General features: G+C 70.6%; 58 protein-coding genes and 1 pseudogene (2 of these 59 running past the window's edge). 11 read left to right on the forward strand and 48 right to left on the reverse strand.

Features of this window, described 5'->3' with window-relative positions; genetic code table 11:
* Positions 1 to 1,366: the 3' portion of a BglG family transcription antiterminator gene (locus tag ACVFI9_RS15705; RefSeq protein WP_474763131.1), read on the forward strand. 506 nt of this gene lie to the left of the window's left edge; only the last 1,366 of its 1,872 coding nucleotides appear in the window; the start codon falls outside the window, past its left edge; the stop codon is at positions 1,364 to 1,366.
* Between the two features lie 33 nt (positions 1,367 to 1,399).
* Here the strand turns inward: ACVFI9_RS15705 and map are convergent, their stop codons facing one another.
* From map to rpsJ, 23 genes are all read right to left on the reverse strand, one after another.
* The gene (gene map, locus ACVFI9_RS15710) at positions 1,400 to 2,230 is read right to left on the reverse strand and encodes a type I methionyl aminopeptidase (protein WP_474766289.1); all 831 of its coding nucleotides are present in this window, start codon (positions 2,228 to 2,230) and stop codon (positions 1,400 to 1,402) included.
* A gap of 50 nt (positions 2,231 to 2,280) precedes the next feature.
* Positions 2,281 to 2,907 carry an adenylate kinase gene (locus ACVFI9_RS15715; RefSeq protein WP_474763132.1) on the reverse strand — a complete coding sequence of 209 codons (627 nt, stop codon included), beginning with the start codon at positions 2,905 to 2,907 and terminating at the stop codon, positions 2,281 to 2,283.
* Entirely contained in the window at positions 2,904 to 4,223 is a 1,320-nt protein-coding gene (gene secY / locus ACVFI9_RS15720) for a preprotein translocase subunit SecY (protein ID WP_474763133.1), read from the reverse strand. The genes ACVFI9_RS15715 and secY overlap by 4 nt, the downstream gene beginning before the upstream one ends.
* Before the next feature lie 136 nt (positions 4,224 to 4,359).
* On the reverse strand, positions 4,360 to 5,025 hold the full coding sequence (gene rplO, locus ACVFI9_RS15725; protein ID WP_474763134.1) for a 50S ribosomal protein L15: 666 nt from the start codon (positions 5,023 to 5,025) through the stop codon (positions 4,360 to 4,362).
* Positions 5,025 to 5,210, reverse strand: a complete 186-nt coding sequence (gene rpmD / locus ACVFI9_RS15730; protein WP_148733823.1) for a 50S ribosomal protein L30 — start codon at positions 5,208 to 5,210, stop codon at positions 5,025 to 5,027. Before rpmD ends, rplO begins: the two co-directional genes overlap by 1 nt.
* Positions 5,210 to 5,911: a 30S ribosomal protein S5 gene (gene rpsE, locus ACVFI9_RS15735; RefSeq protein ID WP_474763135.1), complete on the reverse strand. Its 702-nt coding sequence runs from the start codon at positions 5,909 to 5,911 to the stop codon at positions 5,210 to 5,212. The genes rpmD and rpsE overlap by 1 nt, the downstream gene beginning before the upstream one ends.
* Positions 5,908 to 6,267, reverse strand: coding sequence for a 50S ribosomal protein L18 (rplR, locus tag ACVFI9_RS15740; protein ID WP_474763136.1), 360 nt, complete (start codon positions 6,265 to 6,267; stop codon positions 5,908 to 5,910). Before rplR ends, rpsE begins: the two co-directional genes overlap by 4 nt.
* Before the next feature lie 2 nt (positions 6,268 to 6,269).
* A complete protein-coding gene (gene rplF / locus ACVFI9_RS15745; protein ID WP_474763137.1) occupies positions 6,270 to 6,806 on the reverse strand; it encodes a 50S ribosomal protein L6 in 537 nt (178 codons plus the stop codon).
* Positions 6,807 to 6,810: 4 nt separating this feature from the next.
* Positions 6,811 to 7,209 carry a 30S ribosomal protein S8 gene (rpsH, locus tag ACVFI9_RS15750; protein WP_474763138.1) on the reverse strand — a complete coding sequence of 133 codons (399 nt, stop codon included), beginning with the start codon at positions 7,207 to 7,209 and terminating at the stop codon, positions 6,811 to 6,813.
* A 145-nt stretch (positions 7,210 to 7,354) separates the two neighbouring features.
* A complete protein-coding gene (gene rplE / locus ACVFI9_RS15755) occupies positions 7,355 to 7,942 on the reverse strand; it encodes a 50S ribosomal protein L5 (protein ID WP_474763139.1) in 588 nt (195 codons plus the stop codon).
* Positions 7,942 to 8,301 carry a 50S ribosomal protein L24 gene (gene rplX, locus ACVFI9_RS15760; protein ID WP_448005856.1) on the reverse strand — a complete coding sequence of 120 codons (360 nt, stop codon included), beginning with the start codon at positions 8,299 to 8,301 and terminating at the stop codon, positions 7,942 to 7,944. Before rplX ends, rplE begins: the two co-directional genes overlap by 1 nt.
* 3 nt (positions 8,302 to 8,304) lie before the next feature.
* A complete protein-coding gene (gene rplN, locus ACVFI9_RS15765) occupies positions 8,305 to 8,673 on the reverse strand; it encodes a 50S ribosomal protein L14 (RefSeq protein WP_448005857.1) in 369 nt (122 codons plus the stop codon).
* Between the two features lie 32 nt (positions 8,674 to 8,705).
* Positions 8,706 to 9,005: a 30S ribosomal protein S17 gene (gene rpsQ / locus ACVFI9_RS15770; protein WP_360516526.1), complete on the reverse strand. Its 300-nt coding sequence runs from the start codon at positions 9,003 to 9,005 to the stop codon at positions 8,706 to 8,708.
* Between the two features lie 2 nt (positions 9,006 to 9,007).
* Positions 9,008 to 9,331, reverse strand: a complete 324-nt coding sequence (gene rpmC / locus ACVFI9_RS15775) for a 50S ribosomal protein L29 (RefSeq protein ID WP_474763140.1) — start codon at positions 9,329 to 9,331, stop codon at positions 9,008 to 9,010.
* A complete protein-coding gene (gene rplP / locus ACVFI9_RS15780) occupies positions 9,331 to 9,750 on the reverse strand; it encodes a 50S ribosomal protein L16 (RefSeq protein ID WP_056010870.1) in 420 nt (139 codons plus the stop codon). Before rplP ends, rpmC begins: the two co-directional genes overlap by 1 nt.
* 2 nt (positions 9,751 to 9,752) lie before the next feature.
* Positions 9,753 to 10,505 (reverse strand): 30S ribosomal protein S3, encoded by a 753-nt coding sequence (gene rpsC, locus ACVFI9_RS15785; RefSeq protein WP_130353515.1) that lies wholly within the window; start codon positions 10,503 to 10,505, stop codon positions 9,753 to 9,755.
* Positions 10,505 to 10,870 (reverse strand): 50S ribosomal protein L22, encoded by a 366-nt coding sequence (rplV, locus tag ACVFI9_RS15790; RefSeq protein WP_129520961.1) that lies wholly within the window; start codon positions 10,868 to 10,870, stop codon positions 10,505 to 10,507. The genes rpsC and rplV overlap by 1 nt, the downstream gene beginning before the upstream one ends.
* Before the next feature lie 26 nt (positions 10,871 to 10,896).
* On the reverse strand, positions 10,897 to 11,178 hold the full coding sequence (gene rpsS / locus ACVFI9_RS15795; protein WP_136708473.1) for a 30S ribosomal protein S19: 282 nt from the start codon (positions 11,176 to 11,178) through the stop codon (positions 10,897 to 10,899).
* A 12-nt stretch (positions 11,179 to 11,190) separates the two neighbouring features.
* The gene (rplB, locus tag ACVFI9_RS15800) at positions 11,191 to 12,030 is read right to left on the reverse strand and encodes a 50S ribosomal protein L2 (RefSeq protein ID WP_474763141.1); all 840 of its coding nucleotides are present in this window, start codon (positions 12,028 to 12,030) and stop codon (positions 11,191 to 11,193) included.
* A gap of 19 nt (positions 12,031 to 12,049) precedes the next feature.
* Entirely contained in the window at positions 12,050 to 12,352 is a 303-nt protein-coding gene (rplW, locus tag ACVFI9_RS15805; RefSeq protein WP_474763142.1) for a 50S ribosomal protein L23, read from the reverse strand.
* The gene (gene rplD / locus ACVFI9_RS15810; RefSeq protein ID WP_474763143.1) at positions 12,349 to 13,011 is read right to left on the reverse strand and encodes a 50S ribosomal protein L4; all 663 of its coding nucleotides are present in this window, start codon (positions 13,009 to 13,011) and stop codon (positions 12,349 to 12,351) included. The genes rplW and rplD overlap by 4 nt, the downstream gene beginning before the upstream one ends.
* Before the next feature lie 3 nt (positions 13,012 to 13,014).
* Complete coding sequence (gene rplC / locus ACVFI9_RS15815) at positions 13,015 to 13,671, reverse strand: 50S ribosomal protein L3 (protein ID WP_474763144.1); 657 nt, start codon at positions 13,669 to 13,671, stop codon at positions 13,015 to 13,017.
* Between the two features lie 8 nt (positions 13,672 to 13,679).
* Positions 13,680 to 13,988: a 30S ribosomal protein S10 gene (gene rpsJ, locus ACVFI9_RS15820; protein WP_017201594.1), complete on the reverse strand. Its 309-nt coding sequence runs from the start codon at positions 13,986 to 13,988 to the stop codon at positions 13,680 to 13,682.
* A gap of 512 nt (positions 13,989 to 14,500) precedes the next feature.
* On the opposite strand from rpsJ, the gene ACVFI9_RS15825 reads away from it, so the two are divergent.
* Positions 14,501 to 14,992 carry an OsmC family protein gene (locus ACVFI9_RS15825; protein WP_474763145.1) on the forward strand — a complete coding sequence of 164 codons (492 nt, stop codon included), beginning with the start codon at positions 14,501 to 14,503 and terminating at the stop codon, positions 14,990 to 14,992.
* Position 14,993: 1 nt separating this feature from the next.
* Here the strand turns inward: ACVFI9_RS15825 and ACVFI9_RS15830 are convergent, their stop codons facing one another.
* From ACVFI9_RS15830 to rpoB, 18 genes are all read right to left on the reverse strand, one after another.
* Positions 14,994 to 16,235, reverse strand: coding sequence for an acyltransferase family protein (locus ACVFI9_RS15830; protein WP_474763146.1), 1,242 nt, complete (start codon positions 16,233 to 16,235; stop codon positions 14,994 to 14,996).
* A gap of 249 nt (positions 16,236 to 16,484) precedes the next feature.
* Positions 16,485 to 17,678 carry an elongation factor Tu gene (gene tuf / locus ACVFI9_RS15835; protein WP_474763147.1) on the reverse strand — a complete coding sequence of 398 codons (1,194 nt, stop codon included), beginning with the start codon at positions 17,676 to 17,678 and terminating at the stop codon, positions 16,485 to 16,487.
* A 112-nt stretch (positions 17,679 to 17,790) separates the two neighbouring features.
* Complete coding sequence (gene fusA / locus ACVFI9_RS15840) at positions 17,791 to 19,905, reverse strand: elongation factor G (RefSeq protein WP_474763148.1); 2,115 nt, start codon at positions 19,903 to 19,905, stop codon at positions 17,791 to 17,793.
* Between the two features lie 144 nt (positions 19,906 to 20,049).
* Positions 20,050 to 20,520 carry a 30S ribosomal protein S7 gene (rpsG, locus tag ACVFI9_RS15845; RefSeq protein WP_056734916.1) on the reverse strand — a complete coding sequence of 157 codons (471 nt, stop codon included), beginning with the start codon at positions 20,518 to 20,520 and terminating at the stop codon, positions 20,050 to 20,052.
* On the reverse strand, positions 20,520 to 20,894 hold the full coding sequence (rpsL, locus tag ACVFI9_RS15850) for a 30S ribosomal protein S12 (RefSeq protein ID WP_022889720.1): 375 nt from the start codon (positions 20,892 to 20,894) through the stop codon (positions 20,520 to 20,522). The genes rpsG and rpsL overlap by 1 nt, the downstream gene beginning before the upstream one ends.
* Before the next feature lie 325 nt (positions 20,895 to 21,219).
* Entirely contained in the window at positions 21,220 to 21,924 is a 705-nt protein-coding gene (locus ACVFI9_RS15855; RefSeq protein WP_474763149.1) for a spermidine/putrescine ABC transporter substrate-binding protein, read from the reverse strand.
* A gap of 6 nt (positions 21,925 to 21,930) precedes the next feature.
* Positions 21,931 to 22,404: a DUF6121 family protein gene (locus ACVFI9_RS15860; protein ID WP_474763150.1), complete on the reverse strand. Its 474-nt coding sequence runs from the start codon at positions 22,402 to 22,404 to the stop codon at positions 21,931 to 21,933.
* 32 nt (positions 22,405 to 22,436) lie between these two features.
* Positions 22,437 to 23,363, reverse strand: coding sequence for a hypothetical protein (locus ACVFI9_RS15865; RefSeq protein ID WP_474763151.1), 927 nt, complete (start codon positions 23,361 to 23,363; stop codon positions 22,437 to 22,439).
* Positions 23,360 to 23,923: a hypothetical protein gene (locus ACVFI9_RS15870; protein WP_474763152.1), complete on the reverse strand. Its 564-nt coding sequence runs from the start codon at positions 23,921 to 23,923 to the stop codon at positions 23,360 to 23,362. The genes ACVFI9_RS15865 and ACVFI9_RS15870 overlap by 4 nt, the downstream gene beginning before the upstream one ends.
* On the reverse strand, positions 23,920 to 24,522 hold the full coding sequence (locus tag ACVFI9_RS15875) for a hypothetical protein (protein ID WP_474763153.1): 603 nt from the start codon (positions 24,520 to 24,522) through the stop codon (positions 23,920 to 23,922). Before ACVFI9_RS15875 ends, ACVFI9_RS15870 begins: the two co-directional genes overlap by 4 nt.
* A gap of 37 nt (positions 24,523 to 24,559) precedes the next feature.
* Positions 24,560 to 25,909, reverse strand: coding sequence for a hypothetical protein (locus ACVFI9_RS15880; protein ID WP_474763154.1), 1,350 nt, complete (start codon positions 25,907 to 25,909; stop codon positions 24,560 to 24,562).
* Positions 25,910 to 25,922: 13 nt separating this feature from the next.
* The gene (locus ACVFI9_RS15885) at positions 25,923 to 26,249 is read right to left on the reverse strand and encodes a hypothetical protein (protein ID WP_474763155.1); all 327 of its coding nucleotides are present in this window, start codon (positions 26,247 to 26,249) and stop codon (positions 25,923 to 25,925) included.
* A gap of 96 nt (positions 26,250 to 26,345) precedes the next feature.
* Positions 26,346 to 26,633 (reverse strand): WXG100 family type VII secretion target, encoded by a 288-nt coding sequence (locus ACVFI9_RS15890; RefSeq protein ID WP_474763156.1) that lies wholly within the window; start codon positions 26,631 to 26,633, stop codon positions 26,346 to 26,348.
* A 134-nt stretch (positions 26,634 to 26,767) separates the two neighbouring features.
* Positions 26,768 to 31,255: an FtsK/SpoIIIE domain-containing protein gene (locus ACVFI9_RS15895; protein WP_474763157.1), complete on the reverse strand. Its 4,488-nt coding sequence runs from the start codon at positions 31,253 to 31,255 to the stop codon at positions 26,768 to 26,770.
* The gene (locus ACVFI9_RS15900) at positions 31,252 to 32,481 is read right to left on the reverse strand and encodes an RDD family protein (protein ID WP_474763158.1); all 1,230 of its coding nucleotides are present in this window, start codon (positions 32,479 to 32,481) and stop codon (positions 31,252 to 31,254) included. The genes ACVFI9_RS15895 and ACVFI9_RS15900 overlap by 4 nt, the downstream gene beginning before the upstream one ends.
* Positions 32,482 to 32,718: 237 nt before the next feature.
* On the reverse strand, positions 32,719 to 33,816 hold the full coding sequence (locus ACVFI9_RS15905) for a hypothetical protein (RefSeq protein ID WP_474763159.1): 1,098 nt from the start codon (positions 33,814 to 33,816) through the stop codon (positions 32,719 to 32,721).
* A 253-nt stretch (positions 33,817 to 34,069) separates the two neighbouring features.
* Positions 34,070 to 37,966: a DNA-directed RNA polymerase subunit beta' gene (gene rpoC, locus ACVFI9_RS15910; protein WP_474763160.1), complete on the reverse strand. Its 3,897-nt coding sequence runs from the start codon at positions 37,964 to 37,966 to the stop codon at positions 34,070 to 34,072.
* 41 nt (positions 37,967 to 38,007) lie between these two features.
* Entirely contained in the window at positions 38,008 to 41,499 is a 3,492-nt protein-coding gene (rpoB, locus tag ACVFI9_RS15915; protein WP_474763161.1) for a DNA-directed RNA polymerase subunit beta, read from the reverse strand.
* 404 nt (positions 41,500 to 41,903) lie between these two features.
* On the opposite strand from rpoB, the gene ACVFI9_RS15920 reads away from it, so the two are divergent.
* Complete coding sequence (locus ACVFI9_RS15920) at positions 41,904 to 42,221, forward strand: LuxR C-terminal-related transcriptional regulator (RefSeq protein ID WP_474763162.1); 318 nt, start codon at positions 41,904 to 41,906, stop codon at positions 42,219 to 42,221.
* Positions 42,222 to 42,356: 135 nt separating this feature from the next.
* On the opposite strand, the pseudogene ACVFI9_RS15925 reads toward ACVFI9_RS15920, so the two are convergent.
* Positions 42,357 to 42,620, reverse strand: a pseudogene (locus ACVFI9_RS15925) (group I truncated hemoglobin); the annotation flags it as partial.
* Positions 42,621 to 42,716: 96 nt separating this feature from the next.
* Here ACVFI9_RS15925 and ACVFI9_RS15930 point away from each other — a divergent pair.
* A complete protein-coding gene (locus tag ACVFI9_RS15930) occupies positions 42,717 to 43,487 on the forward strand; it encodes a spermidine synthase (RefSeq protein ID WP_474763163.1) in 771 nt (256 codons plus the stop codon).
* 84 nt (positions 43,488 to 43,571) lie between these two features.
* Positions 43,572 to 44,450 carry a spermidine synthase gene (locus ACVFI9_RS15935; RefSeq protein WP_474763164.1) on the forward strand — a complete coding sequence of 293 codons (879 nt, stop codon included), beginning with the start codon at positions 43,572 to 43,574 and terminating at the stop codon, positions 44,448 to 44,450.
* Between the two features lie 52 nt (positions 44,451 to 44,502).
* On the opposite strand, the gene ACVFI9_RS15940 is transcribed toward ACVFI9_RS15935, so the two are convergent.
* Genes ACVFI9_RS15940 through ACVFI9_RS15950 form a run of 3 tightly spaced genes read right to left on the reverse strand, consistent with a single transcriptional unit; the run spans position 44,503 to position 46,765 of the window.
* Positions 44,503 to 45,363: a 5-oxoprolinase subunit C family protein gene (locus ACVFI9_RS15940; RefSeq protein WP_474763165.1), complete on the reverse strand. Its 861-nt coding sequence runs from the start codon at positions 45,361 to 45,363 to the stop codon at positions 44,503 to 44,505.
* Positions 45,360 to 46,007, reverse strand: a complete 648-nt coding sequence (locus ACVFI9_RS15945; protein ID WP_474763166.1) for a 5-oxoprolinase subunit B family protein — start codon at positions 46,005 to 46,007, stop codon at positions 45,360 to 45,362. The genes ACVFI9_RS15940 and ACVFI9_RS15945 overlap by 4 nt, the downstream gene beginning before the upstream one ends.
* Positions 46,004 to 46,765 carry a LamB/YcsF family protein gene (locus tag ACVFI9_RS15950; RefSeq protein ID WP_474763167.1) on the reverse strand — a complete coding sequence of 254 codons (762 nt, stop codon included), beginning with the start codon at positions 46,763 to 46,765 and terminating at the stop codon, positions 46,004 to 46,006. The genes ACVFI9_RS15945 and ACVFI9_RS15950 overlap by 4 nt, the downstream gene beginning before the upstream one ends.
* A gap of 48 nt (positions 46,766 to 46,813) precedes the next feature.
* Here ACVFI9_RS15950 and ACVFI9_RS15955 point away from each other — a divergent pair, with 48 nt between their 5' ends.
* The 3 genes from ACVFI9_RS15955 to ACVFI9_RS15965 all read left to right on the forward strand — a co-directional run bounded on the left by ACVFI9_RS15955 (position 46,814) and on the right by ACVFI9_RS15965 (position 49,339).
* A complete protein-coding gene (locus tag ACVFI9_RS15955; RefSeq protein ID WP_474763168.1) occupies positions 46,814 to 48,010 on the forward strand; it encodes a PQQ-dependent sugar dehydrogenase in 1,197 nt (398 codons plus the stop codon).
* A 120-nt stretch (positions 48,011 to 48,130) separates the two neighbouring features.
* Entirely contained in the window at positions 48,131 to 48,628 is a 498-nt protein-coding gene (locus tag ACVFI9_RS15960) for a SprT-like domain-containing protein (RefSeq protein WP_474763169.1), read from the forward strand.
* 93 nt (positions 48,629 to 48,721) lie between these two features.
* Positions 48,722 to 49,339 carry a CGNR zinc finger domain-containing protein gene (locus tag ACVFI9_RS15965; RefSeq protein ID WP_474763170.1) on the forward strand — a complete coding sequence of 206 codons (618 nt, stop codon included), beginning with the start codon at positions 48,722 to 48,724 and terminating at the stop codon, positions 49,337 to 49,339.
* A gap of 27 nt (positions 49,340 to 49,366) precedes the next feature.
* Here ACVFI9_RS15965 and ACVFI9_RS15970 read toward each other — a convergent pair whose 3' ends face one another.
* Both ACVFI9_RS15970 and ACVFI9_RS15975 read right to left on the reverse strand, forming a co-directional pair.
* Entirely contained in the window at positions 49,367 to 49,999 is a 633-nt protein-coding gene (locus ACVFI9_RS15970) for a 2-phosphosulfolactate phosphatase (RefSeq protein WP_474763171.1), read from the reverse strand.
* 116 nt (positions 50,000 to 50,115) lie between these two features.
* Positions 50,116 to 51,381: a coiled-coil domain-containing protein gene (locus ACVFI9_RS15975; protein ID WP_474763172.1), complete on the reverse strand. Its 1,266-nt coding sequence runs from the start codon at positions 51,379 to 51,381 to the stop codon at positions 50,116 to 50,118.
* 128 nt (positions 51,382 to 51,509) lie between these two features.
* On the opposite strand from ACVFI9_RS15975, the gene ACVFI9_RS15980 reads away from it, so the two are divergent.
* The 3 genes from ACVFI9_RS15980 to ACVFI9_RS15990 all read left to right on the forward strand — a co-directional run bounded on the left by ACVFI9_RS15980 (position 51,510) and on the right by ACVFI9_RS15990 (position 54,463).
* Positions 51,510 to 52,037: a hypothetical protein gene (locus tag ACVFI9_RS15980; protein WP_474763173.1), complete on the forward strand. Its 528-nt coding sequence runs from the start codon at positions 51,510 to 51,512 to the stop codon at positions 52,035 to 52,037.
* Positions 52,034 to 52,663, forward strand: a complete 630-nt coding sequence (locus ACVFI9_RS15985; RefSeq protein ID WP_474763174.1) for a DUF1684 domain-containing protein — start codon at positions 52,034 to 52,036, stop codon at positions 52,661 to 52,663. Before ACVFI9_RS15980 ends, ACVFI9_RS15985 begins: the two co-directional genes overlap by 4 nt.
* A gap of 273 nt (positions 52,664 to 52,936) precedes the next feature.
* Complete coding sequence (locus ACVFI9_RS15990; protein ID WP_474763175.1) at positions 52,937 to 54,463, forward strand: DEAD/DEAH box helicase; 1,527 nt, start codon at positions 52,937 to 52,939, stop codon at positions 54,461 to 54,463.
* A 102-nt stretch (positions 54,464 to 54,565) separates the two neighbouring features.
* Here ACVFI9_RS15990 and ACVFI9_RS15995 read toward each other — a convergent pair whose 3' ends face one another.
* A protein-coding gene (locus tag ACVFI9_RS15995; protein ID WP_474763176.1) for a S1C family serine protease crosses the window boundary here: on the reverse strand, positions 54,566 to 55,367 show its 3' portion. 701 nt of this gene lie beyond the right edge of the window; 802 of the gene's 1,503 nt are visible here — the last part of the coding sequence; its start codon lies off the right edge, out of view — the gene reads right to left on this strand; the stop codon is at positions 54,566 to 54,568.

Here is a 55,367-nt window from a genome sequence, read left to right on the forward strand (position 1 = left end):
GTTCCCTGCGATCCCGGCGTTCCGGGCGGCACTCGTCGAGGGTCTCGCCGAGGCCGGCTACGCGCCCAACGAGTACGCCCTCGACGACGTGCTGCTGCACACGGCCATCGCGCTCGACCGGGTGGCCCGTGACCATCCGCTGGAGGCACCGCATGCGGCCGGGCGCGAGCCGCTGGCGGAACTGCTCGAGCGCCTCATCGCCGACCACTTCGGCACCGCGATCGGACCGGCCGACCTCGGACACCTCGCGCGACTCCTCGAGACGCGTGCGGCGACCCGCACGCGCGAATCCGCCAGCCGGCAGGCGGATGAGCGGGCCGTCTCGTCGCGCGTGCCGCTCGTGCGCCGCGTGGTCGCGAGCGCCTCGTCGGCGTACCTCGTCGACCTCGACGACGACGACTTCATCGATCGCCTCGCCCTGCACGTCGACAACCTCGTCGCGAGGGCGAGCGAGTCGAGCTTCTCGCGCAACCCGCTCACCGCGACGATCAAGGCCGCCTATCCGCTCATCTACGAGCTCGCCGTCTACATCGCGAGCGAGCTCGCCCGCTCCGAGGGCATCGCGGTGAACGACGACGAGATCGCGTACATCGCGATGCACGTGGGCGCCCACCTCGATCGTCGCCGCGCCCACGCCGAGTACGTGCGCGTGGCCGTCTCGGCGCCCGCGTACCACGATGTGCACACCGCACTCGCCGAACGGGTGCGGGCCGCCGTCGACGACGACGTGGACGTCGTCATGGCGAACGCCGAGGTGGGTTCCGCGGACCTCGTCGTCTCGGTGATGGCGACCGGGGCGCCCGCGGGCCGGCTCGTCGTGGTCCCGCCGTTCCCGGCGGACGCGGACCTCGAGCGCGTGCGCACGGAGGTCGCGAACGTGCGTCGCGCACGGCGGCGCATGCGGCTGGCCGCATCCCTTGCGAGGTACATCGCGCCCGAGCTGTTCGTGCGCGGCATGCGCGGCCTCGACCGCGAGGGCGTCATCCGCCATCTCGGCGACCTCATGATCTCGTCGGGCGTCATCGACCAGGCCTACGTCGAGGGCGCACTGGAACGCGAGCGGCTCTCCTCGACGGCGTTCACCGAGCAGCTCGCCGTGCCCCACGCGATGACGATGTCGGCCGAGCGCACGGCCATCGCCATCGCGATCGATGACACCCCCGTCGACTGGGGCGGCGCGCACGTGCAGGTCGTGGCGCTCATCGCCTTCGCCGAGAGCGGGCGAGCCGAGTTCCAGGAGGTCTTCGACCAGTTCGTCGAGGCGTTCTCTGAGCGCGAGAACGTGCAGCGACTCGTGCAGGGCGCCGAGGACTATCCGGGGCTGCTCGCCGAGCTCGCCCGGCTCATGGAGCCGCACGGCGGCTGACTCGCGGATGCTGCGGGCCGGCCCCCTCGCGACCTACGGGATCGGCACGGGCTCCACGCCGAACGGCGCGAGCGCGGCGGCGCCGCCGTCGGGGGCCGTGATCACCCAGATGCCGCCGTCGTGCACCGCGACCGAGTGCTCCCAATGCGCGGCATCCGCACCGTCGACCGTGGTGACCGTCCACTCGTCGTCGCGCACGAAGGTGTCGACGGCGCCCGCGACGATCATGGGTTCGATCGCGACGACGAGCCCTGGCCGAACGGCCGCGCCCCGGCGGTCGACGCGGTAGTTGAAGACCGGCGGCTCCTCGTGCATCTCGCGTCCGATGCCATGGCCCACGTAGTCGGTGAGGATGCCGTACCGGTGACCTGAGTCCGCGCCGCCCTGAGCCTGCCGAAGGGTCGAGGGGTCGCCCTCGCCGAGCACGTAGTCCTCGAGGGCCGCGCCGACCTCGTTGAGGTGGCGGGCGCCCGCCAGGGCGGCGATGCCATGCCAGAGCGCCTGCTCGGTGACCCGGGAGAGCCGCTCCCGCGCGGTCACGACCTCGGGTCGCTCGGGGTCAGGGAGCACGACCGTGAACGCCGCGTCGCCGTTCCAGCCGCCGACGTCGGCGCCGCCGTCGACCGACACGATGTCGCCGGCTCGGAACGGCCGGTCGCCCGGGATGCCGTGCACGACGTCATCGTCGACCGAGACGCACAGGGTGTGCCGGTAGCCCGGCACGAGCTGGAAGTTCGGGCGGCCGCCGAGGTCGCGGATCACGCGTTCAGCGGCGGCGTCGAGCTCGAGCGGGGTGACGCCCGGCGCGATCAGGCGACGCGCCTCGGCGAGGGCCGCAGCGGTCGCGGCGCCCGCCGGCAGCATGGCGCGGAGCTCGGCGGGCGACTTGTACCGCGACCTGCGGAACACCCGCGTCAGGCCGCGGCGCCGTTGCCGCCGTGCCCCGCCGCGTGCAGGCCGCGCTTCGCCAGGGCGGCGAAGATGCGCTCGGTGACCTCGTCGAGGGTGCCGACGCCGTCGATCTCGTCGACGATGCCGCGTTCGCGGAACACGTCGAGGATGGGGGCGGTCTCGCGCTCGTAGATCGCGAGCCGGTTGGCGATCACCTCTTCGGTGTCGTCGGTGCGTCCCTGCTCCTCGGCGCGCTGCGTGATGCGAGCGATGCTCTCCTCACGCGGCACCACGAGCTCGATGACGGCGTCGAGGCCCTCGCCGCGGGGTTCGAGGAAGGCGTCGAGGTCGCCGACCTGCTTGCGGTTGCGGGGGTACCCGTCGAGGAGGAATCCGTGCGCCGCGTCGGGCTGCCGGAGCCGGTCGCGCACCAGCTCGCTCGTGAGCTCGTCGGGCACGAGGTCGCCGGCCTCGATGACGGCCTGCACCTGCTTGCCGAGCTCCGTGCCGCCCGACACGTTCTCGCGGAAGATGTCGCCAGTGGCCACCTGCGGCACGCCGAAGGCCTCCGCGACCCGCACGCCCTGCGTCCCCTTGCCGGAGCCCTGCGGGCCGACGATGAGGAGACGTGCTGAGGCGGATGCGGTCATCGGAGGAGCCCTTCGTAGTGTCGCTGCTGGAGCTGCGCGTCGATCTGCTTCACCGTCTCGAGGCCGACGCCGACGATGATGAGGATCGACGCGCCGCCGAACGGGAAGTTCGCGTTCGCGCCCACGAGGCCGAGCGCGATCAGCGGGATCAGTGCCACGAGGCCCAGGTAGAGCGAGCCCGGCAGCGTCACGCGGGTGAGCACGTAGTCGAGGTACTCGGCCGTGGGACGTCCCGCGCGGATGCCGGGGATGAAGCCGCCGTACTTCTTCATGTTCTCGGCGACCTCGTCGGGGTTGAACGTGATCGCCACGTAGAAGTACGTGAAGCCGACGATGAGGAGGAAGTACACGAGCATGTAGAGCGGGTGGTCGCCCTGCGTGAGGTAGTTCGTGATCCACACGACCCAGGGCTGCGGCTCCTCGCCCGCCTGCGGCTGGTTGAACTGCGCGATGAGCGCGGGCAGGTAGAGCAGCGACGACGCGAAGATCACGGGGATGACGCCCGCCATGTTGACCTTGATCGGGATGTACGTGTTGTTGCCGCCGTAGGTGCGGCGACCCACCATCCGCTTGGCGTACTGCACCGGGATGCGCCGCTGGGACTGCTCGACGAACACGACCGCGACGACGATGAGGAGGCCGACGGCGAGCACCAGCGCGAAGACGTCCCAGCCGCGGGCCAGGCCGATGGCCCAGAGCGAGCCGGGGAACGTCGCGGCGATCGACGTGAAGATGAGCAGCGACATGCCGTTGCCGATGCCGCGCTCGGTGATGAGCTCGCCGAGCCACATGATGAGGCCGGTGCCGGCGGTCATGGTGACGACCATGAGCAGGATCGCGTACCAGGCGTCGTTCGTGATCAGCTGCGCGCACGCGGGATCGCTCGACGGGAACAGCGCACCCGACCGGGCCACCGTGATGAGCGTCGTCGACTGCAGCACGCCCAGCGCGATCGTGAGGTAGCGCGTGTACTGCGTGAGCTGGCTCTGGCCGGCCTGGCCCTCCTTGTAGAGCGCCTCGAAGTGCGGGATGACGACGCGCAGCAGCTGCACGATGATCGACGCCGTGATGTAGGGCATGATGCCGAGCGCGAAGATCGAGAGCTGGAGGAGCGCGCCGCCCGAGAAGAGGTTGACGAGTTCGTAGAGCCCGGATGCCCCCTGGCTCGCCGCGAGGCAGGCCTGCACGTTCCCGAAGTCCACGAACGGCGCCGGGATGAACGACCCGAGCCGGAACAGGGCCACGATGCCCAGCGTGAACCCGATCTTGCGGCGAAGATCCGGCGTGCGGAAGATCCGCCCGATGGCGTTGAACACTCGTCCTCCTGTTACTCCGTGTGGGAGCGTGTTGGGCTGCTGCCGTCTGGGTCCAGATGCGGCTCGAGCCTGTCGAGACCCCCGTGAATCATACGCGAGGTCCCGACAGGCTCGGGCTTTCCGATGAGGTTCGGCCTTACTTGACCGAGCCGCCGGCGGCGACGATCTTCTGCTCGGCGGAGCCGGAGACCTTGTCGACCGCGACGTTGAGCTTCACCTGGATGTCGCCGTTGCCGAGCACCTTGACGCGCTCGTTCTTGCGGACGGCACCCTTGTCGACGAGGTCGGCGACGGTGACGTCGCCGCCCTTCGGGTAGAGCTCGGCGAGCTTCTCCAGGTTGACCACCTGGTACTCGACGCGGAACGGGTTCTTGAAGCCGCGCAGCTTCGGCGCACGCATGTGGTACGGAAGCTGGCCGCCCTCGAAGCCGGGGCGGATGTTGTTGCGGGCCTTCGAACCCTTGGTGCCGCGGCCGGCGGTCTTGCCCTTCGAACCCTCACCGCGTCCGACGCGGGTCTTGTCCTTCTTGGCACCGGGCGCCGGGCGCAGGTGGTGCACCTTCAGCACGGGCTCGCGCACGACGTCGGCATCCTTCTTCGCAGGAGCCTTCTTCGCGGGCGCCTTCTTCGCGGGAGCCTTCTCGGCCTTCGCGTCGTCGGCCTTCGCGGCGGCGGCCTTGGCCGGCGCCTTCTTCGCGGGAGCCTTCTCGGCGGCCTTCTTCGCCGGAGCCTTCTCGGCGGCCTTCTTCGCCGGAGCCTTCTTGGGCTCAGCCGCCTCGGCGGCCTTCTCGTTCTCTGCCATTAGTCGATCTCCTCAACCTTCACGAGGTGGGCGACGGTCTTGACGTACCCGCGGTTCTGCGGGGTGTCGTCGCGAACGACCGAGTCGCCGATGCGCTTCAGTCCGAGGCTGCGCAGCGTGTCGCGCTGGTTCTGCTTCTCGCTCACCTTGGACTTGATCTGGGTCACCTTGAGCTGCTTGGCCATCAGGCACCTGCCTTCGCTGCCGCGGCGGCCTCGGCCGCCTGGGCCTCGGCACGCACCAGGCGGGCCGGGGCGACCTCGTCGTAGTCGAGGCCACGACGCGCGGCGACCGCGCGGGGCTCCTCGAGCTCCTTGAGGGCCTGGACCGTGGCGTGCACGATGTTGATGGTGTTCGACGAACCGAGCGACTTGCTGAGGACGTCGTGGATGCCGGCGCACTCGAGCACGGCACGCACCGGACCGCCGGCGATGACGCCGGTACCGGCGGAGGCCGGGCGGAGCAGGACGACGCCTGCGGCCGCCTCGCCCTGGACGGGGTGCGGGATGGTCATGCCGACGCGCGGGACGCGGAAGAAGTTCTTCTTCGCCTCCTCGACGCCCTTCGAGATCGCCGTCGGGACCTCGCGTGCCTTGCCGTAGCCGACGCCGACGAGACCGTTGCCGTCACCCACGACGACGAGCGCCGTGAAGCTGAAGCGACGGCCGCCCTTGACGACCTTGGACACGCGGTTGATGGTCACGACGCGCTCGAGGAACTGGCTCTTCTCGGCGTCACGTCCACCGCGGTCGCGGCTCGGGCCACGGTCGCGGCTGCCACGACGGGCCTCGCGCGGCTCGTTCTGGGGAGCCTCGCTCGCAGCGGCGGTCTCCACGGGTGCCTCTGCCACTGCAGCCACCTCGTTCTCCTTCTTGTTGTCGGTCACAGGCTCAGCCCCGCCTCTCGCGCACCATCGGCGATGGCGGCGACTCGACCGGCGTACTTGTTGCCTCCGCGGTCGAACACCACGGACTCGATGCCGGCCTGCTTCGCGCGCTCGGCGACGAGCTCGCCGACCTTCTTGGCCTTGGCGGTCTTGTCACCGTCGAAGGCGCGGAGGTCGGCCTCCATGGTCGACGCGGAGGCCACGGTGCGGCCCTTGCTGTCGTCGACGACCTGCACGAACACGTGCCGGGCCGAGCGCGTCACGACGAGACGCGGGCGCTGCTCGGTGCCGACGATCTTCTTGCGAAGGCGGGTGTGACGGCGCGTGCGCGCGGCCGACTTGGTCTTCACAGCCATGATTACTTACCTGACTTTCCGGCCTTGCGACGAACGACCTCGCCGGCGTAGCGGATGCCCTTGCCCTTGTACGGCTCGGGCTTCTTGATCTTGCGGATGTTGGCGGCGGTCTCGCCGACGGCCTGCTTGTCGATGCCGGCGACCGTGAGCTTGTTGTTGCCCTCGACCGTCAACGTGATGCCGGCCGGGGGCTCGACGGTCACGGGGTGCGAGAAGCCGAGCGCGAACTCGACCGACGAGCCCTTCTGGGCGACGCGGTAACCGGTGCCGACGATCTCGAGGCCCTTGGTGTACCCCTGCGTGACGCCGATGATCTGGTTCGCGATGAGCGTGCGGGTGAGGCCGTGCAGCGAGCGCGACTCGCGCTCGTCGTCGGGCCGCGTGACGAGGACCTGGTTGTCCTCGATCTTCACCTCGATGGGGGACGCGACGGTGAGCGCCAGCTCGCCCTTCGGGCCCTTGACGGTGACGGCCGCGCCGTCGACCGTGACGTCGACACCGGCGGGGATGTCGATGGGAAGTCGTCCGATTCGTGACATGGAACTACCACACGTAGGCGAGGACTTCCCCACCCACACCCTTCTTCTCGGCCTGGCGGTCGGTGAGCAGACCGCTGGAGGTGGACAGGATCGCGACGCCGAGGCCGCCGAGCACCTTGGGCAGCTCGGTGGACTTCGCGTACACGCGCAGGCCGGGCTTCGACACCCGCTTGATGCCGGCGATCGAGCGCTCGCGGTTCGGGCCGAACTTGAGCTGCAGCGTGAGCGTCTTGCCCACGCGCGCGTCGGTGACCTCGAAGCCGGCGATGTAGCCCTCGCTCTTGAGGATCTCGGCGATGTGGGCCTTGAGCTTCGAGTGCGGCATCGACACGGTGTCGTGGTGCGCCGAGTTCGCGTTGCGCAGGCGGGTCAGCATGTCAGCGACCGGGTCGGTCATCGTCATGACGAATGGTTCCTTACGTTTCACCAGGTTTCAGCACCCGTTACACGAGTGATGACCTGTGGTGGCTGGCCCGAGCGGATGCCCGGACCGGGTCGGATGCCGCGCCCTTCGAGCGTCTCAGGGACCCGGACGCGGCATCCGGGGTTCAGCTGGCGGAGGCGTTCGACCGGAACGGGAAGCCGAGCTGCTTGAGCAGCGCGCGGCCCTCGTCGTCGTTCTTGGCGGTGGTCACCACGGTGATGTCCATGCCGCGGACGCGGTCGATCTTGTCCTGGTCGATCTCATGGAACACGGACTGCTCCACGAGGCCGAAGGTGTAGTTGCCGTTGCCGTCGAACTGCTGGTCCGACAGGCCGCGGAAGTCGCGGATGCGGGGCAGTGCGAGCGAGAGCAGGCGGTCGAGGAACTCCCACATGCGGTCGCCGCGCAGCGTGACGTGCGCGCCGATCGGCTGCCCCTCGCGCAGCTTGAACTGCGCGATGGACTTGCGGGCCTTGGTGACCTGCGGCTTCTGCCCGGTGATCTTGGTCAGGTCGGCGATCGCACCGTCGATGATCTTGCCATCGCGGGCAGCCTCGCCGACGCCCATGTTCACGACGATCTTCACGAGGCCCGGGACCTGGTGCACGTTGGTGTAGCCGTGCTCCTCGGCGAGGGCCTTCGAGATCTCGGTCCGGTACTTGGTCTTCAGTCGCGGCTGGATTTTGCCAGCCTGCGTAGCCGTATCGGTCATTACAGGTCCTTACCTGACTTCTTGGCGTAGCGGACGCGGACGGTCTTCTCGACGCCGTCCTTCGTCACGGTCTCGGTGCGGAAGCCGACGCGGGTCGGCTTCTTCGTCTCGGGGTCGACGAGTGCGACGTTCGACACGTGGATCGGCGCCTCGTGCGTCTCGATGCCACCCGTCTTCGAGCCGCGCTGCGTCTGGCCGACGCGGACGTGCTTCGTGACGAAGTTGACGCCCTCGACGACGACGCGGTTCTCGGCGACGAGGACCTCGATGACCTTGCCCTGCTTGCCGCGGTCTCCACCGCGAGCCTGGCTGCGGCCCGAGATCACCTGGACGAGGTCGCCCTTCTTGATGTTGGCCATGGTTTACAGCACCTCCGGTGCCAGCGAGATGATCTTCATGAACTTGCGGTCGCGGAGCTCGCGGCCGACCGGTCCGAAGATGCGGGTGCCGCGGGGGTCGCCATCGTTCTTGAGGATGACCGCCGCGTTCTCGTCGAACTTGATGTACGAGCCGTCGGGACGACGCGTCTCCTTGACGGTGCGGACGATGACGGCCTTGACGACGTCGCCCTTCTTGACGTTGCCGCCGGGGATCGCGTCCTTGACGGTCGCGACGATGGTGTCACCGAGGCCGGCGTACCGGCGCTTGGAACCCCCCAGGACGCGGATCGTGAGCAGCTCCTTGGCGCCGGTGTTGTCGGCGACCTTGAGTCGTGATTCCTGCTGAAGCACTTCGAACTCCTTCTCTCAAGCAAGCGCGAGGCTTACTTGGCCTTCTCGACGATCTCGACGAGGCGCCAGCGCTTGGTGGCGCTGAGGGGGCGGGTCTCGCTGATGACGACGAGGTCGCCGATGCCCGCGGTGTTCTGCTCGTCGTGGGCCTTCACCTTCGAGGTGCGGCGCATGACCTTGCCGTACAGCGGGTGCTTCACGCGGTCCTCGACCTCGACGACGATGGTCTTCTGCATCTTGTCGCTCACGACGTAGCCGCGACGCACCTTGCGGTACGGGCGGTGCGAGGCCGTCTCGGCGACCTCGGCCGCGGCCTTCTCGGTCTCAGCCATGATCAGGCCTCCTTGGTCTCTGCCTCGGCTGCGGCATCCGCCTCGGCCTTGGCCTTCTTGGTCTTCTTCTTCTCGGGCGCGGCCTTGGCCTCGACCGGTGCGGGCGTGGCCCGGATGCCGAGCTCGCGCTCACGGATCACCGTGTAGATGCGCGCGATGTCACGCTTGACGGCGCGGAGGCGGCCGTGGCTCTCGAGCTGCCCGGTGGCGGCCTGGAAGCGCAGGTTGAACAGCTCCTCCTTGGCCTTCTTCAGCTCGTCGACGAGTCGCTCGTCTTCAAAGGTGTCGAGCTCGTTGGGAGCGAGCTCCTTCGTTCCGACGGCCATTACGCGTCGCCCTCCTCGCGCTTGATGATGCGTGCCTTGAGGGGCAGCTTGTGGATGGCACGGGTCATGGCCTCGCGAGCGAGTTCCTCGGAGACGCCCGAGACCTCGAAGAGGACGCGACCCGGCTTGACGTTGGCGACCCACCACTCGGGCGAGCCCTTACCGGAACCCATGCGGGTCTCAGCCGGCTTCTTGGTGAGCGGACGGTCGGGGTAGATGTTGATCCACACCTTGCCGCCACGCTTGATGTGACGGGTCATCGCGATACGAGCGGACTCGATCTGGCGGTTCGTCACGTAGGCGGGGGTCAGCGCCTGGATGCCGAACTCGCCGAAGGTGACCTTCGTGCCGCCGGTGGCGTGGCCCGAACGGCCCGGGTGGTGCTGCTTGCGGTACTTGACTCGACGGGGAATCAACATGGTTATGCCTCAACTCCTGCTGCCACCGGCTCCTGCGCCTTGGGCGCACGGCGGGGACGGTCATTGCGGTCGCCGCGGGAGGGCTTCTGCGAAGCCTGCTCGCGGGCGAGCTCCTTGTTGGTGATGTCGCCCTTGTAGATCCAGACCTTCACGCCGATGCGGCCGAAGGTGGTCTTCGCCTCGTAGAAGCCGTAGTCGATGTTCGCGCGGAGCGTGTGCAGCGGCACACGGCCTTCGCGGTAGAACTCCGAGCGGCTCATCTCGGCGCCGCCGAGGCGGCCGGAGACCTGGATGCGGACGCCCTTGGCGCCGGCGCGCTGGGCGCCCTGCAGGCCCTTGCGCATCGCGCGGCGGAACGCCACGCGAGCGGAGAGCTGCTCGGCGATGCCCTGGGCGACGAGCTGGGCGTCGGCCTCGGGGTTCTTCACCTCGAGGATGTTGAGCTGGATCTGCTTGCCGGTGAGCTTCTCGAGGTCGGCGCGGATGCGCTCGGCCTCGGCGCCGCGGCGGCCGATCACGATGCCGGGACGCGCCGTGTGGATGTCCACGCGGACGCGGTCGCGGGTGCGCTCGATCTCGATGCGCGAGACACCCGCGCGATCGAGCGACGTCTGGAGCAGGCGACGGATCTTGACATCCTCGGCGAGGTAGTCGGCGTAGCGCTGTCCGGGCTTCGTCGAGTCGGAGAACCACCGCGACACGTGGTCGGTGGTGATGCCGAGACGGAAGCCGTACGGGTTGACCTTCTGACCCATTACTTCGTACCCTCCTCGGGCGTGGCGAGCACGACGGTGATGTGGCTCGTGCGCTTGTTGATGCGGAAGGCACGACCCTGCGCGCGCGGCTGGAATCGCTTGAGGGTGGTGCCCTCGTCGACGAATGCGCGGCTGATGTAGAGGTCCTGCTCGTCCAGGTAGGTGTTCGAGGCATCGGCCTTGACGCGAGCGTTCGCGATGGCCGAGGCGACGAGCTTGTACACCGGCTCGCTCGCACCCTGGGGCGCGAACTTCAGGATGGCGAGGGCCTCCTGTGCCTGCTTGCCGCGGATCAGGTTGACGACGCGACGAGCCTTCTGGGGGGTGACGCGGATGTGTCGCACACGTGCGATCGACTCCACCATTTCTTCTCCTCCTTCACGTCACCGCGTCAGCGGCGACGGCCCTTCTTGTCGTCCTTCACGTGTCCACGGAAGGTGCGGGTGGGCGCGAACTCGCCGAGCTTGTGACCCACCATGGTCTCGGTGACGAACACCGGGATGTGCTTGCGACCGTCGTGCACGGCGATCGTGTGACCCAGCATCGCGGGGACGATCATCGATCGACGCGACCAGGTCTTGATGACGTTCTTGGAACCGGCTTCGTTCTGCGTGACGACCTTGCGAAGCAGGTGGTCATCGACGAAGGGGCCCTTCTTGAGACTGCGCGGCATCTTCTACAACTCCTACTTGCGCTTCTTGCCGACGGTACGACGGCGAACGATGAGCTTGTCGCTTTCCTTGTTGGGGCGACGGGTACGGCCTTCGGGCTGACCCCACGGGCTGACCGGGTGGCGACCACCGGAGGTCTTGCCCTCACCACCACCGTGCGGGTGGTCGATCGGGTTCATCGCGACGCCGCGGACGGTCGGGCGGACGCCCTTCCAGCGCTTGCGGCCGGCCTTGCCCCAGTTGATGTTCGACTGCTCGGCGTTGCCGACCTCGCCGACGGTGGCGCGGCAGCGCGCGTCGACGTTGCGGATCTCGCCCGAGGGGAGGCGGAGCTGGGCGTAGGGGCCGTCCTTCGCCACGAGGCGGACGGACGCACCGGCCGAGCGGGCCAGCTTCGCGCCGCCGCCGGGGCGGAGCTCGATGGCGTGCACCACGGTACCGGTGGGGATGTTGCGCAGCGGCAGGTTGTTGCCGGGCTTGATGTCGGCGCCGGGGCCCGACTCGATCGGGTCGCCCTGCTGCAGCTTGTTCGGCGCCAGGATGTAGCGCTTGGTGCCGTCCACGAAGTGGAGCAGCGCGATGCGAGCCGTGCGGTTGGGGTCGTACTCGATGTGCGCGACCTTGGCGGGCACGCCGTCCTTGTCGTTGCGACGGAAGTCGATGACGCGGTACTGGCGCTTGTGGCCACCACCGATGTGACGCGTCGTGATGCGGCCCTGGTTGTTGCGGCCACCCGACTTCGAGAGCGGGCGGAGCAGCGACTTCTCGGGCGTCGAGCGCGTGATCTCAGCGAAGTCGGCGACCGACGAACCGCGACGACCGGGGGTCGTGGGCTTGTACTTGCGAATAGCCATAGTGAGTTACCTCTGCTCCCTAGCCGACAGCCGTGAAGATGTCGATCGAGCCGGACTTGAGGGTGACGATCGCGCGCTTCGTGTCCTTGCGCTTGCCGATCCCGAAACGCGTGCGACGGGTCTTGCCCTGGCGGTTCAGGGTGTTGATCGACGCCACCTGGACGTTGAAGATCTTCTCGATCGCGAGCTTGATCTCGGTCTTGTTCGAGCGGGGGTCCACGATGAACGTGTACTTGCCCTCGTCGATCAGGCCGTAGCTCTTCTCCGAGACGACGGGCGCGATGATGATGTCGCGCGGGTCCTTGTTGTGGACGGCGCTCATGCGGAGACCTCTTCCTTCTTCGCCGTCTTCGCGGCGATGAACGCCTCGAGCGCGGCCGTGCTGAAGACGATGTCGTCGGAGACGAGCACGTCGTAGGCGTTCAGCTGGTCGACCGGCAGCACGTGCACGGTCGGGATGTTGCGCACTGCACGCTCCGAGAGCTCCTCGTCGCGGGTGAGCACGACGAGCTGGTGCTTCGACGGCGAGATGCCGGCGAGGAGCGCGACGGCGTCCTTCGTCTTGGCGACGTCGCCGCTCGCGAACGAGCTGACCGCGTGGATGCGGCCGCCGCGGGCGCGGTCGGAGAGCGCGCCGAGCAGGGCTGCGGCGATCATCTTCTTGGGGGTGCGCTGCGAGTAGTCACGCGGCTGCGGGCCGTGCACGACGCCGCCGCCGGTCATCTGCGGCGCGCGGATCGAGCCCTGGCGGGCGCGGCCCGTGCCCTTCTGCTTGAAGGGCTTGCGGCCGGCGCCGGAGACCTCGCCGCGGGTCTTGGTCTTGTGGGTGCCCTGGCGCGCGGCGGCGAGCTGGGCGACGACGACCTGGTGGATCAGCGGCACGTTGGTCTGCACGTCGAAGAGCTCGGCGGGGAGCTCGATCGTGCCCGACTTCTTGCCGGTGACGTCGAGGGTGTCGATGGTGTTGGTCGCGGTAGCCATGGACTACGCCCCCTTCACTGCGTTGCGGACGAAAACGAGACGGCCGCGCGCACCGGGAACCGCGCCCTTGACGAGCAGGAGGCCCTTCTCGGCGTCGACGGCGTGCACGCGGAGGTTGAGCACGGTCACGCGCTCGCCACCCATGCGACCGGCCATGCGCATGCCCTTGAAGACACGGCTGGGCGTCGACGACGCACCGATCGAACCGGGCTTGCGGTGGTTGCGGTGAGCACCGTGCGAAGCGGAGACGCCCTTGAAGTTGTGGCGCTTCATGACACCGGCGAAGCCCTTGCCCTTCGAGGTGCCGACGACGTCGACCAGCTGGCCGGCCTCGAAGGTGCCGTCGACGGTGAGCTCCTGGCCGAGCGTGTAGTCGGCCGCGTCGGCCGTGCGCACCTCGGCGAGGTGTCGACGCGGGGTCACGCCGGCGGCCTTGAAGTGGCCGGACGCGGGCTGGTTGACCTTGCGCGGGTCGATCGCGCCCGCGGCGATCTGGATGGCCGTGTAGCCGTCCTTCTCGGGGGTGCGCAGCTGGGTCACGACGTTCGGCGCGATCTCGATGACGGTGACGGGGACGAGCTTGTTGTTCTCATCCCACACCTGGGTCATGCCGAGCTTGGTGCCGAGCAGACCCTTCACGTTCTTGGTAGCGGTGGACATGGGTTACCTCAGAGCTTGATCTCGATGTTGACGTCGGCGGGGAGGTCGAGGCGCATGAGCGAGTCGACGGCCTTGGGCGTCGGGTCCACGATGTCGATCAGGCGCTTGTGGGTGCGCATCTCGAAGTGCTCGCGGCTGTCCTTGTACTTGTGGGGCGAGCGGATGACGCACACCACGTTCTTCTCGGTCGGAAGCGGCACGGGGCCGACGACCGTGGCGCCCGCGCGGGTCACCGTGTCGACGATCTTGCGCGCCGAGGTGTCGATGACCTCGTGGTCATACGACTTCAGTCGAATGCGGATCTTCTGTCCCGCCATCTCGAACTCTCTCTCTGTCAAGGCGTCTTACCCCTTCCGAGGGCATCGGACGCCTGGGTGTAGGAATCACACCGTGCTACTCCGTGTGAAGCACCACTGTTCTTCTGTCAAAGGCCGTGATCGAGCCTGTCGAAGCCACCCCGCTGACGCGGTGGCCTCGGCACGCTCGACCCGAGAGCCTCACCGACCCCCGCGCTCGGGCGTGTCGCCCTCGCGAAACGGGCATGGTAGACCCATGCTCGAAGTGGTGGTCGGTTGTGCGTTCTGCTGCCTGCGGCCTAGCCTGACCCGTGGGGCTCCCCGACCATGCAGGTGAGGGCTTCCGGTGGCTATGCACTGCCTGGCAGTGATTCGAACGGCACGCAGCAGGGCACGCCGTTCGAAATGTTGAACTCAACGAGTTTGCCACAGACGAGGGTTCCATGCAACCCGGGCGTGTCGCGCCCGCCCCGGCTCTCGGCAACGTCACAGCAGCGGACTCGCCGGGGCATCCGTCGTGATGGAATCGAGGCGTGACGACCACAGGAGAAGCCATGCCCGACGAGCCGCAGCCCCAGTTCGCGCACCGTGTCAGCGAACGCATCGGTCCGGGCAGCGTCTCGGTCGTGCGCACCGACGCACGCACCTACGAGGGCCTGAACGAGCGTGGCACCACGGTGCGCATCGGGCCGGCCGACGTCGACGGATGCTTCACGCCGGGCGAGCTGCTGAAGCTCGCGCTCATCGGCTGCGCCGGCATGAGCGCCGACCGCGTGGCGGCCCGCCGCCTCGGCGACGACTTCGAGATGACCATCTGGGCGCACGGCCGGTCGGATCGCGACGAGAACCGCTATCGCCGCGTCGACGAGGAGATCCTGGTCGACCTCTCGGCCCTCGAGGCCGACGAACGGGCGACCCTCATCGACCTCATGGACAAGGCGATCCGCCGGGGATGCACCGTGGCCCGCAGCGTTGAGGGCGCCATCGAGCTCGACACACGTATCGACGGCGTCGAGGTGGTGTGACTCACCTCCCGCGGTCGTGCCGGCAGAGGTCGCGGCGAGGCTCCTCCGTGGCGTATCCGGCCACGCCCGAGGTCAGCAGCACGAGCGCCGCGACCGACGCGGCCGAGGTGACGACGATCCGCCGCATCCGGATGCCCCGGCCCACCGTCTCGGAGATCGTGACCTGCGCCCGACGACGGAACGGATCCTCGATCCATCGCTTCGAGGCATCCGCCACGGCGATGGAGAGCAGGAGCAGCAGCACCATCACCCACGCCGGGCTGGGCCGTCCCGTGAGGTAGGGCGTGAACATGATGATCGGCCAGTGCCACAGGTACAGCGAGTAGGAGATGTCGCCGAACCACTGCACGGGTCGCCAGCCGGCGATGGGTGCCGGCGACAGCGCCGCCCGGGGCGTCCCGGCCCAGATGACCGCCGCCGTGCCGAGCACCGGCAGGAGCGCGATCGTGCCGGGGAACCGGTCGGCGTCGGTGAAGGCGAGCCCTGCGTACGCGATGGCGGCGAGGCCCGCCCAGCTCGCGAGGGCCCTGGTGCGACGGAGCCGCTCGCCCTCGATGCGCGGCAGGAGCGCGAGAAGGCCGCCGACGCCGAACTCCCAGCCGCGCGCGAGGGTCGAGAAGTACGCCAGGTTGTGGTCCTCCAGCGTGAGCAGCGACCCGTGCACGAAGGACGCCACCGTCGTCACGACCAGCACGGCCGCGACGAGCTGCGTGCGGTTCCGGCCCGATCGCGCTGCGATCCACAGCGCCCCGATGATCAGGAGCGGCCAGACCAGGTAGAACTGCTCCTCGACCGAGAGCGACCAGAAGTGCTGGACCGGTGTGGACTCGAGGTCGGCGAGGGCCGGGACCTGCGAGTCACGGGCGAGATGCCAGTTCTCGACGTAGAGCGCGCTCGAGAGGATCTGCTGCAGGAACGGGCGCCACTCCGCCCTCGGCACGAAGAGGAGGGTCGCCACGGCGCTGACGGTGAGCACCACCATGGCGGCCGGCAGGATGCGGCGGATGCGACGGACGTAGAAGTCCTTGAGGCGCACCCGACCGTGGCGCTCCGCGTCGCGGAGGAGCAGCCCCGTGATCAGGAAGCCCGAGACGACGAAGAAGACATCGACGCCGACGAAACCCGACGGGAGGGCCGCCGGCCAGAAGTGGTACAGGAGCACGCAGCCGATGGCGACGGCACGCAGGGCCTGGATCTCCGGACGCACGGAGGACCGCTGCGCGGCCGCGGAAGCTGAGGACATCTCCTCGAGCGTAGGCAAGACCCCGGATCGAGGGGAGGACTTGACAGGGAATTGCAAGGGGCCGACGCGGGCCGACGCGGCCTCCGGCTCCGGTTCCGCGCCACGTGCGCGGCCTCTGCGCCGGCCGAAGTGGCGCGGTCCGCGTGCAGCTGGCGCGGCGGGCGCGGGCCCGGAACGACGAAGGGGCCGGGCCCGAAGGCCCGACCCCTTGTCGATATCCGAACCGGACGGATCCGGTGCGGACGGGTGCTACTTGATGATCTTCGTGACCGTGCCGGCGCCCACGGTGCGGCCACCCTCGCGGATGGCGAAGCCGAGGCCCTCCTCCATGGCGATCGGCTGGATGAGCTCGACCGTCATGTCGGTGGTGTCGCCGGGCATGACCATCTCGGTGCCGTCGGGCAGCGTGATGACGCCGGTGACGTCGGTGGTGCGGAAGTAGAACTGCGGGCGGTAGTTCGCGTAGAACGGGTTGTGACGCCCGCCCTCCTCCTTGGAGAGGATGTACGCGGTGCCCTCGAAGTTCGTGTGCGGCGTGACCGAGCCGGGGGCCACGACGACCTGGCCGCGCTCGACGTCCTCGCGCTTGGTGCCGCGGAGCAGGAGACCGCAGTTCTCGCCGGCCCAGGCCTCGTCGAGCTGCTTGTGGAACATCTCGATGCCCGTGACCGTGGTCTTCTGCGTCGGGCGGATGCCGACGATCTCGACCTCGGAGTTGATCTTCAGCGTGCCGCGCTCGGCGCGACCCGTGACGACCGTGCCACGACCGGTGATGGTGAAGACGTCCTCGATCGGCATGAGGAACGGCTTGTCCTTGTCACGCACGGGGTCGGGGATCGACTCGTCGACGGCGTCCATCAGGTCGAGGACCGACTGGACCCACTTCTCGTCGCCCTCGAGCGCCTTGAGGCCCGAGACACGCACGACCGGCGCGTTGTCGCCGTCGAAGCCCTGGCTCGAGAGGAGCTCGCGGACCTCGAGCTCGACGAGCTCCAGGATCTCCTCGTCGTCGACCATGTCGGCCTTGTTCAGCGCGACGAGCAGGTAGGGCACGCCGACCTGCTTGGCGAGCAGCACGTGCTCACGCGTCTGGGCCATCGGGCCGTCGGTCGCCGCGACCACGAGGATCGCGCCGTCCATCTGCGCGGCACCCGTGATCATGTTCTTGATGTAGTCGGCGTGACCGGGGGCGTCGACGTGCGCGTAGTGGCGCTTCGGCGTCTCGTACTCGACGTGCGAGATGTTGATCGTGATGCCGCGCTGGCGCTCCTCGGGAGCCGAGTCGATCGATGCGAAGTCGCGCTGCACGTTGGTGGCCGACGGGTACTTGTCTGCCAGGACCTTGGAGATCGCCGCGGTGAGCGTCGTCTTGCCGTGGTCGACGTGACCGATCGTACCGATGTTGACGTGCGGCTTGGTCCGCTCGAACTTGGCCTTAGCCACTGTGGGTCCTCCTCAGGACTCGTGTAGGAACCCCGGGCGCTGGATTGCGACCGGTGTGCTACGGGGTTGTGTTGATATGTTACGCGAACCGGTTGGCTCGTGCGTCGGAGGGCTACTCGCCCTTGTTCTTCTGGACGATCTCGTCGGCGACCGCCTTCGGGACCTCCGCGTAGCTCTCGAACTCCATCGAGTACACCGCACGGCCCGAGGTCTTCGACCGCAGGTCGCCGATGTAGCCGAACATCTCCGAGAGCGGGACGTGCGCACGCACGACCTTCACGCCGGCGGCGTCCTCCATCGACTGGATCTGACCGCGACGCGAGTTCAGGTCGCCGATGACGTCACCCATGTATTCCTCAGGGGTGCGCACCTCGACGGACATGAGCGGCTCGAGCAGAACCGGGTTCGCCTTCCGAGCGGCCTCCTTGAAGCCCATCGAGCCGGCGATCTTGAACGCCATCTCCGAGGAGTCGACGTCGTGGGCTGCGCCATCGAGCAGGATGCCCTTGACGCCGACCATCGGGTAGCCGGCCAGGATGCCGTACTGCATGGCGTCCTGGAATCCGGCGTCGACCGAGGGGATGTACTCGCGCGGAACGCGGCCACCCGTGACCTTGTTCTCGAACTCGTACGTCTTGTCGGCCGTGATCTCGAGGGGCTCGAGCGCGAACTGGATCTTCGCGAACTGGCCCGAGCCACCCGTCTGCTTCTTGTGGGTGTAGTCGTGCTTCTCGACCGCGCGCTTGATCGTCTCGCGGTAGGCGACCTGCGGCTTGCCGACGTTCGCCTCGACCTTGAACTCCCGCTTCATGCGGTCGACGAGGATGTCGAGGTGCAGCTCGCCCATGCCCTTGATGACGGTCTGGCCGGTCTCCTGGTTGAGCTCGGTGCGGAACGTCGGGTCTTCCTCGGCGAGCTTCTGGATCGCGGTGCCGAGCTTCTCCTGGTCGGCCTTCGTCTTCGGCTCGATCGCGACCTCGATGACCGGGGCCGGGAACGTCATGGACTCGAGCACGACCTGGTTGTCGGGGTCGCACAGCGTGTCGCCCGTGGTCGTGTCCTTCAGGCCGATGACGGCGTAGATGTTGCCCGCGGTGACCGAGTCGACCGGGTTCTCCTTGTTGGCGTGCATCTGGAAGATCTTCCCGATGCGCTCCTTCTTGCCCTTGGTCGAGTTGATGACCTGGCCGCCCGAGTCGAGGTGGCCCGAGTACACGCGGATGTAGGTGAGGCGACCGAAGAACGGGTGCACCGCGACCTTGAACGCGAGCGCGGCGAACGGGTCGTTGGCGTCGGGGTGACGCTCGATGATCTCGTCCTCGTTGCGGGGGTTGCGCCCCTCGACCGCCGGCACGTCGAGCGGCGACGGCAGGAAGTCGATGACCGCGTCGAGCATGGGCTGCACGCCGCGGTTCTTGAACGCCGAACCGCAGAGGACCGGGTAGATCTCGGAGTTGACGGTGAGCTTGCGGATCGCGCCCTTGATCTCGGCGACCGTGAGCTCCTCGCCCCCGAAGTACTTCTCGAGCAGCGCGTCGTCGGTCTCGGCGACGGTCTCGAGCAGCGTGTGGCGGTACTCCTCGGCCTTCTCCTTGAGGTCGGCGGGGATCTCCTGCACCTCGTACTTGGCACCCATCGTCACGTCGCCCTTGGCGTCGCCGGGCCACACGAGGGCCCGCATCTCGATGAGGTCGACGACGCCGACGAAATCGCTCTCCGAACCGATCGGCAGCTGCAGCACGAGCGGCTTCGCGCCGAGGCGCTTGATGATCGTGTCGACCGTGAAGTAGAAGTCCGCACCGAGCTTGTCCATCTTGTTGACGAAGCAGATGCGCGGCACGTTGTACTTGTCGGCCTGGCGCCACACGGTCTCGGACTGGGGCTCCACGCCCTCCTTGCCGTCGAAGACGGCGACCGCGCCGTCGAGCACGCGGAGCGAGCGCTCGACCTCGACCGTGAAGTCGACGTGGCCGGGGGTGTCGATGATGTTGATCTGGTTCTTGTTCCAGAAGCAGGTCACAGCGGCAGACGTGATCGTGATGCCGCGCTCCTTCTCCTGCTCCATCCAGTCGGTCGTCGAGGCGCCGTCGTGCGTCTCGCCGATCTTGTGGTTCACGCCCGTGTAGAACAGGATGCGCTCGGTGGTGGTGGTCTTGCCGGCATCGATGTGCGCCATGATGCCGATGTTGCGGACCTTGCTCAGGTCGGTGAGCACGTCTTGTGCCACGGGGGTTCCTCCGGGGAAGTCAGGAGCGAAAGGGGAAGTGAGCGGATGCCGCCCTTCGACGGGCTCAGGGACCGCCTTCGACGGGCTCAGAGACCGCCTGCGACGGGCTCAGAGACCGCCCGGTCGGCGGCATCCGCTCATCGACTACCAGCGGTAGTGGGCGAAGGCGCGGTTCGACTCGGCCATCTTGTGCGTGTCCTCGCGGCGCTTGACCGCGGCACCGAGGCCGTTCGACGCGTCGAGGATCTCGTTGGTGAGACGCTCGGTCATCGTCTTCTCGCGGCGGGCCTTGGCGTAGCTGGTGAGCCAGCGCAGCGCCAGGGTGTTCGCACGGTGCGGCTTGACCTCGACGGGGACCTGGTAGGTCGAACCGCCGACGCGGCGCGAACGCACCTCGAGGGTGGGGCGCACGTTGTCGAGCGCCTTCTTGAGGGTGGCGACGGCGTCCTGGCCGGACTTCGTGGCGACGTTCTCGAGCGCCTCGTAGACGATGCGCTGCGCGAGGTCCTTCTTGCCGTCGATCAGGATCTTGTTGACGAGCTGGCTGACGACGGGCGAACCGTAGACCGGGTCGGCGACGACGGGGCGCTTCGGAGCGGGTCCCTTGCGAGGCATTACTTCTTCTCCATCTTCGCGCCGTAGCGGCTACGGGCCTGCTTGCGGTTCTTCACGGCCTGCGTGTCGAGCGCGCCGCGGATGATCTTGTAGCGCACGCCGGGGAGGTCCTTCACACGACCGCCGCGGACGAGCACCATCGAGTGCTCCTGGAGGTTGTGGCCCTCACCGGGGATGTAGGCCGTGACCTCGGTGCCGTTGGAGAGCTTCACGCGGGCGACCTTGCGGAGTGCCGAGTTGGGCTTCTTCGGGGTGGTGGTGTACACACGCGTGCACACGCCGCGCTGCTGGGGGTTGGCCTTCAGGGCGGGAGCCTTGGTCTTGGTGACCTTGGGCGAGCGACCCTTGCGGACCAACTGCTGAATGGTTGGCACTGCTTCTCCTTGTTGGTGCTGCACGGTGACAGCGTTGATGGATTTCACATCACGACCCACCGGCACTGCAGAACTGCAGCGCCTGTTGCGTGGTGGGTATGCCGTGGGGGCGACCGATGAGGTGCCCTGCGAATGTGCGTCTGCTGCGAGCCCGAGGCGTGACCTGCCGGGGCTCATCTGGGATGATTCCTGCAGGCACGATTCAAGCGCGCGTCAACGCGCACACCCGGTCAATAGTAATGCGGCGTAACCTCTCGGTCAAATGGCGACGGATGCCCCGAGCCGGCGTTCTCCCAAGGCGGAACGCCGCACCGGACCACCGGGCCTACCCGGGCCACCCCGGCGAGTCGAGCTCGCGGTCGAGGTCGGCGAGGAGCTCCTCGACCTGCGGCTCCACGTAGGCGACCACGGCCCCGCCGATGCGCTCACGGTGCCGGGCGAGCTCGACGCAGATGCGCCGGCCGAGCTGCTTGGCGAACTCGTCCGCGAGGCGCACCTCCTCGCGGAGCGCCTCCTTCTCCTCGAAGGTGAACGGGCGCGGCGCCGGCTCGTTCGCCTCGGCCGCGGCATCCGCCTCCAGTCCGGTGAGCGTGAAGAGGAACGGCTGGTCGGGCGCCGGCTCGGGGTCGAGGTCGAGGCCGAGGAACTCGGGATCGAGCCCCTCCCCGGCGCGGTACGGGCGGCGCGACTTGCGCTCCTCCGCGAGGCGGATCTCGGTGTGCAGCATGGGCAGGTTGCGCTCGGTGTAGTCGTCGACGGCGGCGTCGATGATGCCCTTCATGCGCATCGAGAAGGCATGCTGCACCGGATGCGGCACGTCGACGTCGAGTCCGGCCGCGGCGAGGATCGGTGAGCCGAAGCAGCGGGTGCAGAGCCGCACGCGGGCGCGATGCGTGCCCGGCCGCCACCTCGGCAGCCAGCCCAGCCATCGGTCGACCTCGTGGCTGACCCGCGCCTCGATCGATCCCTCCACGCGTTCACGATACTGCGCGGGGCGCCGGCCGTCGCCGACCACGCTGCCGGCTGGCACGCCGGGTCACTCCTCGTCGCGCTCCCACGGCCAGCGCGGGCGTTCGATGCCGCCCGACTGCGCGCCGGCGACGAGGAGCGCGAGCCACGCGACGATCGCGCCCAGCAGCGGGATGAGCAGGCCGAACCAGCCGAGGCCGAACCCGAGGCCGAAGCCGAGGCTGGCGAGCACGGTGCCGGTCGCGATGGCGTAGCCGATGATCGCCACGACCACTGCGGCGCACCACGTGAAGGCGGCCGCGAGCAGGGTGGGGGCGAGCACGCGCTGCGGCGTCCGCAACGCGCGACCGAGATGCAGCAGCAGCGCGAGCGCGGAGGCCCCGATGATCGCCGGCCCGACGAGCCGGCCGGCGTCGGCGCTCGAGATCACCTCGGTGTCGGTGAGCAGGCTGACGAAGCCGTAGGCGGCGACGATCAGCGCCAGGTAGAGTGCCGCGGCGAACCCGGCGACCACCCAGGCTCTGCGCGCGTTCTCCTCCATGCTCCGAGCGTACGCCGCCGTCGACGGTCAGGTCAGAGCCCGACCCGATAGCGCAGCTGTCCGGGCTCGGCGGCTCGGAGCTCCCGCAGGACCGCCGGTTCGAGCAGTTGACGGCGGCCGAGGGCGGCCACCGCCGCCGTGATCGCGCCCCGAAGCTGCGTCCGCCGATCGGCGTCGAGCACGCCGAGCAACGTTCGCGCCTCGGCCTGGGCCGATTCGATGGCCGCGTCGAGCTCGACCTCGAGGTCGGCACGACGCCCGCGCTCGGCGTCGCGGGCGAGGGCGCGCACGCGCGCCTCGGCGCGGGCCTCCCGTGACGCCCGCGCGAACAGCACGACGCAAGCACCGGCGGCGACCACGGCGAGCGCGATGGGCGCGACGACCCCGGCGTCGACGGCGCCGGGGTCGACGGCAGCGGCCCCGGATGCCCCGCCGGCGAGGACGGCGCGCCAGCCCACGAGCGCGGCCACCGCCAGCGACACGAGCGCCGTCAGGAGCACGAGGTGACGCGAGGAGGCGACGCTCGATCCGTCGCGGCGGGCTCGCCGCGCGCCCACGACGTGCATCGCCGCGGCGCCGACGACCAGGAGCGTCGCGATCCAGGCCCCCACGGGGGCGGGAAGCGCCGGGCCGGCGCCTGGCGCACCGGCGAGCAGGAGTGGCACCGCGACGAGCGCGAGCAGGAAGCCGAGGGCGTCCCAGCCCCACGCGGGGCGCCGCACAGGCTCCTCCTCGGCGTGCTCCTGGCGCCGGGCGAGCTCCTGGCGGAGCCGGCTCACGGTGCGATCGAACCGCCGGTCGAGGTCGACGAGGCGGCGGGCGGCCTCCGCGTCGATGCGGGGAAGCGCCGCATCCTCGAGCGCGCGGATGACCGCCGCGGGCGGGTCGATCGGAGTGAGCGGCATCGTGCGCGCCCGCTCCGACGCAGCCGCAGCGGCATCCGTCAGCGCGCTCGTCATGCCGCCTCGACGCGGATGCCGCGCACGAGCTCGTCGAGGAACGGGGCCATGAACCCGGCGTCGCGAGCGCTGTCGGCCGTGCCGTTCACCGCGACGACCGCGCCGCCGACGTCGAACACGTAGTTGAGCCGCCCCGCCGCGATGCCGGCATCGCTCGAGGGCAGCACGATCGCGGCACGCCGCCCGGTTCCGAGGTGCTCCGACGGGAAGTCGATGACGGTGGGCGGCAGGATGGCCCGCTCGTCGTCGGCGGTCTCGTGGTCGAGGTCGAGGCGTTGTTCGCCGTGCTCGCCGATGAAGACCTGCACGACTCCGAGCGCGGGCACGCTCCGGGGGCAGAAGAGCAGGCACTCGGTCGCCAGCGGAGTGCGCTGTGCGCGGGCCATGACGGCGAACTCTCGCACCGCCATGCGGGCATCCTCGGTGAGCGGACCGAGGTCCGCCTCGAACTCGTCGACCAGCGCTCCGGCCCAGGCCTCCTCGGCGGGCCAGCGGCCCGCCGGGAACGCCTCGGGTGCCGGGAACCAGATGCCGGCGTCGTACGGGATCTCGTACCTCACGCGTCCACCGCCTGCCACGCGAACGTGCTCACGATGGTGTCGCTCAGCAGGCACAGCTCTTCGACGAACCGATCGCGGAAGCCGTCGTCCTCGTCGGTCGGGTACGGGATCGTCGTCGTGAACACGAGCGCCCTGCGCCGGCCCGTGCCGGGCACCGCGATGAGGTAGTTCAGCACGCGTGCCGCGGTGCCCTCCAGGTCGCCGCGGGACCTGGTGTCGGCCTGCCAGCGCACGATGCCGTGATCGTCGCGGAGGAACTCGGCGTCGTGCTCGCGGAAGAGGTCGGTCACCTGACGATCGAGCGTGCCGCCCAGCTGCCCGTCGGCCACGGCCGCCGTCATCGAGAGCGGCAGCACCTGCTCGGACGGGACCTCCGTCTGGAGGTACAGCGCGAAGACCCGGCCCTGCTTCAGTTTGCGTGCGGCCGTGTGCATGAGGCGACGGAACTCGGCGTCGAGGTCGGGTCGATGCTGCGACTTGAACACCGCGCCCGAGCGCTCCACGAGGAGGCGGACGGATGCCTCGTCGGCCGGGAGCTCCTCCCAGCCGGCGGGGAGCATGAGCTGGAACGGTGGCACGGGGGAGGTCTCGTTCGGCATCGCCTTCACCATATCGACCGCCGCTGAGGGACCGGCATCATGCCGCCAGTTGGACGCGCCATGCGTCGACCGGGCTGGTCGCCGTCTGCGACTGCACCTCGCCGATGCGGCCGTCGACCATCCGCGTGCGCTTGACGCCGAACTCGATGACGTTCGCGATCGCCTCGCTGGTCGCGACCGGCTTGGCACCACCGCTGATGACGTCGGCCAGCGCGCCCAGGTGCGGCGTGACGACGCGCTGGTGGTGCGCCGACAGGCTCGCGAAGTTCTCGGCGAGCGCCATCGAGTAGCCGCGGCTCGATCCGCCGACGATGCGGTTCAGGATGTTGCGGGGCCCGGCGCCCTGGAAGGCGGAGAAGTCGCGGCCGAGGCGCGATGCCAGGCCGCCGGCGGCCCGCTGGCCGAGCCCGCCGCCCGCACGGAGGTTCGCCGGGTTCGTGAGGCCCCGGAGCGCGGTCATGCGGCGCAGCGGCGTGGCGATCTCGAGGTAGGGGCCGCCGAGGAACTCCTTCAGCCCGGTCAGTCGCTTCCCCGACTGGAACAGCTTGCCGAGCTTGCCGAACGGCAGCACGCCGACGATCGCCCAGCCGACGTCGGCGAGGCCTCTGCGGCCCTTCGCCCACAGGAACACCGTGCCGATGAGCGCGATGACGCCGGCGATGGCGGCGATCAGGGCGATGAACGGGCCGCCGATGATGAGCGCGGCGATCGCGAGCACCACGCCCGCCCAGGCGAGGACCTCGAGCACCACCTCGACCACGCCGGCGAGGTTGTCGGTCCAGTCGTCGCTGACGTTGCCCTCGGTCGCGTCGTTGACGCCCCGCAGTGCGGTCTCATAGGCCTCGTCCCATACCTCCCACTGGGAGTCGAACAGCGCGTACTGCGCGTCGAGGTCGTCTTCGGCGTTGCCGACCGCCGTCTGGGCATCGGCGGCGGTCTCGCGCAACTGCCGATTCCGCTCGACCGCGGTGGGATCCGTGGGATCGGCGTCGGGTGCGTCGTCGGCCGCGGATGCCGCGGTCGCCGCGGCGGCGCGCTTCTGGTCGAGGGCGGCCTTGGCGTCGGCGGCCTCCCGCACGATCGTGCGCATCGCGGCCTGCACGTCGGCGAGCTTCTCGCCGTAGGTCTTCATCACGCCACCGGTGGGCTTGTAGCGCTCGCCCGCCTTGCGGAGCTCCTCGTGCGCGTCGCCCACCTCCGAGCGGATGCGCTCGATGGAGCGGCCCCGCTCCTCGGTGGCGCCGTCGCCGACCTCGCGGAGGATGTCGGCCGCGCCGATCATCTGCTCGCCGAGGTCCTCGATCTCGCGGCCCCGGGCGACGATGCCGGCGGCATCGCCCTCGAGCACCTCGACGCGGTGCCCGTTGCGGGTGCGAAGTTCTGTCATCTCCTGGCCCCGTTCATCGTGTCGGCAGGTTGGCGCCGTCGTGCTCCTGCAGCTTCAGGCTGTCGGCGGCCTCGAGGTCGAAGTCCTGCCAGCCCTGGCACGTGCTCTCCACGGCCGCCTGGATGCCCGTCAGCTTCTGGATGAGCGCGTTGCGCCGGTCGTCCCAGCCGCCCTCGAACTCGTGCGTCCGGTCGCGGAGGCTGCTGCGCCCGTCGGGGCGTCCGATCATGTCCTGGAGCGCGTCGGTGCGCTTCGCGGCATCGTGGAACTCCACGAGGATCTGCTTGAGGGAGCCGTTCAGCCTGTTGAGGTGATCGACCTTCACGTACACGTCGGGCATGGCGATTCCTGTTCACCGTGGGTTGTGTGGCGGCATCCGGCGTCCGGCCGTCGACGGGGAGGGTGCCCGCGGCACCCTCCCCGGAGCGACGTCGGACTACTGGCCGGCGAGTGCGGCGTCGGTGTCCTTGATGGCCTGCATCATCTTGCGGAGCGATTCGCCCATGTCGCGGATGCCGTCGATGGCCGTCTCGAGGCCGGTGGTGAGCTCGGTGTAGCCCTCGCCGAACTTGCCGGAGGCGTGCTCGGTCTTGAAGTCGTCGCCCAGCAGCGTGTCGACGCCCTGCTTGAGCTGGCGGAGGATGTCGGCGATGTCCTCGCGGCCCTGCTCGAGCCTGCCCGCCATCGATTCCATCTCACCGTACGAAGCCTTGAAGTCAGCCATGCCGGCCATTCCTTTCCGTTTCGGCCCCCTTCGGACCTCTCGTGCTCTACGGTAGGGATCCCCTGAACGGGTGCCAATGGGGAGGGGTCCCCACCCGGGCCGCACCCGCCGCGGTGCGGCGCCCTCGTCGGCCCTCACGCCTCCACGAGCGGCAACTGCACCGTGACGGCGCGGCCGTTCTCGACGAACAGCCCGCGGCCCTCGGGGAACTCGTGGCGCTGCACGCGCGGGAACGGCACCTTGAACAGGGAGTCGCCGTCGTAGGTGTCGGGCTTCAACACGATGCCGCGCCGCCCGCCCTTGAAGTCGCCGATGAAGCCGTATCCCGAGCCGAGCTGGCTCACGTCACCGTCGCCCATCAGGAAGTGGTCGCTGCGGTTGATCGCCTGGAAGAGCTCCTTGAGCGGGCGCTCGGCGTCGGAGTCCGCGAACTCGGTGACGTTCTCGATGACCACCACGAGACGACCGGGGATCGTCTCGTCGCCGACGATGCCCGTGAGCTCCTTCGCGAGCGCGCGTGCGTCGTCGACGCCGAGGGCCGTGCCCGTCCACGACCGGAACTCGCGCAGCACGGCCCGGCGTCCGCCGAAGTGGAAGAACCTCGCGTCGGGGTCGAATCTCGACATCGAGGTCATCAGCGCCCGCAACGCGTTGGACTTGCCGCTCCGCGGCGGGCCGGCGACGACGAACGTGCCGACCGGTTCGAATCCCTTCGGCCCGAGCAGGTCCTCCGAGATGCCGATGACGGGCAGGCCGTCGATCGCTGCCGGCAGGTGGTCGACGCGCAGCTCGGTGGGCAGCGACCCGATCTCGCCGACCTCGACGGCACCACGAGCGCGCAGCGCCGCGGCGAACGACTGGAGCTCCGACGTCTGGCTCGCCACGTTTGCCGTTCCGCCCATGACGGCGAGCTGCGTCTCGAGGCCGTCCACGATCGCTCGCCCCGGGGCGCTGCGCTCGTTCAGCACGTCCTTCGGCGCGCCGAGGATCGAGTACGCTCCCTCGTCCGACATCCGGAGCACGATGCGGCGGCTCACGTTGGCGCTCACCGCCGTCGGCACGGCGCCGTAGCGGTCGGCGGTCGCGACGGCATGGATGCCGAGCGGACGCCCCTCGCCGAGGACCCGCATGAAGACGTTGTAGAACGGCGACCGGGCCGACGTCGCCTCCCACTCCTGCTTGAACGTGCCGAAGCCGTCGATGAGCAGGAGGATGCGCGGTTCGTGCGGTCGGGCCGCGAGCGCACGGTACTCCGTGAGGGTCGCGGCGTTCACCTCGGAGAACCGCCTGGCACGGTCGTCGAGCAGGGCCCGCACGGTGCGGAGCAGGCGCTGGATGCGTTCGACGTCGTCGCCCGGCACGATCGAGCCGACGTGCGGCAGCACCTCGATGGAGCGCAGCGAACCGGTGCCGAAGTCGAGGCCGTAGACCTCAGCGCCGCCCAGGTCGGGACGCGCCCCGACGGCCGTCGCGATCGTGCGCAGCGCCGCGGTCTTGCCCGCACCGCTCGTGCCGTAGACGAGCAGGTGCCCATCGGTGTCGGGCTCGAAGTACACGGGCTCCTGGGCCTGCCGCTCGGGGATGTCGGCGATGCCGAGCGGGATCCTCGCGTCGCCCTCGAGCGGCAGGGTGCGCAGGTCGACCGTGGAGGTGAGGTCGTCGAGCCACGGGCGCCGCGGCGCCGGGATGCCGGCACTCCTGGCGGCCTCGACGAGGTTCGCCACCATGCGACGCTGGTCGTTCGGGCCGAGGTCGGTCTCGTGCCCGTCGGCGTCGTCCCCGGACTCGGGCTCCCAGACCACCGTGGAGCCGAACCGGAGCTCGGCCACCCGCACCTGCGCGACGTCGGGCGCGTCGGTCGTCCATCCGCCGGCGTACCCCGACTGGAACGGCACCAGCCGGCCCGGGCCGGTCTTGGCGATCCCCCGCCCGGGGATCGACGGGTCGAACGTGCCCGCGACGGGGTCGCCGACGACGTCGTTCGAGTCCGAGACATCCGCCATTCGCAAGGCGACCCGGAGGTTCGTGTTGGCTCGGAGGTTGTCCTTGATGACGCCGGCGGGCCGCTGCGTCGCCATGATGAGGTGGATGCCGAGCGAGCGGCCTCGCTGGGCGATGTCCACCACGCCGTCGACGAACTCGGGGACCTCCCCCGCGAGCGCCGCGAACTCGTCGATGACGAGCACGAGCGCGGGCGGCGTCTCGGGGTCCTGGCGCTTCTCGAGCTCGAGGAGGTCCTTCGCCTTCTTCCGGTTGAACAGGTGCTCGCGATGGTGCAGCTCGGCGCGCAGGCTCGTGAGCGCCCGGCGCACGAGGTGGGGGCTGAGGTCGGTCACCAGCCCCACGCAGTGCGGCAGGTCGACGCAGTCCGCGAACGCGGAGCCGCCCTTGTAGTCGACGAAGAGGAAGGTGACCCGATCGGGGCTGTACTCGGCGGCCATGCCGAGCACCCAGGCCTGCAGGAACTCCGACTTGCCCGAGCCCGTGGTGCCGCCGACGAGCGCGTGCGGACCCTGCGTGCGCAGGTCGAGCGACATCGCGTCGGGACTGCCCTGGCCGATGAACGCCTTGAGCGTGCCCGCACGCTTCGAACGTGGGCGCGGGCCGCGGGAGCGGTCGAGGATCGAGCTGTTCTGACGCCACCGCTCGATCGCCGCGGTCGGCTGCGCCGCGATGTCGGTTCCGAGGAGCGTCAGCAGCGAGACGCTCGTCGGGAGGTCGCTCGAATCGGCCGCGACCGAGCTCGAATCGGCCACCGGGGCGAGCCGCTTCGCGAAGACCTCGGCGTACTGGTTCGACACGCCCTCGACGCCGACCGCCTCGAACTGCTCCCCCGCCCGCACGAAGCCGACCATGGCGCGATCGAGCCCGTCGGTCGCATCGATGTAGGTGCGGCACGCCGCGGGCAGCGACTCCACGGTCGGTGCCAGGAAGATGGTGAAGATCCCGGCGTCGGCGCCCCGCTCGATGACCTGGGTCAGTCGCGGCCGGTCCACCGGCGCGTCGTTCGAGGCGATGAGCACGAGGGCCAGGTCGCCCTCGAGGGCACCGGCGCCGCCGACCGCCTCGCCGACCCTCGCACCGAGCGCCATCGTCGTGTCGACGTCGCGCAGCGGACCGCGCCGGCTCGGCGTGCCCGACAGGCGGCCGAGGATCGTCTCCTCGAGTCCGTTGAGGAGCACGGTGCCGGCCGACTGGCTGTCGGCGAGCGCCAGGTCGGCGAACGGCGACCGGGGACTCGTCGTGTGCGGCAGCCACTTCATCCACTCGAGCTCGCGGGCCCATGCGGGGTCGACGATCGCGGCGGTGATGAGCTCGTTCGGCGCGTGCAGGCCGAACAGCTGCACGCCGAGCCCGCGCAGCACGTCGGCGGCGAGATGCCGAGGACCCGCGATGCCGATCGCACCCGACAGCGGAAGCATCTCCACGACCGGTACCTCGTCGATGAACTCGTGCCGAGCGCGGAGCCGGTCGACCTGTCGGGTGTAGCGTGCGATCCCCTTCAGGTCGTTCGACTGCTGGATGGTGTTGCGGCTGCGGGCGCGTCCGACGCCGAGCCGGAGGGCGAGGAAGTTCCAGTGCTCGGGCCGGCGCGTCCAGAGCAGCGGCCCGAGGCGCATGGCCTCCTCGTACACGGTCGCCACCGCGGGCGCCTCGGCGTGCCGCCTCGCCCGCTCGACGGCGGTCTCGCGGGCGAGGGTCTCCGCGAGCTCCTCGAGCTGCGTCTCGAACGTGTCGATCTCGAGCCGGAGCTTCTTGCCCTGCTGCGTGCGCTGGCCGACGAAGTTGCCGAGCATCATCAGGGGCGACATGGCCACGATCGAGAGCGAATACGGGTTGCCCGTCACGAAGAACATCGCGAGGCCGAGCATCATCGGCGCGACGATCATGGGCCAGGGGAACAGGCGCGGGTCGGCCTCGGTGGGGATCACCGGATGCCGGTGCTCCGTGCCGGGATAGCGCACCTCGACGCGCGGCGACCGGTTGAACATGAGGGCCCCGCCGCGCTCGAGCACGGGATCGGCACCGGCCGCGCCAGCGACGATCGAGAACGAGACGTCCGTCTCGCCGATCGTGATGACCTGCCCGGGGATGACCCGGACGCGCTGCACGAGGCCCCCGTCGACGATGAGCCCGTTCGCGGAGTTGAGGTCGACGAGCTCGATCGCCTGGTCGATCTCGATTCGGGCGTGCCGCTTCGACACGAGCGGATCGGCGAGCACCACGTCGACGCCCGCGGTGCGCCCGATGGTGCTGTTGCCCCGTCGCAGCGGAACCTCCCGCCCGGCCTCGGGACCGCTGAGGACGCGGAGGACCGCCGCCGCGGTCGCCGACGCGGCAGCCGGAGCCGGGGCGTGGACGACGACCGCCACGTTGAAGCCCGAGCCGATGGGCGCGTCGCCGATGAGGAGGTCGGGCTCGAGCACCACCGGATCGGCGGAGGTCGGCGGCGCGACCGCGAGGGTCAGCGCGGCCTGCGACACCCGGTCGCGGTGCACCGAGGCGGGATCGGTCGCGGCGATGGCCCGCGCGATGTCGGCGACGGTGGCCGTGGAGTCCGCCGTCACGGCGATGTCCACCGGCGATCCGGTCTGCCGCCGGAGTCCGAGCTTGAGCCTCATGCCTGCCTTCCGCTTCGGCGCGTCACCGTGAACGAGCGACCGCCGAGCGTGACGCGAGCGCCCGCGGGCACCGGTGTGCGCACCCCGGGCGGGAGCGACCGGCTGGCGCCGTCGGGCAGCGTGACCACGACGCCGTTCTTCGACGCGCGGTCGTACAGCCAGAATCCGTCGGCGTCGATGCCGTAGCCCGCGTGCGTCTTCGAGATGCGCATGGAGTCGTCGACGAGGGGCACCAGCTGGTCGGCCGGCTCGCCCGGTGCGGCGACCGGTCCCCGACCGAGCAGTCCGGATGCCGCGGCCACGACCCGCGAGCCGTCGTCGAACTCGAGCACCCAGTCGGTCATCGCAGCGGCAGGGCCCGGAGCCGCGACGCCCGAAGGTGCGGGTGCGGGTGCGGGAGCGGATGCGGGCGCAGGCGCGGATGGAGCAGGCGCGGAGACCGGTGTCGGTGACGGCACGAGGTCGGGCGGCGTCCACGCTCCCGGTCCGTCGGGAGCACCCGCCACGACACCCGAGCTCGAGCGGTACGACGGAATGTACAGGCCGTCGCCCACCGGGCGGTCGCTTGCGAGCGAGGGCAGGCCCGGGACATCCGCCACCGGCTGCGCCTCGAGCGCCCGGCGTGCATGCCTGAGCGCCTTCGCGTCGCGCGGGTCCAGACCACGGCGGGTGTCGACGAGGTAGCAGCGGCCGATGCGGTCGAGCCAGCTGCGGCCGCGGTGCTCGGGATCCCAGAGGGACGAGGCGAACAGCACGGCGGGGCCGACGACCGGGAGCACGATCTGCGCGAGCCAGAGCAGGAGCGCCCGCAGCACGATGCGCCAGAAGCCGGGCACGCCGAAGCGCACGAGGTCGACCGAGCGCAACCCGAGCGCGGTCTTGCCGATCGTGCGCCCCGTGCGGCCATGCAGGATGAGCTGCACGAGCCCGTAGACGGCGGTGAGACCCTGCCCGACGATGCACAGGACGAGCGCCGGCATCGCCGCCGTTCCGAACGCCGGAAGCTCCCCGCCCGCCGCCACGACGAGGGCCGTGAGCTGCACGAGGCCGATGATCGAGGGGATCGCGAGCAGCACGAAGCACACGGCATCCACGGCGAACGCCGCACTTCGCCGGCCCGCCGGCGCCGGCACGATGCCGAGGCGTTCGGCGTACGCCGGATCGGGCCGGCCGTCGGCGTCGAGACCCGGCACGACCTCGTCATCGACGTCGAGAGTGACGCTCACTTCGCTCCTCGTCTGGAAGGGGACTGTCTCGCCACCCAATCCGATCGCGGGCGCGGCTGTCGATGGGGAGGGGTCACCATGCCCGACTCAGCAGCGTACCTCCCCGCCCGGACGCGCGAGCACCGAGCGCGTGCACTTCCGTCGAGCGCAATGGCGTCCGCGAGCGCGCTCGTCGGATCTGCACGCGCCGGGCGTCGCCGCCCGCCCGCCGATGCGAGCGAGCCTCACCGCCACGCCTCAGCGACGCTGCGGCTGCGGACCTGCCGCGATCTCGCGGTCGTACTCCTCGCGGGCGAGCCGATTGCGCTCGGCGACGGTGCGGCCCCGCCTGGCCAGCCAGCCGCCGAGCCAGATCGGGATCTCGCGCGCGATGATGAACGCCGCGATCGCGAAGGGGTCGAGCCAGCGCTCGCGCAGGAAATCCGTCGCCTCTTCGCGCGTGAGCGTCCACGCCTGCACCGTGAGCAGGGCGCCGCCGATGTAGGCGAAGTACACGAGCACGCCGACGAGCAGGCCGAAGACTGCGTAGTACCACCAGGCGCCCCGGTTCACGATGACGGCGAGCAGCGCGAAGCCCACGAAGAACCCGACGATCGGCACCCAGAAGAGCGGGCTCAGCAGGAACGCGACGAACGCGTCGGTCGCCTCGACGGCGTCGCCCCGACCGAGCAGCAGCAGGTAGGCGACGCCGGCGAAGAGGAGTGCGAACAGCACCGCGCCGATGAGTGCGACGAGCACGCCGAACCCGCGGTTGCCGCGCGTCCTGGGCGGCGTCGGGGCCTGGACGTAGATGGTCTGCGGGCCCGGTGCCGGCGCGGGCGAAGGCGCCGGCTCGCGGAAGGCCTCGGGCTGGAGTGCCGGCTCGGACTCAGGGGCGAGGGTGGCCGCGCCCGCCGCGATGCCCGGCGCGGCGACGGTGGCGGCCGGCACGTAGGTCTCGCGTCGCACGGTGTCTGCGGGAACCGGCTCGGGCACCTCGTCGACGGCGTCGCGCGCGTCACGGGTGTCGTCGGCGTCGGATGCCACGGGGCCGGCGTTCGCGCGTCCGACGGCGGCGTCGAGTCGGGCCGTCGCGTCCCGCGACTCGTCCCGCTCGCCGATCGGCTCGTCGGGGCGTTCCACCTCGCGCTCGGCGGGCGCTGCGAGGTCGGCGTCGTGCTCGGCGCCCTCGTGCTCGGCGTCGTGCCCCGCGGCGTCGTGCCCCGCGGCCTCGTGCTCGGCCTCGTGCTCGTGGGCCTCGTGCTCGGTCGACGACGGCTCGTCGGTTTCGCGTGGCTCGGTGACGCCGTCGTCGTACGGGCGATCCGGGTCGGATCCGGGAGTCGTGCTGCTCATGATCGCGCTCCTTCCGGGCGCCGTCGCACCCGCCTTCGGGGCCACTGTAACAACGCCGACGCGTCGCGCGAGGCAGCCGCGCGGCGCTTCACCGCCGCCGTTCGCGCACGGGCTCGCGGCATCCGGATTCACCGCACACGCCGAAGGGCCCCGGATCGCTCCGGGGCCCTTCGGGGCTGCGGCGGCGGCCCGTCCTCGCGGTGGCGGCCCGAGATCGGGCCGCCACCGCGAGCGGACGCCGCCGCCGCGGCGATCAGCTGTAGTTGCCTGGGGTGAAGTCGTCGCTCGAGAACGCGTCGAAGTCGACGAAGCTGAGGTCGCCCTCGGCGAACGCGGCGTCGTCGGCGAAGATCCGGTTCGGGTACCGCTCCGCCTTCGCCTCCTCCGTCGCCTCGACCGTGACGTTCCGGTACTTGTTCAGACCGGTGCCCGCGGGGATCAGCTTTCCGATGATCACGTTCTCCTTGAGGCCGACGAGCGGGTCGGACTTGCCCTCCATGGCGGCCTGCGTGAGCACGCGGGTCGTCTCCTGGAAGGACGCGGCCGACAGCCACGACTCGGTCGCGAGGGACGCCTTGGTGATACCCATGACCTCCTGGCGAGCCGATGCCGTCTTCTTGCCCTCGGTGAGCGCGGCACGGTTGATCTCGTTGTACTTCGACCGGTCGACGAGCTCACCGGGCAGCAGGTCGGTGTCGCCGTGGTCGACGACGGTGACCTTGCGCAGCATCTGCCGCACGATGACCTCGATGTGCTTGTCGTGGATCGGCACGCCCTGCGAACGGTAGACGTCCTGGACGCCGTCCACCAGGTGCTTCTGCACCTCGCGGACGCCCTTGACCCGGAGGACCTCCTTCGGGTCGACGGTGCCGACGATCAGCTGGTGGCCGAGCTCGACGTGCTGGCCGTCCTCGACGAGGAGCGTCGAACGCTTGAGCACGTTGTACGCGATCGGCTCGTCGCCGTTGTCGGGCGTGAGGATGACCTTGCGCTGCTTCTCGGTCTCGTCGATCGTGATCCGGCCGGCGGCCTCCGCGATGGGCGACGCACCCTTGGGGGTCCGGGCCTCGAAGAGCTCCTGCACGCGGGGAAGACCCTGCGTGATGTCGTCGGCCGAAGCCGAACCACCGGTGTGGAACGTACGCATCGTGAGCTGCGTGCCGGGCTCGCCGATCGACTGGGCCGCGATGATGCCGACGGCCTCGCCGATGTCGACGAGCTTGCCGGTCGCGAGCGAGCGGCCGTAGCACTTCGCGCACACGCCGACCGCGGACTCGCAGGTGAGCACCGAGCGGACCTTGATCGTCTCGACACCGGCCGCGATGAGCTCGTTGATGAGCACATCGCCGACGTCGGAGCCGGCCTCGGCCACGACCTCGCCCTTCGCGTTCACGGCGTCGGCCGCGAGCGAGCGGGCGAACACCGAGTTCTCGACGTTCGGGTCGCGCACGAGCTTGCCCGAGGAGTCCGTCGTCGCGATCGGCAGGTCGAGGCCCTTGGTGGTGCCGCAGTCGTCTTCACGGATGATGACATCCTGCGAGACGTCCACGAGACGACGCGTGAGGTAGCCCGAGTCGGCCGTACGGAGGGCCGTGTCGGCCAGACCCTTGCGGGCACCGTGGGTCGCGATGAAGTACTCCGCCACGCTCAGCCCCTCGCGGTACGAGGAGATGATCGGGCGCGGGATGATCTCGCCCTTCGGATTGTTCACGAGGCCTCGCATGCCGGCGATGTTGCGCACCTGCAGCCAGTTACCACGAGCACCCGAGGTGACCATGCGGTTGATGGTGTTGTCGGTCGGGAAGTTCTCCTGCATGGCCCGGGCGACCTCGTCGGTGGCCTTGGTCCAGATCTGGATGAGCTCCTGACGACGCTCGAGGTCGGTCGTGAGACCCTTCTCGAACTGCGACTGCACCTTGGCGGCCTGCTTCTCGTACTTCGAGACGATCTCGCCTTTGTTCGGCGGCGTCACGATGTCGGACAGCGCCACGGTCACGCCCGAACGGGTCGCCCAGCGGAAGCCGGCGTCCTTGATGCGGTCGAGGGTCGCGGCGACCTCCGTCTTCGGGTAGCGCTCGGCGAGGTCGTTGACGATCGAGGAGATCTGACCCTTGCCCGCCTGCGCGTTGAAGTACGGGTAGTCCTCGGGCAGCGCCTCGTTGAAGAGCGCACGACCCAGCGTGGTCTCGAGGAGGTAGGGCTTGCCCGACTCGAAGCCCTCGGGCTCGTCGCCCTCGGCGAAGTGCAGCCCGTCGAGGCGGATCTTCACCTTGGCGCCGAGGTCGAGCGCGATCTCGCCCGGACGGTTCTGGTCGAACGCGAGGATCGCCTCGGCGATCGACGAGAACGCACGGCCCTCACCGGCTGCGCCGTCCTTCTGCGTGGTCAGGTGGTGCAGGCCGATGATCATGTCCTGCGAGGGCAGGGTCACCGGACGGCCGTCCGACGGCTTCAGGATGTTGTTCGACGCGAGCATCAGGATGCGGGCCTCGGCCTGGGCCTCGACCGACAGCGGCAGGTGCACGGCCATCTGGTCGCCGTCGAAGTCCGCGTTGAACGCGGCGCAGACGAGCGGGTGCAGCTGGATGGCCTTGCCCTCGACGAGCTGCGGCTCGAAGGCCTGGATGCCGAGGCGGTGCAGGGTGGGCGCGCGGTTCAGCAGCACGGGGCGCTCGCGGATGATCTCCTCGAGGACGTCCCACACCTGCGGACGCGAACGCTCGACCATGCGCTTGGCGGCCTTGATGTTCTGCGCGTGGCTCAGGTCGATGAGGCGCTTGATGACGAACGGCTTGAACAGCTCGAGCGCCATCTGCTTGGGCAGGCCGCACTGGTGCAGCTTCAGCTGCGGGCCGACCACGATGACCGAACGGCCCGAGTAGTCGACGCGCTTGCCGAGCAGGTTCTGGCGGAAGCGACCCTGCTTGCCCTTGAGCATGTCGCTCAGGGACTTGAGGGCGCGGTTGCCGGTACCCGTCACCGGGCGACCACGACGACCGTTGTCGAACAGCGCGTCGACGGCCTCCTGCAGCATCCGCTTCTCGTTGTTCACGATGATCTCGGGAGCCCCGAGGTCGAGCAGGCGACGCAGGCGGTTGTTGCGGTTGATCACACGACGGTAGAGGTCGTTCAGGTCGCTGGTGGCGAACCGGCCACCGTCGAGCTGCACCATCGGGCGCAGCTCCGGCGGGATCACCGGGACGACGTCGAGCACCATCGCGGCCGGCGAGTTGCCGGTCTGCAGGAAGGAGCTGACGACGCGAAGGCGCTTGATCGCGCGGATCTTCTTCTGGCCCTTGCCCTCGGCGATCTGCAGGCGCAGGTCCTCGGCCTCGGCGGCCAGGTCGAACGCCTCGAGGCGCTTCTTGATGGCCTCGGCGCCCATGTAGGCGTCGAAGTACATGCCGAAGCGGTCCTGCAGCTCGTGGAACACCGAGTCCTCGGGCTTCAGGTCGCCGACCTTGAGGGTGCGGAAGTCCTCCCACACGCGCTCGAGGTGCGCGATCTGCTCGTCGGCGCTCTTGCGGACGCCGGCCATCTCCTTGTCGGCGGCGGCTTCGGCACGCTTGCGCTGGTCGCTCTTGGCGCCCTCGGCCTCGAGCTCGGCGAGCTCGGCCTCCTTGCGCGCCATCAGCTCGGCGATGCGCGCGTCGCGCTGGTCGCCGATGGTCTTGATCTCGAGGCGCAGCTCGTTCTCGAGACCGGGCATGTCGGCGTGACGACCCTCGTCGTCGACGTCGATCACCATGTACGCGGCGAAGTAGATGACCTTCTCGAGGTCCTTCGGCGCCATGTCGAGCAGGTACCCGAGGCGCGAGGGCACGCCCTTGAAGTACCAGATGTGGGTGACGGGGGCGGCGAGCTCGATGTGGCCCATCCGCTCGCGGCGCACCGAGGACTTCGTGACCTCGACACCGCAGCGCTCGCAGACGATGCCCTTGAAGCGCACGCGCTTGTACTTGCCGCAGGCGCACTCCCAGTCGCGGGAAGGTCCGAAGATCTGCTCGCCGAAGAGGCCGTCCTTCTCGGGCTTGAGCGTGCGGTAGTTGATGGTCTCGGGCTTCTTGACCTCGCCGTAGGACCAACGACGGATGTCGTCGGCGGTGGCCAGACCGATGCGAAGCTCGTCAAAAGTGGTTGCGTCGAGCAATTTCTCTCCTAGAAAAGTCTCAGTCGTCGTTCTGGCCGGGTTCAGATCTCGTCGATGTTCGACGACTCGAAGCGCGCGGAGATGTTGATGCCGAGCTCCTCCGCAGCGCGGAAGGCCTCGTCATCGGTGTCGCGCAGGCTCACCGCGGTGCCGTCGGCCGAGAGCACCTCGACGTTCAGGCAGAGCGACTGCATCTCCTTCATGAGCACCTTGAAGGACTCGGGGATGCCGGGCTCCTGGATGTTCTCGCCCTTGACGATGGCCTCGTACACCTTGACGCGGCCGAGGATGTCGTCGGACTTGATCGTGAGGAGCTCCTGCAGCGCGTAGGCGGCGCCGTAGGCCTCGAGGGCCCACACCTCCATCTCACCGAAGCGCTGGCCGCCGAACTGCGCCTTTCCACCGAGCGGCTGCTGGGTGATCATCGAGTACGGGCCGGTGGAGCGCGCGTGGATCTTGTCGTCCACGAGGTGGTGCAGCTTCAGGATGTACATGTAGCCGACCGAGACCGGGTACGGGAACGGCTCGCCCGAGCGCCCGTCGAACAGCTGCGTCTTGCCGCTGGAGTCGATGAGGCGCTCGCCGTCGCGGTTGGGCAGCGTCGAGTCGAGCAGGCCCGCGATCTCCTCCTCGAGGGCGCCGTCGAACACCGGGGTCGCGACCTTGGTGCCGGGGGCGGCCTCGTGGGCGTCCTTCGGGAGCTTCTTGGCCCACGCCGGGTTGCCCTCGACCTTCCAGCCCTGCTTGGCGACCCAGCCGAGGTGGGTCTCCAGCACCTGGCCGAAGTTCATGCGGCCGGGGATGCCGAGCGGGTTGAGGATCACGTCGACCGGCGTTCCGTCGGCGAGGAACGGCATGTCCTCGACCGGCAGGATCTTCGAGATGACGCCCTTGTTGCCGTGACGACCGGCGAGCTTGTCGCCCTCGGTGATCTTGCGCTTCTGGGCGATGTAGACGACCACGCGCTGGTTGACGCCCGAGCCGAGCTCGTCGTCGCCGTCCTGCGCGTCGAACACCTTGACGCCGATGATCGTGCCCTGCTCACCGTGGGGGACCTTCAGTGACGTGTCGCGCACCTCGCGGCTCTTCTCGTTGAAGATCGCGCGGAGCAGGCGCTCCTCGGCCGAGAGCTCGGTCTCGCCCTTCGGCGTGACCTTGCCGACGAGGATGTCGCCGGGGCGCACCTCGGCGCCGATGCGGATGATGCCGCGCTCGTCGAGGTCGGCGAGCAGGTCGGGGCTGACGTTGGGGAGATCACGCGTGATCTCCTCCTTGCCGAGCTTCGTGTCGCGGGCATCCACCTCGTACTCCTCGATGTGGATCGACGAGAGCACGTCGTCCTTCACGAGGTTCTGGCTGAGGATGATCGCGTCCTCGAAGTTGTGACCCTCCCACGGCATGAATGCGACGAGCAGGTTCTTGCCGAGCGCGAGCTCGCCGTTGTCGGTCGCGGGACCGTCGGCGACGACCTCGCCGGCCTCGATGCGGTCGCCCGCCGAGACGATGACGCGGTTGTTGTACGACGTGCCCTGGTTGGAGCGGTCGAACTTGCGCAGGTAGTACGTCTGCGTGCCGCCCTCGTCGAGCTGGATGGTCACGGAGTCGGCCGAGACCTCGGCGACGACGCCCGCCTTGTCGGCGGTGATCACGTCACCGGCGTCGACGGCCGCGTAACCCTCCATGCCCGTGCCGACGAACGGCGAGTCGCTGCGCAGCAGCGGCACGGCCTGGCGCTGCATGTTCGCACCCATGAGGGCGCGGTTCGCGTCGTCGTGCTCGAGGAACGGGATGAGCGAGGTCGCCACCGACACCATCTGGCGCGGCGAGACATCCATGTAGCCGATCTCGTCGGCGGGGAACAGGTCGACCTCGCCGCCCTTCTTGCGGGCGAGGACGCGCTCCTCCTGGAAGTGACCGTCGGCCTTCAGCGGCGCGTTGGCCTGGGCGACGATGTAGTCGTCCTCCTCCATCGCGGTGAGGTAGTCGATCTGCTCGGTGACCTTGCCGTTCACGACCCGGCGGTACGGCGTCTCGATGAAGCCGAACGAGTTGATGCGCGCGAACGACGCGAGCGAGCCGATGAGGCCGATGTTCGGGCCTTCCGGCGTCTCGATCGGGCACATGCGGCCGTAGTGCGAGGGGTGCACGTCACGGACCTCGACGCCCGCGCGGTCGCGCGAGAGACCGCCGGGGCCGAGCGCCGAGAGGCGGCGCTTGTGGGTCAGGCCCGCGAGCGGGTTGTTCTGGTCCATGAACTGCGACAGCTGCGAGGTGCCGAAGAACTCCTTGATCGCGGCGACGACGGGTCGCACGTTGATCAGAGTCTGCGGCGTGATCGCCTCGATGTCCTGCGTGGTCATGCGCTCACGCACGACGCGCTCCATGCGGCTGAGGCCGGTGCGGACCTGGTTCTGGATGAGCTCGCCGACCGCACGGATGCGACGGTTGCCGAAGTTGTCGATGTCGTCGACGTCGAGGCGGATCTCGACGTCCTTGCCACCGCGACGGCCCGCGATCGTGGTGCGCTCGTCGTGGAGGGCGACGAGGTACTTGATCGTGGCGACGATGTCCTGGACCGTGAGCACCGAGTCGGTGAGCGGCGCCTCGAGGCCGAGCTTGTTGTTGATCTTGTACCGGCCGACCTTGGCGAGGTCGTAGCGCTTCGGGTTGAAGTAGAAGTTGTCGAGGAGCGCACGCGCGGCCTCGGCGGCCACCTGCTCGCCCGGACGGAGCTTGCGGTAGATGTCCTTGAGCGCCTCCTCCTTGGTGAGGATGTTGTCCTTCTCGAGGGTGAGCGCGATCGACTCGTAGCCGGCGAACTCCTCGAGGATCTCCTCGCTCGTGAGGCCGAGCGCCTTGAGGAAGACGGTCACCGACTGCTTGCGCTTGCGGTCGATGCGCACGCCGACCTGGTCGCGCTTGTCGATCTCGAACTCGAGCCAGGCACCGCGGCTCGGGATGACGCGCGCCGAGTAGATGTCCTTGTCACTCGTCTTCTCGGGGGTGCGCTCGAAGTAGACGCCGGGCGAACGGACGAGCTGCGACACGACGACGCGCTCGGTGCCGTTGATGACGAAGGTGCCCTTCGGGGTCATCAGGGGGAAGTCGCCCATGAAGACCGTCTGGGTCTTGATCTCACCCGTGAGGTGGTTCATGAACTCCGCGTTGACGTACAGCGGAGCGGAGTAGGTCTTGCCCTTCTCCTTGCACTCGTCGATCGTGTACTTCGGCGGCTCGAGCTCGGGGTTGGTGAACGAGAGCTGCATGGTCTCGCCGAGGTCCTCGATGGGCGAGATCTCCTCGAAGATCTCCTCGAGGCCGGTGCTCTCGGGCAGGTCCTGCCGGCCGGCCTCCACGGCAGCCTCGACGCGCGCCTTCCACGCGTCGTTGCCGACCAGCCAATCGAAGCTCTCCGTCTGGAGGGCCAGCAGATCGGGTACGGTGAGGGTGTCGGTGACCTTTGCGAACGAGAGGCGGCTTGCACCGCGTCCGTTCTTGGGGGTGGGCGTGGTCGCGTTACGCGCAGCAGCCAAGTGAATAACCTCCATCGGCCCCGTCGGGCCGGTTCACTGTCGGTAGCGGAGAGTGGTACCCCTCAGACGTATGCAAGTGCTCGAGGGAAGTTCCCCCGGCACGCAAAGCCGACCGCAATATGAAGGCATGGTGGGTCTGGGAGCGCAAAGGTTAACTATATGCCGCGCGACGCGCTGTGTCCAGTCGAATCTTGACCTCTTCGCGAATCTCGGGTATAACCCGGGGCGGCGCGACCCCGAAACCCGCGCTGACGCGCGGTTCGGCGTCGAGCGGATGCCTCGTGCGCGACGTCCACCGACGGGGAACGCCCCCGCCGAATGGTCGGCGGGGGCGTCGCCCGGTGTGCTGCAGCTCGGGTCATCCGTTCCACTCGACGCGGACGGAGTCGGGAAGCCCGGGCACGATGCTCACCGCGAGTGCCGCCCCTGTCGGGCAGGCGGCACGAGCCGCGGGTCGTGGACGCGAGGCCACCGCGGACCTGCAGCACTCGGCGTCGCTCGCGGCGGCGTGCGAGGGGGCGCGCACACCGCTCCTCCTGTTCGCGGAGGGCGCCGAGCCGCTGACCCCGCGGGAGCGCGAGATCGCGTCGCTCGCGGCCCAGGGTCTCAGCTCCAACGAGATCGCGACGCGGCTGTTCCTCTCGCCGCGCACGGTGAACAACCACCTGCAGTCCACGTACGCCAAGCTCGGCATCCGCGGGCGCCACGAGCTGCGCGTCTGACGGCCCCCGTTCAGCGGATCGTGACGATGTCCCCTCGTGCCTGCTCCAGCCGCTCGCCGACGCCGCGACCGCGACGTTCTCGACGCCGAGGTCGGCGAGGCTCGTGAGCAGCGTGGACACGATGCGGTCGAACGCGGCATCCGTGATCTCCATGCCGGCGTGCGCGTCCCGCAGGCTCCGCCCCGAGAACAGCTGCGGCCCGCCGAACGCCGCCGCCAGGAACGCGCGCTGGTGCGCCTTCTGCCGCTCGAGGTCCACGCCCTCGAACCACGGCGAGAGCTGCTCGTCGGCGACGACCCGGTCGTAGAAGACGGTGACCGCCGCGCGCATGCCGTCGGGTCCGCCCACCTGGTCGTAGATCTCGGGCATTCGTCCTCCTCGTGCGTCCCATCGGATCATGGCCGGATGCCGCGTGGGAGCACCTGAGTAGCGATTGCTCGCCGTCCGGCCACCACGGATTCCGTCACGGCACGGCGAACGTGGCACGATGCACGAATGACCCAGCCGCACATCGAGTTCGAGCCCGAGGTGTTCTCGTCGTCCGGCCTCACGCTCCTCGTCGACGGGACGGCGCAATCCCACGTCGACCCCACCGAACCCCGGCGGCTGTTCTTCGAGTACGTGCGGCGCATCGGCCACGTGCTCGACGCCATGCGCCCCGCCGGCGAGCCGATCACGGCGGTGCACCTCGGCGGCGGCGCGCTCACGCTCCCCCGTTACGTCGCGGCAACCCGTCCCGGCTCGACGCAGGTGGTCGTCGACCACGACGCCGAGCTCATCGACACGGTGCTCGCGCGCCTGCCCCTGCCCGAGGCATCCGGCATCGAGGTGCTCATCGCGGACGCGCGCGATGCGCTCGTGATGCTCGCCACGAGGTCGTCGCCTCCACCGCTCGACGTCGTGGTCGTCGACCTCTACTCGCGGCTCGACGCACCCGAGTTCGTCGATGAGGTGTCGTTCATGGCCGGATGCCTCGGCCTCCTCGCTCCCGGCGGACTCGTGGTCGTGAACGTGGCCGACGCCGCGGGCCTGCGCCGCATGCGGGCGCAGACCCGCGCCCTCGCCCGCGCTGACCCGGCCGCCGACCTCCTCGTGGCGGGAGACACGGGCGTGCTGTCGGGAGCCGAGGAGGGCAACGCGATCCTCGTGGCCGCACCGTCCGGCCTGCCCGACGGACTCGAGGAGCGGCTCGGCACCGCCGGCCCGTTCCCCGCGACCGTGCTCACCGGGCACCGCCTGGACGCCGCGCTCTGGAACGCGTGCTGACCCGAACGCTCGCCCCGCCTCGCGGGTGAGGCGTGACGCGTGACGCGTGAGGCGTGAGGCGAGGCGCCGGGTAGCGTGGCATGCGTGCCCGCCGCGTCATCCGACCCCTCGCTCGAACGCCGCCTCGCCGTGAGCGGCCACCTCGCCCGGCTCGAGGAGTCGCGGCAGTCGCCCGGATCGTGGACCCTCTACGTCGACGGCACGCCGCAGTCGCACGTGGAGCTCGACCGGCCCGACTGGCTCGGCTTCGAGTACGTGCGGCGCATCGGCCACGCGATCGACCTCGTGCGCCCACCGGGAGAGCCGATCACGGCCGTGCACCTCGGCGGCGGCGCGCTCACCCTTCCCCGCTACGTCGCCGCCACGCGGCCGGGCTCGCGGCAGCAGGTGGTCGAGCTCGAGTCCGACCTCGTCGACCTCGTGCGCGAGCACCTGCCGCTCCCCCGCGGTGCCCAGGTGCGCGTCCGGCACGGCGACGCGCGCGAGGTGCTGCAGAAGCTGCCGCACGGCCTCGACGGTGCGGTCGACGTCGTCGTGGTCGACATCTTCTCGGGCGCGCGCACCCCTGCGCACGTGACGAGCATCGAGTTCTACGAGCTCATCGCCCCGCGACTCGCGCCGGGCGGCATCGTCGCCGTGAACGTCGCCGACGGCGCGGGCCTCGCCTTCGCGCGCCCGCAGGCGGCGACCCTCGGCCACGTCTTCGCGCATGTGGCGATCGCGGCCGACACGTCGATGCTGAAGGGTCGGCGGTTCGGCAACGTGGTCATGTACGCGTCGAACGACGAGCTGCCGTTCGCCGAGCTGCCGCGGCGCCTCGCGAGCGACCCCGCCCCGGCGAAGCTCGTCGAGGGCGACGAGCTCCGGCGGTTCATCGCGGGCGCGCCGGTGGTGACGGATGCCACGGCCGTGCCCTCCCCGCCGCCGGCCCGTTCGGTCTTCCTCTCGAAGCCCGACGCCTGAGGCATCCGCCCCGCCCCGCTCCCGCCCGACTCCCCGACGAGGTCGGGACGGCTCACGCGTGCCGGAACCGCACGCCCTGCCCCGGCCGGAGCTGCGCGACGGCGTCGAGCGACCCGCGCGCCACGACGGCGACCACGGGGTACCCGCCGGTCACGGGCCGGTCGGCGAGGAGGATGGTCGGCTGGCCGCCGCTCGCGACCTGGATCGACCCGGGCACCGTCGCCTCGCTCTCGAGCTCCCCGTCGGTGGACCGTTCGAGCGCCGGGCCCACGAGCCTCGCGCCGATGCGGTCGGCCTGCTCCGAGAGCCGCCATTCGGTGTCGAAGAGCGCCTGCCGCGCGGCATCCGTGAACCAGTCGGCCCTCGGACCCGGCCGGAGCGCGAGCGTCACGGTGCCCGCCGGCGGCGGGAAGGCGACGACCTGCTGGACGACGGGCACGGATGCCACGGGCGCCGCGCCGAGGTCGAGCACGTCGCCGGCCTGCACGGGATCGGGTCCGATGCCCGCGAGCGTGTCGCGCGAGCGCGAGCCGAGCACGGCCGGAACGTCGAGCCCGCCGCGCACCGCGAGCACGTACCGGATGCCGCGCTCGGCCACGCCGACTTCGAGCACCGACCCGTCGGCCGCGCGGGCCGCGGTGTACGGTGCGATCGCCCGGCCATCGAGCCGGAGGCTCCCCCACGCTCCGGTCACGGCGAACCATGCCTCGCCCTCGAATCGCGCGCGGAACCCGCCCACGAGCAGTTCGAGGGCCGCCGCGCCGTCGGGATTGCCGACGAGGCGGTTCGCGAGGGCGAGGGCGCCACGGTCGAGGGCTCCGGATGCCGCGACGCCGAGCCGCGCGAAACCCGGTCGCCCGAGGTCCTCGACGACGGCCAGCGGCCCCGGCTGCTCGACGTGGAGGCGGGTCATCCCACGCCGATCGCCTCGAAGCGCACCCGGCGACCGGGCACGAGGAGCGAGGGCGGGTCGGCCTCGGGATTCCAGAGGTCGACGGAGGTCCGGCCGATGAGGCGCCAGCCGCCGGGACTCTGCCTCGGGTACACGCCGGCGAACGCCCCGGCCAGTGCGACGGCTCCCTGCGGCACGCGCGTGCGCGGGGCACCGAGCCTCGGCACCTCGAAGGGCCAGTCGTCGCTCACGAGATAGCCGAATCCGGGCGCGAAGCCGACGAACGCCACGCGCCATTCCGCGGCGACGTGGCGGGCGACGAGCGCCTCGGTCGAGACGGCGAGGAGCGCCGCCGTCGTGGCGAGGTCCTCGCCGTCGTATGCGACGGGGATGGTGACGGGCCGGGCGGCGGCGCCGGCGGCGCGCGAGCCCGCCTCTGCCGGCACGCGTCGCACCCAGGTCGCCGCGGATTCGAGCGCGATCACGCCGGGGTCGATCGCCACGAGGATGGTCCGCGCCGCCGGCACGAGCTCGACGATGCCCTCCGGTCCGCGAGCCTGTCGAAGGGCGGCCTCGAGCGCGTCGTGGAGCGCGAGCACTTCCTCGAGGCTGTCGCACTCGACGAGGAGGGCCGACTCACCGCTCGGGAGCAGGCGGCGGCTCATGCGAACGACCGGATCTCGACGCCGGCGGTCTCGAGGGCGGCCCGCACGGCCCTGGCGAGCTCGACGGCGCCGGGGGTGTCGCCGTGCATGCAGAGCGAGTCGGGCGAGAGCTCGAGCCGGCTGCCGTCGTCGGCGGTGATGCCGCCGGTCTCGGCGAGCTCGAGCGCTCGGTCGGCGGCCGCGGCCGGATCGTCGACGACCGCGCCGAGCTCGCCGCGCGGCACGAGCGAGCCGTCGGCGACGTAGCCGCGGTCGACGAACGCCTCGCGGGCGTAGCGGAGGCCCGTGGCATCCGCGGCGCGCTCCAGTGCGCTGAACGGCGGCCCGAGGATCGGCAGCGACTCGTCGTAGCGGGCGAGGGTCTCGGCGAACGCGTGCGCCGCCTGCTCGTCGGTGGCGAGCCGGTGGTACAGCGCGCCGTGCGCCTTGACGTAGCGGACCCGGATGCCGGCACCGCGGGCGATGGCGTCGAGCGCGCCGAGTTGCGCGAGGAACTCCGCGGCGATCTCGGCCGGGCTCGTGTCGAGCGCGCGGCGGCCGAAGCCGACCCGGTCGCGGTAGCCCGGGTGCGCACCGAGCACGACGCCGTGCCGGATCGCGAGGCGCACGCTGGACGACATGGTGAGCGGGTCGCCGGCGTGGTAGCCGCACGCGATGTTCGCGCTGGTAACGACCCCGAACATGGCCTCGTCGTCGCCGACGCGCCATGCGCCGAACGACTCGCCGAGGTCGCTGTTGAGGTCGATCGCAGGCCGCATGTTCCCATTCTGCCGCCGCCCGGCGCACACTGAGGACGGGGAGGCCGGATGCCGCAGACCACGAGCACGGGGAGGTCGCCACGTCGCGCGACCCGTCGGCGGGCGGCATCCTCGGCGACGATCACCGTCGCGCTCGCGTTGGTCGGCGGGCTCGCCGCGTGCACCCCGGCACCCGCGCCCACGCCGACCCCCCTGCCGGTGCCGTCGACCGCTCTGCCGTCGACCGCCGCAACGCCGGCCGCGCCGCCCGTCCTGATGCCGTCGGGTGCGCCCGAGCCGCTCGCGGCGGGCCTCGACGCGCCATGGTCGATCCTCCGGCTGCCGACGGGCGGGGTGCTCGTGAGCGAGCGCGACACCGCCGACATCGTCGAGGTGCTCGACGACGGCTCGCTCCGCGTCGCCGCGACGGTGGCCGGCGTCGTGCCGGCCGGCGAGGGCGGGCTCCTGGGACTCGCGTTCCGCCCGGGCCACGGGCAGGACCCGGCGTGCGTCTACGCGTACTTCACCGCGGCATCCGACAACCGCATCGTGCGGATGCCGCTCACGGGCGCTCCCGGCTCGCTCGGCCTCGGCTCGCCCGAGGACGTGCTCACGGGCATCCCGAAGGCCGGCAACCACAACGGCGGGCGGATCGCATTCGGGCCGGACGGGTTCCTCTACGCGACGTCGGGCGACGCCGGCAACCGGGACGCGGCGCAGGACGTGGCCTCACTGTCGGGCAAGATCCTGCGGATGACCCCCGAGGGGCAGGCCGCGCCCGGCAATCCGTTCGGCAACCGCACGTGGTCGTTCGGGCACCGGAATCCGCAGGGCATCGCGTGGGATGCATCCGGCGGCATGTGGGCCGCCGAGTTCGGGCAGAACGCGTGGGACGAGCTCAACCGCATCGAGCGCGGGGCGAACTACGGATGGCCGGTCGTCGAGGGCCGGGCGGGCGATGCCCGGTTCGTCGATCCGGTGGTGCAATGGCCGACCGACGAGGCGAGTCCGAGCGGCCTCGCGATCGTGGGCGACACGCTGTTCCTCGCGGCGCTGCGGGGCGAGCGCCTCTGGTCGGTCGCCCCGGCGACCGCGGGCGGGGAGCTCTCGGCGACGGCCTGGTTCCCGGGCGAGCTCGGCCGGCTCCGCGATGTGGTCGCCGGCCCCGATGGCGACCTGTGGTTCATCTCGAGCAACACCGACGGTCGTGGATCCCCGGGCCGCGACGACGATCGGCTCTACCGCGTGCCGCTCGCCGCGCGCTGAGGGGCGGCGCCCCGCCGCCCACGGCGTCGAACGGCGGGCTGCGGCGCGCGAACGGCACCCGGCCCCCCTTCGGGGGTCATTCCGGCCCTGCACGACAGTGGCCGGGTCTATTCTCATCCCATGGCGGATCTGCAGCGGGTTCGACGATGGGCCGATGCCCTCATCGTGCTGCATCTCGATGCGGAGGTCTGGAGCTTCGGCTTCGACAACGCCAAGAAGCGCGCCGGACTCTGCAACTACACCGCCAAGCGCATCTCGGTCTCGCGCTACCTGGCCGCGCGCTACGACGACGACGAGATCCACCAGATCCTCCTGCACGAGGTCGCGCACGCCATCGCGGGTCCGCGCGCCGGGCACGGTCCGAAGTGGGCCACGATCGCCGCCGACCTCGGATACGTCGGCGAGCGGACGCACGACGGCGAGGTCGCGCACGAGCTCGCGCCGTGGGTCGGTCGGTGTCCGGCGGGGCACGAGCATTTCCGCTACCGTGAACCGAGTCGTCCCCTGAGTTGCGGCGTATGCCGACGCGGGTTCGATCGGGCCAACCTCATCGTCTGGCGCCACCGCGAGATCACCTCGGCGGTGCGACGCCGAGCCGCGAGCGCGGCCTCGGGCTGAGCGATCGATACCGCCGGATCGTCGCATGCCACGGGGCGCATGCACCGGTCGGGACGCGCGTGCGGGGCATCCGTAACCGGCTAGGATGGTTGCATGCCCGTCTCCACCGTGTCCATCCCCGTCGGACAGTGGTTCACGTCCACCGAGGGCGTGCGGTGGTGGTTCGACTCGGGCTCGTTCGCACTCGACTTCGCGTACACGGGCGCGATCGGCGGGAACCCCGCGTGGGACCGGTTGCACGCGCCCGACGACCTGACCGCGTGGCTGCACGACCGCTTCCCGGTCGTCATCGGCACCGCGCGCTCGCGCGACCTGTTCGACGCCATCTCCCTGCGCGATGCCATCGGCCGCATGGCGACGGCGGCCGCGCACGGCGAGCCGCTGCGCACGAGCGACATCGACCTCGTGAACCTCTACGCGGCGACCCCCGACATCCCGCCGGTGCTCGCCGGCGGCTCGCGCCAGGCCGGCCGCTCGGTGCAGACGGTTGCCCAGGCGCTCTCGACGATCGCGCGCGACGCCGTCGACCTCTTCGACCCCGCGAATGCCGGGCGCATCCGCGAGTGCAGCGGGAACGACTGCGAGATCGTCTACCTCGACACCTCGCGGGCCGCGACGCGCCGGTGGTGCTCGATGCAGCGCTGCGGCAACCGGGCGAAGGTGCGGGCGCACCGGGCGCGCGCCCGGCAGGTGGTCGAGCCGGCCGCCTGAGCGGCGTGGTGTGAGGCGCGGCGCAGGCTAGGCGCGGAAGACGTCGCCGTGCAACTCCGGCACGACCCGGGTGATGTCGAGCTGCGTCGCGAGGCGCACCTCCGACTTGCGGCCGGCCGCCGTGAGCTCGACGCCCGAACCCGACGCGCCGATCAGGTGCACGAACGCCCGGCGCAACCCCTCGAACGCCGCCGATGCCACGGCCGCCTCGGGCGAGGTGTGGTCGACGCCGAGGGCGACGAGCGCGTCCACGACCGCGCCGGCGGTGAGCTGGTCCTCGATGGCGAGGCGGTCCGCCTCGCCCACCGCGACGATCGCGACGAGCATGCGCTCACCGCGCTCCTCCTGCAGGGAGAGGATCCGCTCCGCGACCGCGGCGCGGTTGCGGAGCGAGGCGGCGAGCACGAGCGGGCGGCGGTCCGCGGCGGCGTGCGCGGCATCGACGGCGGCGGATGCCCCGGCGGCGTCCGGGCCGTCCAGTCGCGTCTCACCGCCCTGCTCGGCGGTCACGACCGCCTCGGTCGTGAACAGCAGTGCATCGACGAGCACGACCACGTGCGCGCCCGGCACGATCCGCCCGGCACCCGCGGCGCCCCAGTCGAACCGGACCTGGTACTTCGCCTGATCGAGGGGCGTCGTCGTATCGCTCGAATCGCTCACCGCGACAGGCTAGCCCCGCCGTCGCCGAGCACGCAGCCGGGGCATCCGTTCGTGACGAACCGCGACGCTGCGGCGATCGACGCCGACGGGAAGCGCCACCCGTCGCGCCACCCGCCCTACCGCCCGTCGCCCATGGCGTCGTACCTCGCGAGCGCCTCGGCGTCGCTCGCGCGCGACGCGGCGCGACGTGCGGCGTCGAGCGCCATGACGGGGTCGGCCTCCTGGCGGGCGATGACGAGCTGGCGCTCGGCCTCGGCGAGCCGCGTACGCGCGTCGGCGCCGATGCGGCCGCCGCCCCGCTCGATGGCCGCGTGCGCCACGCGCAGCTGGCTCTCGGCGATGGCGATCGCGCCGCCGAGCGCGCCGCGTGCGCCGTCGAGCCGGCCCTGGGCGTTCCGCGCCGCCGCTCGCGCCACCTCGAGCCGGTCACGCGCCGCGCGCAGCCGGTCGCGGTCGGCGAAGGGGTCGCCGGCGAGCTCCGCGCGCGTGGCCAGCACGGCAGAGGCGTCGCCGATCGCGGTGCCGAGCGCGGACTGCGCTCCGGCATCCTCCTGGCGGTCGCGCTCCTCACGGGCCGCTGCGAGGTCGGCGTCGAGCGCGGCCGCCGATTCGGCGGCGTCGGCCTGCGCCGTTGCGAGCACCAGTTCGACGCCCTCGATGTCCGCGAGGTCGCGCTCGGCGCGCGCGATGCCGTCGGCCGCGACGGCGACCCGGTCGGCGGCCGGGTCCGAATGCGAGATCCGCCGTTCGGCCTCGTCGAGTGCTGCCGCCGCCCCGGCGAGCGCCGAGTCCACGCGCGCCGCCGCCCCGTGCGCGCCGGCGAGCGCGCCGGGTGCGAACCTCGTGGCGAGCCGGCCGAGCGCGGCGACCGCCTCGTCGCGCCGTCGACCGAGTCGTGCGGCATCCTCGCGGAGCGCGGGCACGCCCTCGCTCGCGCCGCGCTCCGCCCTGCGACGTGCGCCGAGGGCGGCATCCGCCCGGGCGATCTCACCGAGCACGGACTCGCACAGCTCGACGATCCGCGTCGACCAGCGCTGACGCTCCGCCGCCGTGTTGGGCTCGGCGTCGTCGAGTCGCTGCTGCAGGAGGAACGCCTCGCGCAGGCGGCCGCGCGCCGTCTCGAGTGCGTCGCGAACCTCGCGCGCGACGGCGGCACCGAACTGCGCCTCGGCGAACGCCACCTCGCGATCGGCCTCGCGCACGGCGGTGTCGGCCTGCACGATGAGGCCCTTCGCCCGAACCTCGAGCCCGCGCCCGGCGTCGAGCGCGGCCCGCTCGCGACGAGCGCCGACGCGGCGGAGCCCCACGGCGCCCGCGACGAGCGCGACGACCGCCCCACCGAAGACGAGGAGGGAGGGCAACCACCAGAGTCCGTCGGCCATGAGCGGGAGTCTAGGCCGTGCCCGTGGGCCGCGGCTGGGTTTCCGCGCGGCATGCCAGCGCGGTCCCGCAGCCCGTGAATCCGCCGGACGCGCTTGGCACCGGCATCCGCTCGTCCTACCCTCGGCACATGCGGGTGCTGCTGAAACTCACGCTCGATTGCACGCCGGATGCCGCGTGGCGGGCGCTCCGGAGTCCGGCCGTGCTGCGGGAGGTCGTCGCCCCGTGGCTCGACTTCTCGTCGCTCGAGGAGGAGGGCCTGCCGACCGTCTGGTCCGAGGGACCGCACCGCGTTCGCGCACTCGCATTCCGCCGCTGGCCGGCGGGCGAGGAGCTCGTCGACGTGAGCTATCCCGGCGGCCTGCCCACGGGCGTGCGCATGCTCCGCGACGCGGGCGGCGCGCTCACCGGACCGCTCGCGATCTTCGACCGCTGGGACCACCGCATGGCGGTCTCCGAGCTCCCAGACGGACGCACGCTCTACCGCGACCAGCTGATCGCGCACGCGGGTCCGCTCGACCTCGTCGCGTGGTATCCGACCTGGGCGTTCTGGCAGTGGCGGGGCATGCGCCTCCGGCAGCTGGCTCCGGGCTGGTCGTACGACCCGCCCGGCACCGCGGATGCCGCGGCCACGGCGAGCGCGGCGGACGCCGCGTGACCGACTCGATCGGCTCCCTGCAGCTCGCCGACTGGCGCCGGCGGGTGTTCGGCCTGTACGCGGGCGTCCGGCAGCTCAGCGCGAAGGACCCGGCCGCCGGCCACGAACTCTGGGTCTCGGGGCGCGACGAGCTGTTCGCGGGACATCCGCAGTCGCCGCTCCTTCCCGACGATCGGGCCCGATTCACCGGACTCACGGTCGCGCGCTACGACCCCGACTGGCGATTCGAGCTCGAGGTGCGCCGAGCGGAGGAGCCGGTGCGCATCGCGGTCGACAGCGCGTCCGACGGCGTGATACCGTTCGCGCTCGTGGGCACGGTGCGCGTGCCGGCGCTCGGCACGCTCGACGTGTGGCGGCTCGCCGGATACGGCGGCGGGCTCTTCCTGCCCGTGAAGGATGGCCTCGCCGGCCGACCAGGCGGAACCTACGGCGGTGGGCGTTACCTGCTCGACACCGTGAAGGGCGCCGACCTCGGCCCGGGCGGCCCGGTCGACTCGCTCGTCATCGACTTCAACTTCGCCTACAACCCCTCGTGCGCCTACGACCCGTCGTGGTCGTGCCCGCTCGCGCAGCCTGGCAACACCCTGGCCGACGACATCCCGGTCGGTGAGCGGATGCCGCGCTGACGGCATTCCCTCAGGGGCATCCGCTACAGTGGACACCGGCGTCGGTCCCTGAGCCTGTCGAAGGGCGCGATCGAACCGTCGCCTGCGTCGTAGAAACGCTTCCGGGCAGGGCCTCTCACGAGGGCGCCCGATGACTCTCATACGGCGAACGGATGCGCCGACCGGCGTCTTCGCCAATCTCCCATCGTCGGGTCCGATCCGCCGCTCCCTGCGCCAGCCGAAGGGCGCGGCCCACTCGACCCGCGACGATGTGCTCTGCCCCCGAAAGGCAACATGACCGACATCACCTTCGGCGCGCTCGGCGTGCCCGCTCCCCTCGTCGCCGCCCTCGCGGCCGACGGCAAGGCCACCGCATTCCCGATCCAGGTGGACACGCTGCCCGACACGCTCGCCGGACGCGACGTGCTCGGCCGCGGCAAGACCGGCTCGGGCAAGACCATCGCGTTCGCGCTGCCCATGGTGGCGCGCCTCGGCACCTCGCTCGCCGGCGGCCGACGTCGCCCCGGCCGTCCGCTCGGCCTCGTACTCGCTCCGACGCGCGAGCTCGCCACGCAGATCACGCAGACGTTCGAGCCGCTCGCGGCCGCGTACGACCTGAAGGTCACCACGATCTTCGGCGGCATCAACCAGACCCGCCAGGTCGCCGCCCTCCGCGCAGGCGTCGACATCGTCGTCGCCACCCCGGGCCGTCTCGAGGACCTCATGAAGCAGGGCTTCCTCTCGCTCGACGCCATCGAGATCACCGTGCTCGACGAGGCCGACCACATGGCCGACCTCGGCTTCCTCCCGGTGGTCACGCGCATCCTCGACAAGACCCCGCGCGGCGGACAGCGCCTGCTGTTCTCGGCCACGCTCGACAACGGCGTGGACAAGCTCGTGAAGCGGTACCTCCAGAACGAGGTGCTCCACTCCGTCGACGAGGCGAACTCCCCGGTCGCCGCGATGACGCACCACGTCTTCGAGATCGACGACGTCGACCAGAAGAACGAGCTGGTGAAGACGCTCGCGTCTGGCACGGGCCGCCGCATCCTCTTCATGCGCACCAAGCACCACGCGAAGAAGCTCGCGAAGAAGCTCACCGAGCAGGGCATCCCCGCGGTCGACCTGCACGGCAACCTGTCGCAGCCGCAGCGCGACCGCAACCTCGCCGCGTTCGGCGACGGCTCGGTGAAGGTGCTGGTGGCCACGGATGTCGCGGCGCGCGGCGTGCACGTCGACCACGTCGAGCTCGTGATCCACGTCGACCCGCCCATGGAGCACAAGGCGTACCTGCACCGCTCGGGTCGCACGGCCCGCGCCGGCAGCGAGGGCGACGTGGTCACGATCTGCCTGCCCGCCCAGAAGCAGGACCTCAAGACACTGCTCCGCAAGGCGGCGATCACGGTCACGCCGCAGCGGGTGACCCCCACCTCCCCCGCGGTCGCCACGCTCGTGGGCGAGGTCGCCCCGTTCGTGAAGCCGCTGCCGAAGGCCGCGGTGCAGCAGCAGGGCGGCGGCCGATCGCAGGGCGCCAACGCGCAGCGCAAGCGCGCCGCGCGCGGCGGCCGCGCCGGCCAGGCGGACGTCGCGCCCGCGACGCCGCGTCGTGACCGCTCGGGTCGTCCGGCCGAGGCGAAGGCGCACGCGCCCAAGCAGGGTGCGGGCCACAGCCGTGGTGCACAGTCGACCGGCGCGGGCCGGTCCCTGAGCTCGTCGAAGGGCGGGGCATCCGGCCGCTCCACCGCGAAGCAGCCGCTCCGCGTGGGCAGCCTCGTCTCGCCGTCGCGCGGCGCCCGCACCAACCGGCGCGCGCAGGGCTGACGCCCGCAGCTTCCGGCACTCGACACGACGAAGCCCCGCCGCCGACCGGATGGTCGACGGCGGGGCTTCGCGCTGCGTGCCGTGGCAGGCGTGCGGAGGTGATCAGTACGCCGCGTAGAACGTGCCCAGGGCTTGGTCGACGGCGTCGAGGTCGGCGTCGCCGATGGCCTGCGCCGCGACGATGACGGAGTAGCTGCCCGTGTAGTCCTGGGCGCCGACGACGACGTAGGTCGCGCTGCCGCCGCATCCGGTGAAGATCTCCCAGACGCCGGCGTGGAGTCCGTCGTCGAACGGCTCGCGGCCGGTCGAGACGCAGCCCTGTGCGGCGAGGTCGCCCGTGATGAGGTCGGCCGCGGCATCCGGAGCCATCCAGGCCGCGGCCTGCGACGCGTAGACCGTGACGCCCGGCGTGCCCCACGTGCCCTGGTACCCGGCGAGGTCGGGTGCCGCCGAGACCTGTTGCCAGGTGATGCCGTTCTCGTCGGTGACCGCGGAGCCGTCGACCTGGGCCCACGACGCCGGCACCTCGAGGGTGATCGAGCCGGAGTCGTCGGTGACGCTCACGTATTCGCCGGAAGCAGGCTCGTCGGTGCCGCCGCCGACGACCGGCACGGCCGTGAGCGCGTCACCGTTGAACTGGCCGCGGTAGTACGCGTCCTCGGCCGGGCGGTAGAGCTCGACCGCGAGGGTCGCGTCCTGCCCATGCGTGCGCAGCACGTCGCAGTACTCCTTCATGGTGCCCTCGGTGGCGAGGCTCACGCCCTCCATGCGGGTGAGCAGGTCGCCGGGCTCGACGCCCGCCGCGTCGGCGGACGAGCCCGACTTCACCGAGTTCACCCAGATGCCGAGTCCGACGCCGTCTTCGCCGACAAGCGCCTCGCCGTTGATGCCGAGGCTCAGCACG

The organism is Agromyces sp. NSFZ (genome assembly GCF_056156205.1).

Bases quoted from the DNA above. Each gene is read 5' to 3' on its own strand.
- map (WP_474766289.1), bottom strand. From the start codon at position 2,230: ATGCTGCCGGCGGGCGCCGCGACCGCTGCGGCCCTCGCCGAGGCGCGT.
- ACVFI9_RS15715 (WP_474763132.1), bottom strand. From the start codon at position 2,907: ATGACCGCATCCGCCTCAGCACGTCTCCTCATCGTCGGCCCGCAGGGC.
- rplO (WP_474763134.1), bottom strand. From the start codon at position 5,025: ATGGCAGAGAACGAGAAGGCCGCCGAGGCGGCTGAGCCCAAGAAGGCT.
- rpmD (WP_148733823.1), bottom strand. From the start codon at position 5,210: ATGGCCAAGCAGCTCAAGGTGACCCAGATCAAGTCCAAGGTGAGCGAG.
- rplR (WP_474763136.1), bottom strand. From the start codon at position 6,267: ATGGCTGTGAAGACCAAGTCGGCCGCGCGCACGCGCCGTCACACCCGC.
- rplF (WP_474763137.1), bottom strand. From the start codon at position 6,806: ATGTCACGAATCGGACGACTTCCCATCGACATCCCCGCCGGTGTCGAC.
- rpsH (WP_474763138.1), bottom strand. From the start codon at position 7,209: ATGACGATGACCGACCCGGTCGCTGACATGCTGACCCGCCTGCGCAAC.
- rplE (WP_474763139.1), bottom strand. From the start codon at position 7,942: ATGACCGATACGGCTACGCAGGCTGGCAAAATCCAGCCGCGACTGAAG.
- rplX (WP_448005856.1), bottom strand. From the start codon at position 8,301: ATGGCCAACATCAAGAAGGGCGACCTCGTCCAGGTGATCTCGGGCCGC.
- rpsQ (WP_360516526.1), bottom strand. From the start codon at position 9,005: ATGGCTGAGACCGAGAAGGCCGCGGCCGAGGTCGCCGAGACGGCCTCG.
- rpmC (WP_474763140.1), bottom strand. From the start codon at position 9,331: ATGGCCGTCGGAACGAAGGAGCTCGCTCCCAACGAGCTCGACACCTTT.
- rplP (WP_056010870.1), bottom strand. From the start codon at position 9,750: ATGTTGATTCCCCGTCGAGTCAAGTACCGCAAGCAGCACCACCCGGGC.
- rpsC (WP_130353515.1), bottom strand. From the start codon at position 10,505: ATGGGTCAGAAGGTCAACCCGTACGGCTTCCGTCTCGGCATCACCACC.
- rplV (WP_129520961.1), bottom strand. From the start codon at position 10,870: ATGGTGGAGTCGATCGCACGTGTGCGACACATCCGCGTCACCCCCCAG.
- rpsS (WP_136708473.1), bottom strand. From the start codon at position 11,178: ATGCCGCGCAGTCTCAAGAAGGGCCCCTTCGTCGATGACCACCTGCTT.
- rplB (WP_474763141.1), bottom strand. From the start codon at position 12,030: ATGGCTATTCGCAAGTACAAGCCCACGACCCCCGGTCGTCGCGGTTCG.
- rplW (WP_474763142.1), bottom strand. From the start codon at position 12,352: ATGAGCGCCGTCCACAACAAGGACCCGCGCGACATCATCATCGCGCCC.
- rplD (WP_474763143.1), bottom strand. From the start codon at position 13,011: ATGGCTACCGCGACCAACACCATCGACACCCTCGACGTCACCGGCAAG.
- rplC (WP_474763144.1), bottom strand. From the start codon at position 13,671: ATGTCCACCGCTACCAAGAACGTGAAGGGTCTGCTCGGCACCAAGCTC.
- rpsJ (WP_017201594.1), bottom strand. From the start codon at position 13,988: ATGGCGGGACAGAAGATCCGCATTCGACTGAAGTCGTATGACCACGAG.
- ACVFI9_RS15830 (WP_474763146.1), bottom strand. From the start codon at position 16,235: ATGTCCTCAGCTTCCGCGGCCGCGCAGCGGTCCTCCGTGCGTCCGGAG.
- rpsG (WP_056734916.1), bottom strand. From the start codon at position 20,520: ATGCCTCGCAAGGGACCCGCTCCGAAGCGCCCCGTCGTCGCCGACCCG.
- ACVFI9_RS15860 (WP_474763150.1), bottom strand. From the start codon at position 22,404: ATGGAGGAGAACGCGCGCAGAGCCTGGGTGGTCGCCGGGTTCGCCGCG.
- ACVFI9_RS15865 (WP_474763151.1), bottom strand. From the start codon at position 23,363: ATGACGAGCGCGCTGACGGATGCCGCTGCGGCTGCGTCGGAGCGGGCG.
- ACVFI9_RS15875 (WP_474763153.1), bottom strand. From the start codon at position 24,522: ATGCCGAACGAGACCTCCCCCGTGCCACCGTTCCAGCTCATGCTCCCC.
- ACVFI9_RS15880 (WP_474763154.1), bottom strand. From the start codon at position 25,909: ATGACAGAACTTCGCACCCGCAACGGGCACCGCGTCGAGGTGCTCGAG.
- ACVFI9_RS15885 (WP_474763155.1), bottom strand. From the start codon at position 26,249: ATGCCCGACGTGTACGTGAAGGTCGATCACCTCAACAGGCTGAACGGC.
- ACVFI9_RS15890 (WP_474763156.1), bottom strand. From the start codon at position 26,633: ATGGCTGACTTCAAGGCTTCGTACGGTGAGATGGAATCGATGGCGGGC.
- ACVFI9_RS15895 (WP_474763157.1), bottom strand. From the start codon at position 31,255: ATGAGGCTCAAGCTCGGACTCCGGCGGCAGACCGGATCGCCGGTGGAC.
- ACVFI9_RS15905 (WP_474763159.1), bottom strand. From the start codon at position 33,816: ATGAGCAGCACGACTCCCGGATCCGACCCGGATCGCCCGTACGACGAC.
- ACVFI9_RS15920 (WP_474763162.1), top strand. From the start codon at position 41,904: ATGCTCACCGCGAGTGCCGCCCCTGTCGGGCAGGCGGCACGAGCCGCG.
- ACVFI9_RS15930 (WP_474763163.1), top strand. From the start codon at position 42,717: ATGACCCAGCCGCACATCGAGTTCGAGCCCGAGGTGTTCTCGTCGTCC.
- ACVFI9_RS15940 (WP_474763165.1), bottom strand. From the start codon at position 45,363: ATGACCCGCCTCCACGTCGAGCAGCCGGGGCCGCTGGCCGTCGTCGAG.
- ACVFI9_RS15945 (WP_474763166.1), bottom strand. From the start codon at position 46,007: ATGAGCCGCCGCCTGCTCCCGAGCGGTGAGTCGGCCCTCCTCGTCGAG.
- ACVFI9_RS15950 (WP_474763167.1), bottom strand. From the start codon at position 46,765: ATGCGGCCTGCGATCGACCTCAACAGCGACCTCGGCGAGTCGTTCGGC.
- ACVFI9_RS15955 (WP_474763168.1), top strand. From the start codon at position 46,814: ATGCCGCAGACCACGAGCACGGGGAGGTCGCCACGTCGCGCGACCCGT.
- ACVFI9_RS15960 (WP_474763169.1), top strand. From the start codon at position 48,131: ATGGCGGATCTGCAGCGGGTTCGACGATGGGCCGATGCCCTCATCGTG.
- ACVFI9_RS15965 (WP_474763170.1), top strand. From the start codon at position 48,722: ATGCCCGTCTCCACCGTGTCCATCCCCGTCGGACAGTGGTTCACGTCC.
- ACVFI9_RS15975 (WP_474763172.1), bottom strand. From the start codon at position 51,381: ATGGCCGACGGACTCTGGTGGTTGCCCTCCCTCCTCGTCTTCGGTGGG.
- ACVFI9_RS15980 (WP_474763173.1), top strand. From the start codon at position 51,510: ATGCGGGTGCTGCTGAAACTCACGCTCGATTGCACGCCGGATGCCGCG.
- ACVFI9_RS15990 (WP_474763175.1), top strand. From the start codon at position 52,937: ATGACCGACATCACCTTCGGCGCGCTCGGCGTGCCCGCTCCCCTCGTC.